General features: G+C 39.1%; 57 protein-coding genes and 1 riboswitch (1 of these 58 only partly in view). Of the genes, 44 read left to right on the top strand and 13 right to left on the bottom strand.

Going from position 1 to position 57671, the window contains the following annotated elements; all coding sequences use genetic code 11:
* Window positions 1-96 precede the first annotated feature (96 nt).
* The 17 genes from CHB68_RS15850 to CHB68_RS15770 all read left to right on the top strand — a co-directional run bounded on the left by CHB68_RS15850 (window position 97) and on the right by CHB68_RS15770 (window position 21311).
* A complete protein-coding gene (locus CHB68_RS15850; RefSeq protein WP_089262422.1) occupies window positions 97-2187 on the top strand; it encodes a HEPN domain-containing protein in 2091 nt (696 codons plus the stop codon).
* Window positions 2188-2190: 3 nt separating this feature from the next.
* Window positions 2191-2994, top strand: a complete 804-nt coding sequence (cobA, locus tag CHB68_RS15845) for a uroporphyrinogen-III C-methyltransferase (RefSeq protein ID WP_089262420.1) — start codon at window positions 2191-2193, stop codon at window positions 2992-2994.
* 112 nt (window positions 2995-3106) lie between these two features.
* Entirely contained in the window at window positions 3107-4168 is a 1062-nt protein-coding gene (locus CHB68_RS15840; protein WP_071340185.1) for an NAD(P)/FAD-dependent oxidoreductase, read from the top strand.
* 157 nt (window positions 4169-4325) lie between these two features.
* A riboswitch (SAM riboswitch) is annotated at window positions 4326-4434 on the top strand.
* Window positions 4435-4514: 80 nt separating this feature from the next.
* Complete coding sequence (locus tag CHB68_RS15835; protein WP_089262418.1) at window positions 4515-5519, top strand: homocysteine S-methyltransferase family protein; 1005 nt, start codon at window positions 4515-4517, stop codon at window positions 5517-5519.
* 50 nt (window positions 5520-5569) lie between these two features.
* Window positions 5570-5917: a four helix bundle protein gene (locus CHB68_RS15830; protein WP_058105322.1), complete on the top strand. Its 348-nt coding sequence runs from the start codon at window positions 5570-5572 to the stop codon at window positions 5915-5917.
* On the top strand, window positions 5914-8670 hold the full coding sequence (metH, locus tag CHB68_RS15825) for a methionine synthase (RefSeq protein ID WP_245838966.1): 2757 nt from the start codon (window positions 5914-5916) through the stop codon (window positions 8668-8670). Before CHB68_RS15830 ends, metH begins: the two co-directional genes overlap by 4 nt.
* A gap of 177 nt (window positions 8671-8847) precedes the next feature.
* The gene (gene metF, locus CHB68_RS15820; RefSeq protein WP_089262414.1) at window positions 8848-9801 is read left to right on the top strand and encodes a methylenetetrahydrofolate reductase [NAD(P)H]; all 954 of its coding nucleotides are present in this window, start codon (window positions 8848-8850) and stop codon (window positions 9799-9801) included.
* Window positions 9802-9909: 108 nt separating this feature from the next.
* Entirely contained in the window at window positions 9910-11007 is a 1098-nt protein-coding gene (locus CHB68_RS15815; protein ID WP_089262412.1) for an acyloxyacyl hydrolase, read from the top strand.
* Between the two features lies 1 nt (window position 11008).
* Window positions 11009-11812, top strand: a complete 804-nt coding sequence (locus tag CHB68_RS15810) for a head GIN domain-containing protein (RefSeq protein WP_089262410.1) — start codon at window positions 11009-11011, stop codon at window positions 11810-11812.
* Entirely contained in the window at window positions 11809-12945 is a 1137-nt protein-coding gene (locus tag CHB68_RS15805; RefSeq protein ID WP_089262408.1) for a serine hydrolase domain-containing protein, read from the top strand. The genes CHB68_RS15810 and CHB68_RS15805 overlap by 4 nt, the downstream gene beginning before the upstream one ends.
* A 67-nt stretch (window positions 12946-13012) precedes the next feature.
* A complete protein-coding gene (locus tag CHB68_RS15800; RefSeq protein WP_089262406.1) occupies window positions 13013-14335 on the top strand; it encodes a hypothetical protein in 1323 nt (440 codons plus the stop codon).
* 34 nt (window positions 14336-14369) lie between these two features.
* Window positions 14370-14867: a hypothetical protein gene (locus tag CHB68_RS15795; protein WP_089262404.1), complete on the top strand. Its 498-nt coding sequence runs from the start codon at window positions 14370-14372 to the stop codon at window positions 14865-14867.
* Window positions 14868-15138: 271 nt separating this feature from the next.
* A complete protein-coding gene (locus CHB68_RS15790; protein WP_089262402.1) occupies window positions 15139-15966 on the top strand; it encodes a prephenate dehydratase in 828 nt (275 codons plus the stop codon).
* Window positions 15963-17108 carry a pyridoxal phosphate-dependent aminotransferase gene (locus tag CHB68_RS15785; RefSeq protein ID WP_089262400.1) on the top strand — a complete coding sequence of 382 codons (1146 nt, stop codon included), beginning with the start codon at window positions 15963-15965 and terminating at the stop codon, window positions 17106-17108. Before CHB68_RS15790 ends, CHB68_RS15785 begins: the two co-directional genes overlap by 4 nt.
* A gap of 5 nt (window positions 17109-17113) precedes the next feature.
* Window positions 17114-17980 carry a prephenate dehydrogenase gene (locus tag CHB68_RS15780; protein WP_089262398.1) on the top strand — a complete coding sequence of 289 codons (867 nt, stop codon included), beginning with the start codon at window positions 17114-17116 and terminating at the stop codon, window positions 17978-17980.
* 5 nt (window positions 17981-17985) lie between these two features.
* Window positions 17986-19068 (top strand): bifunctional 3-deoxy-7-phosphoheptulonate synthase/chorismate mutase type II, encoded by a 1083-nt coding sequence (locus CHB68_RS15775; RefSeq protein WP_089262396.1) that lies wholly within the window; start codon window positions 17986-17988, stop codon window positions 19066-19068.
* 152 nt (window positions 19069-19220) lie between these two features.
* Window positions 19221-21311: a DUF5723 family protein gene (locus CHB68_RS15770; RefSeq protein ID WP_089262394.1), complete on the top strand. Its 2091-nt coding sequence runs from the start codon at window positions 19221-19223 to the stop codon at window positions 21309-21311.
* Window positions 21312-21373: 62 nt separating this feature from the next.
* On the opposite strand, the gene CHB68_RS15765 is transcribed toward CHB68_RS15770, so the two are convergent.
* Together CHB68_RS15765 and CHB68_RS15760 are read right to left on the bottom strand one after the other, a co-directional pair.
* Window positions 21374-21814: a hypothetical protein gene (locus CHB68_RS15765; protein WP_089262392.1), complete on the bottom strand. Its 441-nt coding sequence runs from the start codon at window positions 21812-21814 to the stop codon at window positions 21374-21376.
* Between the two features lie 167 nt (window positions 21815-21981).
* Window positions 21982-22794: a hypothetical protein gene (locus CHB68_RS15760; RefSeq protein ID WP_089262390.1), complete on the bottom strand. Its 813-nt coding sequence runs from the start codon at window positions 22792-22794 to the stop codon at window positions 21982-21984.
* A 107-nt stretch (window positions 22795-22901) separates the two neighbouring features.
* On the opposite strand from CHB68_RS15760, the gene rsgA reads away from it, so the two are divergent.
* From rsgA to CHB68_RS15710, 10 genes are all read left to right on the top strand, one after another.
* The gene (gene rsgA, locus CHB68_RS15755; protein WP_089262388.1) at window positions 22902-23855 is read left to right on the top strand and encodes a ribosome small subunit-dependent GTPase A; all 954 of its coding nucleotides are present in this window, start codon (window positions 22902-22904) and stop codon (window positions 23853-23855) included.
* The gene (gene dtd, locus CHB68_RS15750) at window positions 23852-24304 is read left to right on the top strand and encodes a D-aminoacyl-tRNA deacylase (RefSeq protein ID WP_089262386.1); all 453 of its coding nucleotides are present in this window, start codon (window positions 23852-23854) and stop codon (window positions 24302-24304) included. The genes rsgA and dtd overlap by 4 nt, the downstream gene beginning before the upstream one ends.
* The gene (locus CHB68_RS15745) at window positions 24304-24630 is read left to right on the top strand and encodes a nucleotide pyrophosphohydrolase (RefSeq protein WP_089262384.1); all 327 of its coding nucleotides are present in this window, start codon (window positions 24304-24306) and stop codon (window positions 24628-24630) included. Before dtd ends, CHB68_RS15745 begins: the two co-directional genes overlap by 1 nt.
* Window positions 24631-24667: 37 nt before the next feature.
* The gene (aroA, locus tag CHB68_RS15740) at window positions 24668-25897 is read left to right on the top strand and encodes a 3-phosphoshikimate 1-carboxyvinyltransferase (protein WP_089262382.1); all 1230 of its coding nucleotides are present in this window, start codon (window positions 24668-24670) and stop codon (window positions 25895-25897) included.
* Window positions 25898-25976: 79 nt separating this feature from the next.
* On the top strand, window positions 25977-27026 hold the full coding sequence (queA, locus tag CHB68_RS15735; RefSeq protein ID WP_089262380.1) for a tRNA preQ1(34) S-adenosylmethionine ribosyltransferase-isomerase QueA: 1050 nt from the start codon (window positions 25977-25979) through the stop codon (window positions 27024-27026).
* Window positions 27027-27125: 99 nt separating this feature from the next.
* Window positions 27126-28169 carry a 23S rRNA (adenine(2503)-C(2))-methyltransferase RlmN gene (gene rlmN / locus CHB68_RS15730; protein ID WP_089262378.1) on the top strand — a complete coding sequence of 348 codons (1044 nt, stop codon included), beginning with the start codon at window positions 27126-27128 and terminating at the stop codon, window positions 28167-28169.
* A gap of 179 nt (window positions 28170-28348) precedes the next feature.
* Window positions 28349-29326, top strand: coding sequence for a polyprenyl synthetase family protein (locus CHB68_RS15725; protein ID WP_089262376.1), 978 nt, complete (start codon window positions 28349-28351; stop codon window positions 29324-29326).
* 134 nt (window positions 29327-29460) lie between these two features.
* On the top strand, window positions 29461-30024 hold the full coding sequence (locus CHB68_RS15720; RefSeq protein ID WP_089262374.1) for an RNA polymerase sigma factor: 564 nt from the start codon (window positions 29461-29463) through the stop codon (window positions 30022-30024).
* Window positions 30011-30766 (top strand): hypothetical protein, encoded by a 756-nt coding sequence (locus tag CHB68_RS15715; protein WP_089262372.1) that lies wholly within the window; start codon window positions 30011-30013, stop codon window positions 30764-30766. Before CHB68_RS15720 ends, CHB68_RS15715 begins: the two co-directional genes overlap by 14 nt.
* Before the next feature lie 89 nt (window positions 30767-30855).
* Window positions 30856-31938, top strand: coding sequence for a coiled-coil domain-containing protein (locus CHB68_RS15710; RefSeq protein WP_089262370.1), 1083 nt, complete (start codon window positions 30856-30858; stop codon window positions 31936-31938).
* Between the two features lie 60 nt (window positions 31939-31998).
* Here CHB68_RS15710 and CHB68_RS15705 read toward each other — a convergent pair whose 3' ends face one another.
* Window positions 31999-32256, bottom strand: a complete 258-nt coding sequence (locus tag CHB68_RS15705; protein WP_089262368.1) for a zinc-ribbon domain-containing protein — start codon at window positions 32254-32256, stop codon at window positions 31999-32001.
* Between the two features lie 67 nt (window positions 32257-32323).
* Here CHB68_RS15705 and dnaG point away from each other — a divergent pair, with 67 nt between their 5' ends.
* Window positions 32324-34303: a DNA primase gene (gene dnaG / locus CHB68_RS15700; protein WP_089262366.1), complete on the top strand. Its 1980-nt coding sequence runs from the start codon at window positions 32324-32326 to the stop codon at window positions 34301-34303.
* Window positions 34304-34373: 70 nt separating this feature from the next.
* Here dnaG and CHB68_RS15695 read toward each other — a convergent pair whose 3' ends face one another.
* Complete coding sequence (locus tag CHB68_RS15695) at window positions 34374-35003, bottom strand: response regulator (protein ID WP_089262364.1); 630 nt, start codon at window positions 35001-35003, stop codon at window positions 34374-34376.
* 166 nt (window positions 35004-35169) lie between these two features.
* Window positions 35170-35958 carry an NAD(+) synthase gene (gene nadE / locus CHB68_RS15690; RefSeq protein WP_089262362.1) on the bottom strand — a complete coding sequence of 263 codons (789 nt, stop codon included), beginning with the start codon at window positions 35956-35958 and terminating at the stop codon, window positions 35170-35172.
* A gap of 70 nt (window positions 35959-36028) precedes the next feature.
* Here nadE and gldB point away from each other — a divergent pair, with 70 nt between their 5' ends.
* On the top strand, window positions 36029-37006 hold the full coding sequence (gene gldB / locus CHB68_RS15685) for a gliding motility lipoprotein GldB (RefSeq protein WP_089262360.1): 978 nt from the start codon (window positions 36029-36031) through the stop codon (window positions 37004-37006).
* Window positions 37007-37348: a gliding motility protein GldC gene (gldC, locus tag CHB68_RS15680; protein WP_089262358.1), complete on the top strand. Its 342-nt coding sequence runs from the start codon at window positions 37007-37009 to the stop codon at window positions 37346-37348.
* Here the strand turns inward: gldC and CHB68_RS15675 are convergent.
* The 6 genes from CHB68_RS15675 to CHB68_RS15650 all read right to left on the bottom strand — a co-directional run bounded on the left by CHB68_RS15675 (window position 37345) and on the right by CHB68_RS15650 (window position 40983).
* The gene (locus tag CHB68_RS15675) at window positions 37345-38004 is read right to left on the bottom strand and encodes a DUF2306 domain-containing protein (protein ID WP_089262356.1); all 660 of its coding nucleotides are present in this window, start codon (window positions 38002-38004) and stop codon (window positions 37345-37347) included. The genes gldC and CHB68_RS15675 overlap by 4 nt on opposite strands.
* 300 nt (window positions 38005-38304) lie before the next feature.
* Window positions 38305-38892 carry a hypothetical protein gene (locus tag CHB68_RS15670; protein ID WP_089262354.1) on the bottom strand — a complete coding sequence of 196 codons (588 nt, stop codon included), beginning with the start codon at window positions 38890-38892 and terminating at the stop codon, window positions 38305-38307.
* Between the two features lie 89 nt (window positions 38893-38981).
* Window positions 38982-39617: a transglutaminase-like domain-containing protein gene (locus CHB68_RS15665; protein ID WP_089262352.1), complete on the bottom strand. Its 636-nt coding sequence runs from the start codon at window positions 39615-39617 to the stop codon at window positions 38982-38984.
* 137 nt (window positions 39618-39754) lie between these two features.
* Window positions 39755-40150, bottom strand: coding sequence for a group III truncated hemoglobin (locus CHB68_RS15660; RefSeq protein ID WP_089262350.1), 396 nt, complete (start codon window positions 40148-40150; stop codon window positions 39755-39757).
* A complete protein-coding gene (locus tag CHB68_RS15655; protein ID WP_089262489.1) occupies window positions 40147-40503 on the bottom strand; it encodes a cupin domain-containing protein in 357 nt (118 codons plus the stop codon). The genes CHB68_RS15660 and CHB68_RS15655 overlap by 4 nt, the downstream gene beginning before the upstream one ends.
* Before the next feature lie 96 nt (window positions 40504-40599).
* A complete protein-coding gene (locus CHB68_RS15650; RefSeq protein ID WP_089262348.1) occupies window positions 40600-40983 on the bottom strand; it encodes a DoxX family protein in 384 nt (127 codons plus the stop codon).
* A gap of 421 nt (window positions 40984-41404) precedes the next feature.
* Here CHB68_RS15650 and CHB68_RS15645 point away from each other — a divergent pair, with 421 nt between their 5' ends.
* A complete protein-coding gene (locus CHB68_RS15645; protein ID WP_089262346.1) occupies window positions 41405-41776 on the top strand; it encodes a GTPase in 372 nt (123 codons plus the stop codon).
* Window positions 41777-42164: 388 nt separating this feature from the next.
* On the opposite strand, the gene yihA is transcribed toward CHB68_RS15645, so the two are convergent.
* Window positions 42165-42785 (bottom strand): ribosome biogenesis GTP-binding protein YihA/YsxC, encoded by a 621-nt coding sequence (gene yihA / locus CHB68_RS15640; protein ID WP_089262487.1) that lies wholly within the window; start codon window positions 42783-42785, stop codon window positions 42165-42167.
* Between the two features lie 11 nt (window positions 42786-42796).
* Complete coding sequence (locus CHB68_RS15635) at window positions 42797-43561, bottom strand: alpha/beta fold hydrolase (RefSeq protein ID WP_089262344.1); 765 nt, start codon at window positions 43559-43561, stop codon at window positions 42797-42799.
* A gap of 261 nt (window positions 43562-43822) precedes the next feature.
* On the opposite strand from CHB68_RS15635, the gene CHB68_RS15630 reads away from it, so the two are divergent.
* The 13 genes in view from CHB68_RS15630 to ftsZ are tightly spaced (at most 44 nt apart) and all read left to right on the top strand, a layout consistent with a single transcriptional unit that may run on beyond the window.
* Window positions 43823-44296 carry a division/cell wall cluster transcriptional repressor MraZ gene (locus CHB68_RS15630; RefSeq protein WP_089262342.1) on the top strand — a complete coding sequence of 158 codons (474 nt, stop codon included), beginning with the start codon at window positions 43823-43825 and terminating at the stop codon, window positions 44294-44296.
* On the top strand, window positions 44286-45188 hold the full coding sequence (gene rsmH / locus CHB68_RS15625; RefSeq protein ID WP_089262340.1) for a 16S rRNA (cytosine(1402)-N(4))-methyltransferase RsmH: 903 nt from the start codon (window positions 44286-44288) through the stop codon (window positions 45186-45188). The genes CHB68_RS15630 and rsmH overlap by 11 nt, the downstream gene beginning before the upstream one ends.
* Window position 45189: 1 nt before the next feature.
* On the top strand, window positions 45190-45516 hold the full coding sequence (locus tag CHB68_RS15620; protein ID WP_089262485.1) for an FtsL-like putative cell division protein: 327 nt from the start codon (window positions 45190-45192) through the stop codon (window positions 45514-45516).
* On the top strand, window positions 45517-47523 hold the full coding sequence (locus CHB68_RS15615) for a penicillin-binding protein (protein WP_089262338.1): 2007 nt from the start codon (window positions 45517-45519) through the stop codon (window positions 47521-47523). It begins immediately after the preceding gene.
* Window positions 47520-48983: a UDP-N-acetylmuramoyl-L-alanyl-D-glutamate--2,6-diaminopimelate ligase gene (locus CHB68_RS15610; protein ID WP_089262336.1), complete on the top strand. Its 1464-nt coding sequence runs from the start codon at window positions 47520-47522 to the stop codon at window positions 48981-48983. Before CHB68_RS15615 ends, CHB68_RS15610 begins: the two co-directional genes overlap by 4 nt.
* A gap of 34 nt (window positions 48984-49017) precedes the next feature.
* Entirely contained in the window at window positions 49018-50238 is a 1221-nt protein-coding gene (gene mraY, locus CHB68_RS15605; protein WP_089262334.1) for a phospho-N-acetylmuramoyl-pentapeptide-transferase, read from the top strand.
* The gene (gene murD / locus CHB68_RS15600) at window positions 50239-51573 is read left to right on the top strand and encodes a UDP-N-acetylmuramoyl-L-alanine--D-glutamate ligase (protein ID WP_089262332.1); all 1335 of its coding nucleotides are present in this window, start codon (window positions 50239-50241) and stop codon (window positions 51571-51573) included.
* 1 nt (window position 51574) lies between these two features.
* Complete coding sequence (locus tag CHB68_RS15595) at window positions 51575-52777, top strand: FtsW/RodA/SpoVE family cell cycle protein (RefSeq protein ID WP_089262330.1); 1203 nt, start codon at window positions 51575-51577, stop codon at window positions 52775-52777.
* Window positions 52764-53852 carry an undecaprenyldiphospho-muramoylpentapeptide beta-N-acetylglucosaminyltransferase gene (murG, locus tag CHB68_RS15590; RefSeq protein WP_089262328.1) on the top strand — a complete coding sequence of 363 codons (1089 nt, stop codon included), beginning with the start codon at window positions 52764-52766 and terminating at the stop codon, window positions 53850-53852. The genes CHB68_RS15595 and murG overlap by 14 nt, the downstream gene beginning before the upstream one ends.
* Window position 53853: 1 nt before the next feature.
* Window positions 53854-55206, top strand: a complete 1353-nt coding sequence (murC, locus tag CHB68_RS15585) for a UDP-N-acetylmuramate--L-alanine ligase (RefSeq protein WP_089262326.1) — start codon at window positions 53854-53856, stop codon at window positions 55204-55206.
* Entirely contained in the window at window positions 55196-55915 is a 720-nt protein-coding gene (locus CHB68_RS15580) for a cell division protein FtsQ/DivIB (protein WP_089262324.1), read from the top strand. The genes murC and CHB68_RS15580 overlap by 11 nt, the downstream gene beginning before the upstream one ends.
* 7 nt (window positions 55916-55922) lie before the next feature.
* Window positions 55923-57266, top strand: a complete 1344-nt coding sequence (ftsA, locus tag CHB68_RS15575) for a cell division protein FtsA (protein WP_089262322.1) — start codon at window positions 55923-55925, stop codon at window positions 57264-57266.
* Window positions 57267-57310: 44 nt separating this feature from the next.
* Window positions 57311-57671, top strand: partial view of a cell division protein FtsZ gene (gene ftsZ / locus CHB68_RS15570; RefSeq protein WP_089262320.1) — the 5' portion only. Its footprint extends 1538 nt past the window's final position; the window shows 361 of its 1899 coding nt (coding positions 1-361); its start codon is at window positions 57311-57313; the stop codon falls past the right edge of the window.

Here is a 57671-nt window from a genome sequence, read left to right as displayed (position 1 = left end):
TTTATATTGACTGTTTTTATTAAGTCTATAAAATCTATAGGCAAAATATAGTAATAATTTACATCGGTATTTATACTGAACATTTAATACTAAGCAATGCAAAGTTTTAGAACAGAATTAGAAAATCAGGTAGTTGAAAAGGATATTCTTGAATTGGAACGTAAAATTCATGAGTTTCATGGTGGCAAGCTAGATGAAGAAAAATTTAGAAGTCTTCGATTGGCACGTGGTGTTTACGGACAGCGTCAAGAAGGGGTTCAAATGATTCGTATAAAGTTGCCTTATGGTAAGGTGACCTCTAAGCAGTTGCTTCGTATTTGTGATGTATCGGACGAATATTCTACAGGTAGATTGCATATTACCACACGCCAAGATATTCAGATCCACTATGTAGATTTGAATAGAACGCCGCAGTTGTGGGCAGAATTGGAGAAAGATGAAATTACCTTAAGGGAAGCCTGTGGTAACACGGTACGTAACGTAACCGCAAGTGAAACGGCTGGTATTGATGTTGATGAACCTTTTGATGTTTCACCATATGCAAACGCATTATTTCAGTATTTCCTTAGAAATCCTGTAAGTCAAGAAATGGGACGTAAGTTCAAAGTTTCTTTTTCCGCAAGTGATGCAGATACCGGTTTGTCCTATATGCATGATTTGGGCTTTATTGCCAAATTACAAAATGGCGAAGTAGGTTTTAAAGTAATGCTTGGTGGCGGATTGGGTTCACAACCACGACATGCCGATGAGTTGTATAGCTTTTTGCCTGCGGATCAGATAATTCCTTTAATGGAAACCGTAGTTCGTGTTTTTGACCGTTACGGTGAGCGTAAAAGTAGAGCTAAAGCTAGAATGAAATTCTTGTTGAAAGATTTAGGTCTTGACGGATTTAAAGAGCTTTTGGCGGCAGAGAAAACGGCGGTACCTTTTGATACTTTTCCAATAGACCCAGAGGCATATCCTAAGGTAAAGGTGTCGGAGTTAGAGGTTCCGGCAGTAGAAATTAGTGACGTAAAAGCTTTTGAACAATGGAAATCTACCAACGTAATACCACAAAAACAACCAGGTTATGTTGCTTTGGGTATTAAAGTGTTATTAGGTGATTTCTATACGGATAAGGCACGTTTATTGGCAAACTTGGTACAGAAATATGCAGCGGGTGAGTTAAGATTGTCCTTACGTCAAAACATTTTGATTCCTTTCGTAAAAGAAGACAACGTAGCATTCTTTTATACTGAATTGGAAAAGTTAGGTTTTGTTGAGGCTGGTTATAATAAGGCTCTTGATATCACGGCTTGTCCGGGTACGGATACCTGTAACCTGGGAATTGCAAGTAGTACGGGAATTGCAGAGGAACTGGAAAGAGTGATTAAAACAGAATACCCAGATTATATTAATAACGATGATGTTGTTATAAAAATCAGTGGTTGTATGAATGCCTGTGGGCAGCACAATATGGCAAATATTGGTTTTCAGGGCATGTCGGTTCGTACAAAGGATAAATTGGTAGCTCCAGCGCTTCAGGTATTGTTGGGCGGTAGCAATGATGGTAACGGTAACGGTCGTTTTGCGGACAAAGTGGTGAAAGTGCCAAGTAAAAGAGGTCCGGAAGCACTGCGTTTGATCTTAAATGATTTTGATGCCAATGGTGGAGATCTATCGTTCCCGGATTATTATGCCGAAAAAGGACAAATGTATTTCTATGATTTTCTTACGCCATTATCATCAATAGATGACTTAACGCCAGAAGACTTTATAGATTGGGGTAATACGGAGCGTTATGAAAAAGCTATCGGTGTAGGTGAATGTGCAGGTGTTGTTATCGACTTGATCGCAACATTACTTTTTGAAAGTGAAGAGAAAATTCAGAATGCACAAGAAATGTTCGATGCCGAAAAATGGTCTGCCAGTATCTATCACGCATATTCTTCTATGGTAAACTCCGCTAAGGCAATGTTGACCGCTGAAAATACAAAAGTGAATACCCACGCAAGTATCATTAAGGATTTTGATGAGAAATTTGTTGCCGATGGCAGAATTGCCGTAGCCGGCGGATTTGAAAAATTGGTACTTCAATTAAATCAGAACGAGCCAACAAAAGAATTTGCACAATCGTACATAAAGGATGCGAAAGAATTTTTGGAGAGTGTAGAAAAGTTCAGACAGCAAGAATTGGCAGAAGCATAGATAATGGCAAATCATTTACAACATATAAAGAAACCTAAGTTAACCGTAGTTGGTGCAGGACCAGGTGATGTAGAGCTGATCACGTTAAAAGCGATCAGAACGCTGGAAAATGCCGATGTGGTTTTGTATGATGCTTTGGTGAACGAGGAATTGCTGGATTATGCCAAGAATGCGGAATTGATTTTTGTAGGTAAACGCAAAGGATGCTATGCATATCAACAAGAGCAGATTAATGAGCTTATTGTGAGCAGGGCAAAATCTAACGGACATGTGGTGCGGTTAAAAGGAGGAGATCCTTTTGTATTCGGTCGCGGTTCGGAAGAAATGGAATATGCCGCCTCGCATGGTTTGCAAGTAGCCATGGTACCAGGTATATCGTCAAGTTTGAGTGTACCTGCATATCAAAACATTCCGGTAACAAAAAGAGGTTCTTCAGAAAGTTTTTGGGTAATAACAGGAACTACAAAAGAGCATAAACTATCAACTGATGTTGCCTTAGCTGCAAAAAGTAGTGCTACGGTAGTCATATTGATGGGGATGTCAAAACTCCCTCAGATAGTGGAATTATTTAAGTCTGAAGGTAAATCGGAATTGCCGATAGCTATAATTCAGAACGGAACACGAAAGGACGAAAAAATAGGAATTGCGACTATAGATACCATAGTTGATGTGGTGGAAAAAGAAAAGCTTTCTAATCCTGCGATCATTATCATAGGAGAAGTAGTTAGACATCGTGAAGCGTTAGCGGAGGCGACGCATAAGTTTGCTGAAGAAAATGTCAGTTTTGTTGAAGTAAATAAAGCATAGCAAATTTAGTAAAGGATAAGTATATAGATTAAGTAAAATTAAAAGAAGCTAAAAAGTAGTTGTATAGAATGATGTCAACTTTGTAGAATTACTTTTTACTAAAAAGAGAATTATGATTAAAACAGATATGCTCATTATAGGAGCGGGACCTACCGGATTGTTCACGGTATTTGAAGCAGGATTATTAAAGTTGAAAACGCATTTAATAGATGCATTGCCACAACCAGGTGGTCAGTGTTCAGAGATATATCCTAAAAAGCCTATCTATGATATTCCTGCATTTCCAGAAATTTTGGCAGGTACTTTGGTAGATAACCTTATGGAGCAGATAAAGCCTTTTGAACCAGGATTCACTTTGGGAGAAAGAGCGGAAACGCTAGATAAGTTAGAAGATGGTTCTTTTGTTGTAACAACGAATAAAGGAACAAAGCACAATGCGCCTGTAGTGGTAATTGCTGGGGGTCTAGGTTCTTTTGAACCAAGAAAACCACCTATTTCTAACATTGTAAACTTTGAAGATACAGGTGTTTCCTATATGATCAAGGATCCAGAAGTATATCGCGATAAAAAAGTGGTCATTGCCGGTGGTGGTGATTCTGCCTTGGACTGGGCTATATTTTTGACCGATGTAGCGGCAGAAGTAACCTTGGTACACAGAAGGGATGAATTTAGAGGAGCACTGGATTCCGTTGAGAAAGCATCAGAACTGGCGAAACTGGGTAAAATCAAGTTGATTACCAAAGCTGAGGTAAAAGAACTACATGGTGAAAATGAACTTAAGGCAGTGGTTATTAAGCACACCGACAAGGAAAAAGAAGATACGTATTTAGAAGTGGATAATTTTATTCCTTTATTCGGTCTGTCTCCTAAATTAGGTCCTATAGGTGATTGGGGCTTGGAAATTCAGAAAAATGCCATTAAGGTAAATAACGCAAAAGATTACCAGACCAACATACCGGGAGTATATGCCATTGGCGATGTAAATACTTATGAAGGTAAGCTGAAATTGATACTTTCAGGGTTTCACGAAGCAGCCGTTATGTGTCAATATGCATACCAACAGATCAACCCTGGTAAACGTTTTGTCATGAAATATACCACCGTAGGTGGGGTAGAAGGTTTTGACGGTTCTAAGAAAGAAGCTAAGAAAGAGGTGGTACAGAGTATCGCATAACTTATTTATTTGGTTAGTATGACCTCCGGATGCTTATGGTGTACGGAGGTTTTTTTATGACAATTTTTGAAAATTTCGTGGGCTAAAAAACCTATTGAAGTTTTGGTTAAGAACGGGTAGTACCGTTACTTTGCAATTCGTTCCTGAATAGATTGAACTGTTATCAAGAAAGGCGGAGGGACTAGACCCTGTGAAACCTTGGCAACCCTTTCCAAAATGGAAAAGAAGGTGCTACATTCTATCCTGTAAATAAGGACAGATAACTGAAGAAAGAACGTTTCCCATTCCTTTCCTTACTTGGTTTCACAATAAAATAAAGCGAACATAGAACTTGTTATAGCGCAAAATGAAGGATATAAAAGAAATATTAAAAGAGCGAATCCTGATCTTGGACGGTGCCATGGGTACTATGCTGCAACGGTATAAGTTTACCGAAGAGGATTTTAGGGGAGAACGTTTTAAGGATTGGGAACACCCCTTACAAGGTAATAATGATTTATTGTCATTGACCCAGCCAGATGCAATTGCGGATGTACATCGTAAATATTTTGCTGCCGGGGCAGATATTGTAGAGACCAATACCTTTTCCGGGACTACGATTGCTATGGCAGATTATTTCATGGAAGATTTGGTGTATGAGCTCAACTATGAATCTGCGCGTATTGCTAAAATGGTAGCAGATGAATTTACTGCAAAAGAACCAAATAAACCTCGTTTTGTAGCCGGTAGTATTGGGCCCACCAATAAAACGGCAAGTATGTCGCCCGATGTTAATGACCCAGGTTACAGGGCTATTTCTTTTGAAGAGTTGCGTGTGGCCTATAAACAACAGGTGGAAGCTTTGTTAGATGGCGGAGCGGATATTTTATTGGTAGAGACCATATTCGATACACTTAATGCAAAGGCGGCATTATTTGCCATAGAAGAAGTTAAAGAGGAAAGAAATATAGATGTTCCCATAATGGTTAGTGGTACTATTACCGATGCATCCGGTAGAACGTTATCGGGTCAAACGGCCGAGGCATTTTTAATATCCATATCCCACATTCCTATTTTATCGGTTGGGTTTAATTGTGCTTTAGGTGCAAACCAGTTGGTGCCTCATTTAGAGGTGTTGTCCACCAAAAGTGAACATGCGGTCTCAGCGCACCCCAATGCCGGTTTGCCAAATGCATTTGGAGAGTACGACGAAACTCCAGAGCAAATGGCGGAACAGATCAAAGAATACGCGGAAAAAGGATTGGTAAATATAGTTGGGGGTTGTTGCGGAACCACTCCGGAACATATTACTGCGATTGCTGAGGTGGTAGCCAAGTATGAACCTAGAAAGTTGACAGTTGTCGGTAAATAAATCGTTTTTCGTTGCTCGTTAATGGTTTATCGTGGTTTTTTAAATATGATATGGATTATAAAGAATTAGATATTTGGGTGCAGGCTAGGATGTTGGTGAAAACAGTATATGTTTTGACGAAGTCCTTTCCACAAGATGAGCAATTTTCTTTAACCTCACAGGTTAGAAGATGTGTTATATCTGTTCCTTCAAATATTGCTGAAGGTTGTGGAAGACAATCCAATAAAGAAACAATTCATTTTTTACATATTGCTAGAGGCTCCTTATTCGAGTTGGAAACCCAGTTGATTTTAGCAGGAGATTTAAATTATATTTCAGATACAGATATCGTTTTAAAAGAAATAGAAAGAGTGAAAAAGTTGTTGAACGGATTCATAAATTATCACAAGAAGTTATGAGTAAAGAGAACGAACAACGAACAACGAATAACGAACAACGTTTTCTAAAGCTTAGCGGCCTAGAACCCCTAATTGTTACCCCAGAAACGAACTTCATAAACGTTGGTGAGCGAACAAACGTTGCGGGTTCAAAAAAGTTTCTTCGTTTAGTAAAAGAGGAAAAGTTTGAAGAGGCATTGGCAGTGGCTAGGGAGCAGGTTGAAAATGGTGCCCAGGTTATTGATATTAACATGGATGACGGATTGATCGATGGTAAACAGGCCATGGTGAAATTTTTAAACCTTGTTATATCGGAGCCGGATATTTCTCGTGTGCCAATTATGATCGACAGTTCTAAATGGGAAATCATTGAAGCCGGTCTGCAAGTTGTTCAAGGTAAATGTGTGGTAAATTCCATTAGCTTAAAAGAGGGCGAAGAACAATTTATACACCACGCCAAACTCATAAAAAGATATGGTGCCGCGGTAATCGTTATGGCTTTTGATGAGGTGGGTCAGGCAGATAATTATGACCGTAGAATTGAAATAGCAAAACGTTCGTATGATGTTTTGGTGAACAAGGTAAACTTTGCGCCAGAGGATATCATTTTCGATTTAAATATTTTTCCAGTAGCAACGGGAATGGATGAGCATAAATTAAATGCTGTCGATTTTATTGAAGCTACAAGATGGGTGCGTGAAAACTTGCCACATGCCAGTGTAAGTGGTGGAGTTAGTAATGTTTCGTTTTCATTTAGGGGCAATAACCCGGTGCGTGAGGCTATGCACTCGGTCTTCTTGTACCACGCTATAAAAGCGGGTATGAACATGGGTATTGTAAATCCGAGTATGCTAGAGGTGTATGATGATATTCCTAAAGATTTATTGGAGCATGTAGAAGACGTTATCTTAAATAGAAGAGATGATGCAACGGAGCGTTTGCTGGATTTTGCCGAATCTGTAGTTGGTAAAACCAAGGAAAGTAAAATAGATCTATCGTGGCGAGAAGAACCTTTACAAGAGCGTATTACCCGTGCCTTGGTAAAAGGTATAGATCAATATATTATTGAAGATGTTGAAGAAGCCAGATTGGCTGCCAATAAACCAATTGAAGTTATTGAGGGCAACCTAATGACGGGTATGAATGTGGTGGGCGATTTATTCGGTAGCGGAAAAATGTTCTTGCCGCAGGTGGTAAAGTCTGCCCGAGTGATGAAGAAGGCGGTAGCTTATTTGTTACCCTATATTGAAGAAGAAAAGTTGTTGAATCCTCAAATAGGGGATACCGATAATGCCGGTAAGATATTAATGGCAACCGTAAAGGGAGATGTTCATGATATCGGTAAAAATATTGTAGGTGTAGTACTGGCGTGCAATAATTATGAAATCGTTGATCTAGGCGTAATGGTGCCACCGGAAAAAATTATTGCGGCAGCCATTGAGCATAATGTAGATATTATAGGGCTTAGCGGATTAATTACGCCGTCATTGGATGAAATGGTGCACTTGGCAAAGGAAATGGAACGTAAAAATTTCAAGATTCCGTTGTTGATCGGTGGTGCAACGACCAGTAAGGCGCATACCGCGGTAAAGATTGATCCACAATACAAAGAGGCGGTCGTTCATGTAAACGATGCTTCTAGAGCGGTAACCGTGGTGGGCGATTTATTGCAGAAAGAAACATCTACAAGCTATAAGAAAAGTATAAAAGATGATTATGGTGTGTTTAGGGAAAAGTTCTTGAACCGTTCATCTAGTAAAACATATAAGCCAATTTCTGCGGCACGGAGAAATAAGTTTAAAATAGATTGGAAAACTTCTGAAATTGTAAAGCCGAACAAATTGGGTATTCAGGTGATCGAAGATTTAGATCTGAATCTTTTGGTACCCTATATAGATTGGACTCCCTTCTTCAGAAGTTGGGAACTGCATGGTAAATACCCGGCAATATTGACCGATGAGGTTGTTGGGGAACAAGCAACCGATTTATTCGCAGACGCTCAAGAGATGCTGAACAAGATAATTTCCGAAAAGAAATTAAAGGCTAAAGGTATTTTTGGACTGTTCCCTGCGAACTCTATTAATGACGATGATATTTTAGTTGATACTAGTTCAAGTTTAGATGGGAATACTGGGTCGCTTAGCGGAGCCGTAGCGGATGAGAACCATACTTTCCGTACCCTTCGTCAACAATTAGAACGTAGGGAAGGGGTTGCGGATTATGCCTTGGCAGATTTTATTGCTCCAAAAGAATCTGGGAAACAAGACTACATAGGTTGTTTCTGTGTATCCACAGGTTTTGGAACGGCAGAATTGGCGGCACAGTATGAGAAAGATCTGGATGATTATAACTCCATCATGGTAAAAGCTTTGGCGGATCGTTTGGCCGAAGCATTTGCCGAGTATTTGCATAAAGAGGTAAGGACCAAACATTGGGGTTATGCTGCCAATGAGGATTTGAGCAATGAAGATTTAATCAAGGAGTCTTATAAGGGTATTCGTCCTGCGCCTGGTTACCCTGCCTGTCCCGATCACTTGGAGAAATTGACCATTTGGGATGTTCTTAAAGTAAAGGAAACCATAGGTGTGGAATTGACGGATAGTCTTGCCATGTGGCCTGCGGCATCTGTAAGCGGGTATTATTTTGGTAACCCGCAGGCCCGCTATTTTGGACTTGGAAAGATTAAGGAAGATCAGGTAAAGGATTTTGCGGAACGAAAGGGGATTTCGTTTGAAGAAGCGGAAAAATGGCTTGCGCCAAATATAGTGGACTAATGCGTTAGGGATTGCAGCGGCATCTTTTTCTATTTTTGAACGAAGTCCGGGTCAAGTTTAAATGTTTGATCAAATAGAAAAAATATAGCGTAAAGCCCGCCCGAACGCCCAAAAGGAAATAAAGTAAAAGTTTAAAAGAAAAGTCGATTACATATAAACCGACCAACTTAAATTAGAATGAAAGTTACAGACCATATCACCAATGCAAAGGGAAAAACACTTTTCTCTTTTGAGATCGTACCACCGGTAAAAGGGAAAAATATTCAGGAATTGTATAACAATATTGATCCTTTAATGGAATTTAATCCGCCGTTCATAGATGTGACCACATCGCGTGAGGAAACCGTTTATGTCCAGAAAGAAGGGTTATTGGATAAAAAGACCACGCGCATGAGGCCGGGGACGGTAGGTATCTGTGCTTCTATTCAGCATAAGTACAATGTTGATACGGTACCACATGTTATTTGCGGTGGCTTTACCAAGGAGGAAACCGAATATATGTTGGTAGACTGCCATTATCTAGGCATTGAGAATGTAATGGCCTTGCGCGGTGATGCCCGTAGTGAACAAAAATATTTTGAGCCTACCCATGGTGGGCATTCCTATGCCATTGAGCTGGTAGAACAGATTCAAAACCTGAATAAAGGCAAGTATCTGCACGAAACTGTTGAAGCTGAACATTCTAGTGAGTTTTGTATAGGTGTTGCAGGTTATCCTGAAAAGCATTTGGAATCTCCATCCTTACAATCAGATTTAAAAAGGTTGAAGGAAAAGGTAGATGCCGGGGCAGATTATGTGGTAACACAAATGTTCTTTGATAACAAAAAGTATTTTGAGTTTGTAGAGGCGGCAAGGAATTTAGGTATTAATGTGCCAATTATTCCAGGTATAAAACCAATTGCGGTAAAAAGGCATCTGCAATTATTGCCACAGGTATTCAGGATAGATTTGCCCCAAGATCTTATAGAGGCCGTAGATCAATGTGCAACAAATAAGGATGTGCGTGCCGTGGGTATAGAATGGGCCATTCAACAATCTAAAGAGTTGAAGGCGGCAGGGGTACCTGTATTGCATTATTACTCAATGGGTAAATCCGATAATATAAAGGCAATAGCAGAAGCACTTTTTTAAAGGTTTAAAAAAGTATTAAGTAGAGAATTTAAGTACAATGTGTCCGATAAGGATAATACTTACTACGTAATACTTCGTACTTAATTCTTATAACTATTTTTGCCCACAATGAATTTTAAGTTTCTATTTATTGTAATGTTATCGGTAAGTTTTTGTTTTGCGCAAGAAGGTGCTGAGAAAAAGAAGTACACGCTTGATGCCAACCAATTCTATGGTTCCATCATACTGCACAATCCAGATATATCACATTTAATAACATCGCACCCTGCCGGGGTTATTTTAAGTTATAACCGTAAAACGTACGGTGCGGAAGAATGGGAAGAACTGTATAATTATCCAGATTTAGGTTATTCCTTTATCTATCAAAATTCCAATAACCAAACGTTGGGTGATGCCTTTGGGCTATACGCGCACTATAACTTTTATTTTTTTAGGAGAAATGTACAATTAAGGGTTGGTCAGGGCATCGCCTATGCCACCAACCCCTATGATAAACAGACCAATTTCAGGAACAACGCCTATGGCTCTGATTTTTTAAGTTCAACCTATTTAATGTTCAATTTCCATAAAGAGAATATTGTGGCCGGATTAGGGTTTAAGGCAGGTATTTCATTGATCCATTACTCAAATGCCAATTTTAGGGCACCCAATACCTCTACCAATACATTGGCGTTCAATGCAGGTTTTGTGTATGATCTTGATGGTGGAAAGGAACTGGAATATGTATACAGGGAAAAAGAAAAAATGACAGAGCCGTTACGTTTTAATCTGGCATTGCGGTCAGGAATTAATGAGAGTGACGTTATTGATTCCGGTCAATACGGTTTTGTAGTCCTATCTGCATACGCAGATAAAAGATTAGGAAGAAAAAGTGCTATACAATTAGGCGTAGATGCATATTTCTCCAATTTTTTAAAAGAATTGATACGTTTTCAAAGTATTGCGTTTCCAGAAAATAATGTTGCGGCCAACGATGATTATAAAAGGGTAGGTATGTTTATTGGGCATGAACTTTTCATTAATAAACTATCTGTCATAGCACAATTGGGCTACTATGTGTATTACCCTTTTGATTTTGAAGGGCGCATGTACAACCGTATAGGCTTAAAACGTTATTTTGGAAACAAAGTATTTGGTGCAATGACCTTAAAGTCGCACGGAGCAAAAGCAGAGGCCGTTGAATTTGGTATAGGAATAAGAATGTAAGATGGTAAAATTGATAAAAAATCCACTTAGTTGTCTGATCGGGCGAAATCCAGTCCTTTTTATCCTGTCAGGAATTTTAATGGTCCTAACTATTTCTTGCGATTCTGAAAATGCTTCAGATTGTTTTCAGGATACCGGGGAGATTGTAAAGGATGAGGTTATAGTGCCTGAGTTTACAAAGATCACTGTTTATGAGAACGTAACCTTGATTATAAAACAGGGCTCTACTCAAAAAGTGGAAATAGAAACAGGCGAAAATTTAAGAAATGAAGTTGCTGCCACTGTTGAGGATGGTCGCTTGCTGCTTAGTGATACCAATGATTGTAATTACGTGCGTGATTACGGAATTACGTTAATATATGTGACCACCCCCAATTTAACCGAAATTAGAAGTAGTACGGGATTTCCTATACGATCGGACGGGGTATTGGACTTTGATAGCCTAAGTCTTTTGTCGGAAAGTTTTACGGTGCCGGATGCCGAAACAACGGATGGGGAGTTTGTGTTGGACTTAAATGTAACATCGCTCGGTATTACTGTAAACGGTATTGCCTATTTTAAATTAGCGGGTGTTGTGGAAAGTCTGAATATTAATATAGCGGCCGGTGATTCTAGAATTGAAGCGGAAGAATTAACGGCAGGTCGTGTTAATTTTAACCATAGGGGAACCAACGATATACGGGTAAACCCCCAAACAAGTTTAAATGGTGTAATTAGGGGTACGGGCGATGTGCTTAGTTATAACAGACCGGCATCCGTAGATGTGGAAGAATTGTATAACGGACGATTGATATTCGTGGAATGAACCCGATCCTTAGATATATTAAAAATGTATTTGCCGCCAAGAGGGTTTTAGGGGAAGATAGAAATTTGACCGGAATGGTCAAGGCAGATTATTTACTACAGAGATTGATACTGGAAAAAAAGGTTCCAGGTATTTCCATTTCGGTAATTAAAGAAGGGAAAACAATTTTTGAAAAAGGATATGGGTATGCAGATTTGGAAAGTAAGCGCCTTATAGACCCCAAAACTTCAATTTTTAGAATAGCCAGTGTATCCAAACCTATTGCTGCAACGGCATTGGCCCATATGGTTCAAGAAGGGAAGCTAAGTTTAGATGAATCTTTTTACACCTATGTTCCTGACTATCCTAAAAAGAAATGGGATTTTACCATACGGCAATTGGCAGGGCATACAGCTGGGATTAGGGCGTATAAAGGAAAGGAGTATGGGTTAAACCAACCACTAACCATACCCAAAGGCTTGGAAATTTTTAAGTTGGATCCATTGGTTTATGAACCGGGAACCGATTATCTGTACAATAGTTTTGATTGGGTCATGATCGCTGCCGCCATGCAACGGGCCAGTGGAATTCCCTTTGAGGAATATGTACAAAAAAAGGTTTTGGACCCTTTAGGTATGCTGAACACATATACGCCAATAGGTCATCCGGAACGCGGTCAAAATGAAACTGGCAATAATGTTAATTCTATTGCTAAATTAAAACATCAAGACTTGGTAACCACCTTTTATACAAAAGATAGGGCAGGATTTAGAAAAGCGATACCCGTAGATAATTTCTACAAATTGGCGGGCGGTGGCTATTTGTCCACTTCTACGGACATTGCAAAATTTGGACAGGCGTTCCTGGATAAAAAAGTTATGGTTGATGAGGGGCTGTTGAGCCAGTTTTTAACTGCGCAAAGCGTTCAGGGTAATTCTACATTTTATGGTTTGGGTTGGCAAGTAAGTGAAGATGTAAGGGGCAGAACATTTTTTGGGCATGTAGGAAACGGGGTAGGCGGGTATGCCAATTTCTTTGTGTACCCTGGCCAGCAATTGGTTTTTTCAATTTTAATTAACTGTACGGATCCAAAAATACAACAGGAATTGGATGCTGTAATAGCATGTTTTTTTGAGAATGCTCCATCAGCCTAACTATTTAAAATTTCATAAGACTATTAGAAAAGGTATATTAGTCTAATTGAATTTTAAGATGATTTAAATGCACCGACCAACCAATAAAACTACACCTTCAGAACACATGAAAAATGGGAATTGGCTTCAGCGTTTAAAGGATGAAAGTTGGGAGGCAGAACTGTTAGTCTCCGCAATTGCCATTTTTGGTACGTTTCAGTTATTTGGGTTGGTAGATTGGGCCACCAATAAATTTATAGATTTATTGCCCGTGGAGCAATATGAATACGGTTATTTTATTTCGTTCATGGGTTTACTTGCCGTGAGTATTTTGGTTTCCATGTTCATTATTCATTTTTCGTTAAGGGCCTATTGGATCGGATTGGTTGGCCTGAATTCGGTTTTTCCTGATTATAGTATAGAAGATAGTGCATACTCAAAAATCTATACCTCTAAATTATTAAAAGTATTGCCCAGACAAGAAGATACCATACAAAAGGTTGATGAGCTGTGCAGTGTTATTTTTTCCGCGGCATTTACCATTTTGTTAATCTATGCATACATGTCTTTACTGGCCAGTGGTTATATACTTCTGTTTAATTTGTTGTCTTCCTATGTACCGGCTTATGTTCTCTTGATTCCGGCCTTATTATTGGGAATCTTGGTCACCGTGCAAAGTATATTGACCATTGTCGGAAACATAAAAAGGTTCAAGGAAATAGAATGGTTGCAGAACTGGTCTTTCAAAATAGTACGCTTGGCTTCAATGTTATTGTATGGACCGTTATATAAGAACATTTTACAGGTTTCTATGGTGTTCGGTTCCAATTTTAAAAAGAAAAAATGGTTGGTACGTTTGGTTTTGTTGTTTTTTGTATCAGGTATTTGTTTATCCGTAATTAAGATCAAGGATACCAACATATATTATCTTTTGGGCGTAGATAGGTATTATGCCGATCAAATGTATTTAAGTTTTTATGAAAACCAAAGTGCGGATAAATCATTTTTGTTGACACCTCAAATTCAATCGGACTTAATTGAGGGCCAAACTGTTAGGTTGTTTATCCCGGTTTTTCAACAAGAGCGAAATTATCAGGAGTCTACCTGTGGTACCTATAAAGATGATGCAAGTTTATCGCAAAATGATAATACTTTGAGCCTACGGGCGTTTTATCTAAAATGTTATGAAAATTACCATGCTATAAAGTTAAACGGCGAATTGTTGACAATGAATATTTTGAAAAAGAATCATCCGGTTTCAGGTCAATTTGGTATTGTAACGTATATCGATAAACAATTATTAAAGTCAGGAGAGAATACCATAATGGTCACTAAAACATTAGGCGATATAAAGGAGTATAATTGGTCTATTCCATTTTACTTTCAGCCCAATACTAGGACAGCTCCTTAATTTTCTGAATTTTTTAAATAATAAATAGATACTTATGAAATTAATTAAGTTCTACCTCTTTTCAATCTTGGTTATATTGGTTTGCTCCAATGTGAAATCACAGGAAATTACAATGTTTCCTACTATGTGGGGCATGGAATATTACCAGGATGATAAGGAAATTACCAAAGCAGAAGTAAAAAGTATTTTTTCTAAAAATGAAGATGTATATGCGCATTGGAAAAAGGCGAATACAAAAGATGTGGTTGCAGGTATTGCTTTAGTAGGTGAGTTTGTAGGTGTATTTTGGGCAACATCTGAATTATTGAATGATGATCCATCATTATCCAAACGGGATAAGGCAATAAATGCTGTTGGTCCCATGGCAGGAGGTATAGTTGGGGCTGTAGTGGGGCTTATTTATATGAATAGTGCTAGCAAATCTAGAAGGCGAGCAATCTTAACTTATAACAAACAGTTTGATGATCAAACAACATTTAGAATAGAACCAATTACTAATGGAGCAGGATTAGGTTTAGCATTTAAATGGTAAAAATTGTAGATAATTAACACAAAACCTCGAATATTTGAGATAGAAATTCAAAATTTCAAAAAAATTATAGCTAAAACATCCATTTTTAAATATAATTACTACATTAGCCTCATATTACAAAAGTGATGACAAAAAAATATTTCTGGAACGGTTTTTATTTTTACTTCTTTTTTAAGAGAGGTACGGGACTGTTGTAGTATATTTTAATATAAAATAGAATCTAAGTTCCGATATACATCGGAACTTTTTTTTTGAATAAAACGTAGGTAAAGTGAGTCTAAGAATAGCCATACAGGGAATAAAGGGGAGCAATCATCATCAGGTAGCAAAGGATTGTTTTGGGGACGATATTGAGTTGGTAGAGTGCCTTTCTTTTGATGTTTTGGTAGACAAATTATTGTCCAATGAAGCGGACCAGGGTGTTATGGCCATTGAAAATTCCATAGCAGGCTCTATAATTCCCAACTATGCGCTGGTGAATCATAATAACTTACATATTATAGGGGAATATTATTTAAACATCCATCATCATCTAATGGTTCTTAAGGGGCAGTGGATAGAGGATATTGAGGAGGTAAGTTCACACCCAATGGCACTGTTGCAATGCAAGGAATATTTTAGGCAATTTCCACACATAAAATTGGTGGAGGATATGGATACCGCAGAAACCGCCAAACGGATTCAGGAACAAAATTTAAAGCAAGTTGCGGCAATTGCGCCAAAGGTAGCGGCAGAATTATATGGGTTGGACATCGTAGCGAGCGACATACAGACCATTAAAAATAATGCCACTCGTTTTATCATTGTAAAGACAAAAAATAAGGTATTGCCAGAGGCCGAAATTTCAAAAGCTTCAGTACGGTTCATAACCGACCATAAAAGGGGTAGTTTGGCCGCAGTGCTTAATGTAATGAGCGATTGCAGATTAAATTTGACAAAAATACAATCGTTGCCGGTAATAGAAACACCATGGAAATATGCCTTTTTCGTGGATGTTACTTTTGCGAAATATGCTGATTTTTCCAAAGCTAAAAGTCTATTGGACATCATGGCGGAAGACTTTAAGGTGTTGGGTGAATATAAAAATGTAAGACAATGATACGTACGGCCGAAAGGTTAAATAGCATACAGGAATACTACTTCTCCAAAAAATTAAGAGAAGTACGTGGTTTAATGGCTCAAGGTAGGCCTATCATCAATATGGGTATTGGTAGTCCAGATTTGGTTCCTTCTAAAAAGGTATTGAACGCAATACAGACAGCTGTTACCGAAAATGGTGCGCATCAATATCAAAGTTATCAAGGATTACCGCAATTACGGAAGGCTATAGCTCAGTTTTATAAGCAGCGATTTCAAGTTACTGCAGACCCGGACACGGAGATTTTACCGTTAATGGGGTCTAAAGAGGGTATTATGCATATAAGCCTTGCTTTTTTGAACGAAGGAGATGAGGTATTGATTCCCAACCCGGGGTATCCTACCTATACATCGGTTACCAATTTGGTAGGTGCTGTTCCTAAATATTATGACCTTACGGACGAAAACGGTTGGTTCCCAGATTTGGAGGAATTGCAAAAGCAAGACTTGTCCAAGGTAAGGGTTATGTGGCTAAGTTATCCACATATGCCCACAGGAGCTACGGCCACGCGCGACCAGTTTAAAAAAATAGTGGCCTTTGCCAGAAAGAATGATATTCTGTTGGTGAACGACAACCCGTATAGTTTTGTGTTGAATTCCGATCCAGCAAGTATCTTGAGTATTGAAAATGCAAAGGATGTATGTTTGGAACTGAATTCCCTAAGTAAGACATTTAATATGGCCGGATGGCGTGTTGGTTTTGTATTGGGTAACGATGAACATATCAACGCAATTTTAAAGGTGAAGAGCAATATGGATTCCGGTATGTTCTACGGTATACAAAAAGGTGCAATTGCCGCTCTGGAAAGTACGGACGATTGGTTTGAGGAATTGAACAATGTTTATGGTAAGCGTAGGGCATTGATCTTTCAATTAGCAGATACCTTGGGTTGTACTTATGACAGAAATGCAGTCGGTATGTTCGTATGGGCAAAATTGCCACAGGGTAGCAAATCATCAGAAGAATTTATAGATGATATCCTGTACAAGAAAGATCTGTTCATAACACCTGGGACTATTTTTGGAAGCAATGGTGAAGGTTATATTCGCTTTTCATTATGTATTTCAGAAGATAAAATAAAAGAAGCAATCGCAAGATTTTAAATGTGATGAATGTATTTGTAATAGGTATCGGTTTAATAGGAGGTTCTTTGGCGAAGGACATAAAGTCGGCATTCGACAATGTCACCGTCTATGGCATAGAATCCAATGAAGCAAATTTAGCTGAGGCATTGTCTTTGGGTATTATAGATAAGGCGGCTACCTATCAAGATTTACAATTGGCAGATATGGTCATTGTAAGTATACCGGTAGATGTTATGGTTACCGAGCTTCCTATTATTTTGGATGCCGTACAAGAAGATTGTGTAGTTTTTGATGTTGGTTCCACTAAATCTTTACTCTGTAAAGTGCTTGAGAATCATCCAAAGAGAAGAAATTTTTTGGCATGCCACCCCATTGCGGGAACGGAGTTTTCGGGTCCGTCCGCAGCAATAAACAATTTGTTTAAGGACAAGACCAATATTATTTGTGAAGTTGAGCTAACCGCTTTTAAGTTACAAGAAAGAGCTTTGAAGGTTTTTCAGGCAATAGGTATGCGTATTAGATATATGAATCCTGTAGCACATGATAAGCACATAGCTTACGTATCGCATTTGTCGCACATTAGTTCATTTATGTTGGGTAAAACGGTTATCGAGAAAGAAAAGAACGAGCGCGATATTTTTGATATGGCAGGTAGTGGGTTTGAAAGTACGGTACGCTTGGCAAAAAGCTCGCCCGCTATGTGGACACCAATATTTAAGCAGAATAAGGACAATGTTGTAGAAACGTTAGAGGAGTATATTCAAAACCTTACGGCATTCAAGGAGCTGTTGCTTAATGATGATTACGAAGGCATTTATAATGAAATGAACAATACCAATAAAATAAAAGGAATTTTAAAAAAGAATACCGTTAAACAAGAAATAGATTAATTAAAATGGAAAATTCAAAACAAATGAGAACATGGTTGGATGATTTAAAACTAGACCATCCACTAGTAATAGCAGGGCCATGTAGTGCGGAAACCGAGGAACAAGTGTTAGGTATAGCACACTCCCTAAAAGATACCGATGTAAACTATTACAGAGCAGGTATATGGAAACCACGTACCCGTCCAGGAAATTTTGAAGGAGTAGGGGCCTTGGGCCTAAAATGGCTTCAAAAAGTAAAGGCCGAAACCGGAATGAAAACCGCTACTGAGGTTGCTAACCGTGCTCATGTAGAGTTGGCTTTGGAACATGATATCGATTTGTTATGGATTGGAGCTCGATCAACGGTAAGTCCGTTCATTATGCAAGAATTGGCAGATGCCCTTGAAGGTACTGATAAGATTGTGTTGGTTAAAAATCCGGTAAATCCAGATTTGGCGTTATGGCTAGGTGGTATTGAAAGGTTGCACACCGCAGGTATTAAAAAGTTGGGAGCAATTCATAGAGGTTTCTCTACGTATGAGAAGAGCAAGTATAGGAATATCCCGGAATGGCAAATGGCGATTGAGTTCCAGAATAAATTTCCTGACTTGCCTTTGATTAACGATCCATCTCATATTACAGGAAAGAGAGATATGATTTTTGATGTATCCCAAACTGCTTTAGATCTTAATTTTGACGGATTGATGATAGAAACGCATCATGACCCAGATAACGCTTGGAGTGATGCTGCTCAACAAGTTACCCCAGAAAAATTGGTGCAGATCATGAGAGATCTTAAGATCAGGAAGGAAAGTGATCCAGAGGCGGAGTACAATTCACAATTGAGTAATCTAAGGGCTCAAATAGATGTCATAGATAGTCAATTGATAGAAATGTTGGGTAAACGTATGAAAGTATCCGACGGTATTGGCGAACTTAAAAAACAGAAAAACGTAGCCGTTTTACAATCAAATAGATGGAACCAGATTTTAGGCGCCATGATATTAGAGGGTGAAAGCAAAGGGTTGAGCGAGGAATTTGTTTTAAGAATGTTCAAGGCAATTCATCAAGAGTCCATTAACCATCAGGAGAAAATCGTGAACGGTTAGGAAGATAATAAGCGATTTAAAAAGCACCCATTTGCTATGGGTGCTTTTTTTTGTGCCATACCTAACATATGTAAGAAAAAGTGGACATAGATTGCAATATGGATATATGTGGTGCGTTAGGGGTGTATCCAACCAATAAAAAGAGATAAAGTATGAAAAGAGTAGTTGTGGCAATCATTTTTGTTATGGTAACACTAACCGCTAAGGCCCAATCTTATGTAGGGTTTCTAACCGATAATTACAGCGGTGTGCATGGGGTAATAGCCAACCCGGCCAATATTGCCGATTCTAGATTTAAGACCGACATAAATTTAATTGGGGCAAGTGGTTTTTTTGCCAATGACTACGTAGGTGTAGGTTTTTCAGAACTTACCGGCAGTGATTTTGAGTTTGATACGGATGCCAATCTTTATTTGACGGATAATAATAACTTTTCAGGTAATATAGATATAATGGGACCTTCATTTATGTTCAATGTTGGTAAAACATCTTCCATAGCCATTTTTACAAGGGCCAGGACCATACTTACCGGTAATGAATTCAATGGGGAAAGTATAGATGATTTGGATGACAGTATTGATGAGAGCCAGGACTTTATGGTCAACGAGGGAGATTTTTATATGTCAGGAAATGGCTGGGCAGAAATTGGCCTTACCTATGCCCAAGTCTTGTTGAACAATGAACAGCATTTTTTAAAGGGGGGACTTTCCCTAAAATATTTACAAGGTTTTGGAAATGCCTATGTTACCGGTAAAAATGTAACTATAGACTATGATGCAGATGGTGCCACTTTACCTGATAGTTCAACTAGTGGTACATTGGAGTCTACGGGAGACTTATACTATGGTAGATCTGGAGATTATGACGACGATGATTATGATTACGAAGTACCGGATGCCAATGGTTTTGGGTTTGATCTAGGTGTTGTATATGAATGGAGGCCAGATTATGACAAATATGTGGTTAAGGGTGCGGATGGTGAAACATCGGTCATGAAGAACAAAAACAAATACAAATTAAAACTAGGCCTTTCCCTTACGGATATAGGTGCGGTAAAATATAAGGGCGGTTTAATTGATAACTACAATATCAATAATACCATTACACAGGAGGATTACGATAATATTGAGGATTCTGAAGATTTACAGAACCTATATACCTTTGTACAATCTAATGCGGATATCAATGCTAAATTGCCAACCGCATTGCACTTTAATGCAGATTGGAACATCAAAAACCATTTTTATTTGAACTTAAATACAGATTTAACCTTACGATCTTCCGGTGAAAATACAATGCGTACTGTTAATTTGGTTTCATTGACCCCGCGTTTTGAAAGTAAATGGTTTAGTTTTTACGTACCTATAAGTGGGTACCAATATAGTGGATTGCAGATTGGTGCGGGCTTACGTGCAGGTCCGTTATATCTTGGTTCGGGTTCTATTATCTCTACTTTTACGAGAAGCGAAATTAAAGGGGCAGATGTTTATGCTGGATTAAAGATACCGGTATACTACGGTCAGCCTAAAGATTCTGACGGTGATGGTATTCCAAATAAAGAAGACGGTTGCCCAAAAAAGGCAGGACCAATAGAAAATAATGGTTGCCCATGGGGAGATACGGACGGTGATTCGGTATTGGATAATGAGGATCAATGTCCAGATAAGGCTGGTCCTGTAGAAAACAATGGTTGCCCTTGGGTAGATACCGATGGAGATACCTTGTTGGATAATGAAGATCAGTGTGTAGATGTAGCCGGACCGGTAGAGAATAACGGATGTCCTTGGCCAGATAGTGACGGAGATTCAGTTTTTGATAAAGATGATGATTGTCCTAATGAGATGGGAACGGTAGCCAATAACGGTTGTCCGGAGCCTGTTGTTACGGAAGAGGTTCAAAAATCGTTGAACGCCTATGCAAAAACCATTTTGTTTACTACCGGTAAATCTACTCTTAAAGACGAATCCACGCCGGTTTTGGTAGATATCATATCTATTCTGAACGAGTACCCGAACGCTAAATTTACCGTAGAGGGCCATACGGACAGTATAGGTTCAGTTGTTACGAATCAAAAATTATCTGAGCAAAGAGCACAGGCTGTCTTACAATTTTTGGTAAAAGGCGGCATATCACCTTCTAGGTTAACAGCTATAGGATATGGGGAAAGTAAGCCGATTGCTACCAATATGTATAAAGACGGTAGACAGAAAAATAGACGTGTTGAGATTAACCTGGCACAGTAGATATAAAAAAATTTAGTATTAAAAAAGCCCGGTTTTACCGGGCTTTTTTATGTGTAATAGTTCTATCTTTTAAAGATATATCGGGTAATGAAAATACCTTGTCCGTCTGTGTTACCAGCATCGGCCTCTACACCACTGGTTACAAAAACCAGTTCCCAGCCATTTTGTGCCATATTACTCAACTTGGAAGAAATAAGCGCATCGTTTGCCGCAATGTTCTGAAAGCGAATACCTGCTATGTTATAAAAATTAAGCAATTTGGTCTCTTCAAAATCCTTTACACGTATATCTCCACGTTTAGATTTATTGCGCGTATTATCTTCTTCGGTCTGTTCGGAAGAGAACTCCTTATAGTCCCGGTCAGCATTGGCGTCAATTATTCTTGATCTGCCTAAACCACTGGGTACTATAGATTCTACACTGGTAATAACTTTGTATTCTTGGGCGGTCATAGTGGTAATTGCGATTAAGGCAATAAAGCAGGATAACATAATTTTTTTCATGATGATGGTTTTTTTATTTCACTAAAGTTTATTGGATGAAATTAAAAGGTATAATGTAGAAAGCAAAGAATTACATTAACTTATAAAAGTTCTATCTGAAAATCTGCGGATAAAAAAAGTCCCGATACAAAAAGCATCGGGACTACCTATTAAATGTATGTTTTAAACTATTGAATGGAGAAATCGAACACAGACTGGTTTTCCCTGCCTTGTGGTACTTGGCCTTGGTAAATAAAGCAATACTCACCTGGTTCTAAGGTATCTGGTGTAACCTTGAACTTATTGCCTTCAATTTCTTCTATGGAAAAATTAAGAGCATATTTTGGGTCAATACCGCTACTACTGGTAATCCAGCTGCTTTTACCTGTAACGACCTCCCTTAAGTTCTTTTTCTCCTTAACGGTAAGTTTTACCAAAACAAATTCGTTAGGGTTACTGGCCATTCTAAACCACCAGTTGAAAATACCGGCATCACTACCTTGGTTGTTCTGCATATTGTCAACTTCTGTTACGCTTGGGTCAAAGATAAATGTAAATTCAGGTTGACTTTGACGAATAACATTGTTGGATTGGGTTTTAGGTAGTTGCGCCTTTTGTTTGGAGTTGATCAAACCAGATACTAATTTTTGTGCAACGGCATTGGAGTTTGACCCTGAGAAAACACTTGGCTGTACCAATTTATCCTCCCCATTTGCATCCGTATAATAAATACCTGTCTTTGATTTCGTGTTTTGTTTTGACTTGTCCATGATCAATGAAAGAATTTCAGAGGAAACCCCGGCATTTTTCATTTCGCCAAGTGCAGATATAGAAGCATCGAACTTAACGTCAGAGGTGTTTATTTTGTCAATGATCATATAATCATCGAAACCCAATTCTACCATTTGTATAACGGATTCATTGGTTATGGTTTCTTGGGCAAAACCTATAGAGGTTAGCAGTAAAAAAGCATAAAGGATAAAATTTTTGATAGTTTTCATTTTAAAGTAATTGGTTAATATTTAATGTTCTAGGTTGAAATTCAAATTTATGGTATTTTTTGCATTGAAAGCAGTTACTTTGTACAAATGGAAGGTATTTTGGATAAATGGTAGGAATTGTTTATAAATCTACAGGTAGTTGGTATACCGTTAAGACAGATAATGGTGATTTCTATGATTGTAGGATAAAAGGAAAGTTTAGGATCAAGGGCATAAAAAGCACCAATCCGGTAGCGGTTGGTGATGTAGTTCATTTTCAAGTGGAGACCATAGGTGATGATACCATTGGTATAATCCATGAAATAGAAGAGCGTAAAAATTACATTATCCGCAAATCTGTTAACCTGTCCAAACAGACCCACATAATTGCGGCCAATTTGGACCAGGTATTTCTTTTGGTAACGCTGAACAACCCGCCTACATATCCGGTGTTTATAGACCGGTTTTTAATCACTGCAGAGGCCTATGAAATTCCCGTAATTTTATTGTTCAATAAAGTAGATACCTATACGCCGGAAGAATTGGACGAAATAAAATTTTTAGCAGCCTTGTATAGAAAAATTGGGTATACCTGCATTGGTATTTCGGCTACCACGGGTAAAAATGTTGAAAAGGTAAAGGAAATGATGGTTGGTAAAACTTCAATGTTTTCAGGCCATTCCGGTGTAGGTAAGTCCACATTGGTAAATGCAATAGAGCCTACTTTGGATATCAAGACCAAAAAAATATCCGAACAACATTTACAGGGACAGCACACTACTACGTTTGCAGAAATGTTCGATTTAAGTTTCAATGCCCGCATCATAGATACTCCCGGTATAAAAGGTTTTGGAATCGTAGATATGGAAAAGGAAGAGATTGGAGATTATTTTCCCGAATTTTTCAAGTTAAAACAAGACTGTAAGTTCAACAACTGTATACATGTAGATGAACCAAAATGTGCAGTAAAGAGCGCTTTGGAAAATGGGGAAATTGCATGGAGCAGATATAATAGCTATCTGCAGATGATCAAAGGGGAGGATGAAAATTATAGGGTAGATATACACGACGATAAAAAATGAGGGCAGTAATACAACGTGTTGCAAAAGCAGGTGTAACGGTCAATGGTAAAAGAATAAGTTCAATTAACGGGGGACTCTTAATTTTGTTGGGTATTGAGACTGAGGATTCCCAAGATGATATAGAATGGCTAACGAACAAGATTGTGAACCTTCGTATTTTTAATGATGAAGATGGAGTAATGAACACTTCATTGTCCACTACTAATGGAGATGCTATAGTGGTAAGTCAGTTTACTTTACATGCAAGCACAAAAAAAGGCAATAGACCTTCCTATATTAAAGCGGCAAGACCTGAAATTGCAATTCCTTTGTACGAATCATTTATTGAAAGTATGGAAGATAAATTGGGAAAAACCATTGGTACGGGTGAATTTGGAGCGGATATGAAAGTAGAATTGTTGAATGATGGTCCGGTGACAATAATTATTGATACAAAGAAGAAAGAGTAATGAACATTAATAACGCACAATTAGCGGTAGATAATTGGATCAAGGAACATGGTGTTCGTTATTTTAACGAGCTAACGAACATGGCTCAGTTGACTGAGGAAGTGGGTGAGGTAGCTAGAATTATAGCAAGGCGGTATGGTGAACAGAGTGAAAAGGAGTCAGATAAAGGAAAGGATTTGGGAGAAGAACTGGCAGATGTTCTCTTTGTGGTACTCTGTTTGGCAAATCAGACCAATATTAATTTACAACAAGCTTTTGATAAAAAGTTAGATTTAAAAACAAAGCGTGATCATGAGCGTCATCACGCCAATAAAAAGTTGAAATAGGCGTATATTTGTTGCTCTATTTTTAAAAAGATACGCATTGAAACTTCACCTTACAGGTCCGGAAAACCATCAAATTAAAGACGCTATAACGATTACGGGTTCAAAGAGTGAATCTAATCGCAGTTTATTGTTGTCCGCATTGTTTCCAAATATTGAAATAACCAATTTGTCCAATTCTGATGATGCACAGGTAATGGCAAAGGGGCTGCAGATTTCCCAGGGTACGGTAGATATACATCATGCCGGTACGGCAATGCGGTTTTTAACCGGTTATTTTTCTGCTCAGGAAGGAAAAGAAGTGGTGTTGACGGGGTCCAAAAGAATGACTGAAAGGCCAATTAAAATTTTAGTGGATGCCTTAAAATCCTTGGGTGCGGAGATAAGTTATGTGCAGGATGAAGGATATCCTCCCATTAAAATAAAAGGACAAAACCTTGTCAAGGATAAAGTAAGTCTTCCTGCAGATGTAAGCAGCCAATATATCTCCTCCCTATTATTGATTGCACCAAGTTTGGAAAACGGACTTGAATTAGAGTTGGTTGGTAAAATTACTTCAGTTCCATATATTAAAATGACCTTGGCCTTGTTAGAGGAAATAGGGGTGGAGACCTCGTTCAAAGACAATGTGATCAAGGTTTTTCCAAAGAATGAAATAGCACCGGTTACCTTGGTGGTAGAATCGGATTGGAGTTCGGCTTCCTACTATTACGGCATTTGTGCATTGGCTGCACCAGGGACCAAAATAACCCTATCTGCCTATAAACAACAAAGTTTACAAGGAGACAGTGTACTGGCTGAAATTTATACCTCCTTTGGTGTGGAAACTACCTTTGGCGATAACAAGATTATCTTAAAAAAGACGGATAAGGAAGTAGACATGGAAAATGTATTTGATCTGGCCAACGCCCCGGATATTGCACAGACCATTGCGGTAACCTGTTTTGGTTTGGGCGTAGGTTGTCATTTAACGGGCTTACATACTCTTAAGATCAAGGAAACGGATCGCTTGGAAGCTTTACATACGGAGCTGACCAAATTAGGGGCCAATATTTCCGTAACCGATAAGGAATTAGATATTGTTCCATCTATAGGGATTCTTGAAAATATTGCCATAGATACGTACAACGATCATAGAATGGCTATGGCCTTTGCTCCTTTGGCCATGAAAACGACACTTAAAGTAAACGATGCAGAAGTAGTTTCCAAGTCATATCCAGATTTTTGGAACGACCTAAGGAAACTGGGTTTTGATATAAAGGAATTATAATTAAGGATTTACTTGACAAGGCCTATCTGCAGATTGTATATTTGCAGCCGCAATTTGCTACACTAAATAAAATAGCTACATGAAATTATCAAATTTTAATTTTGAGCTTCCAAAAGAATTATTGGCGGAGCATCCATCGGAAAATAGAGATGAGTCTAGATTAATGGTCATTCATAGGGATACCGGCAAAATAGAACATAGAATGTTCAAGGACATGATCGATTATTTTGATGAAGGAGATGTTATGGTCCTTAACAATACAAAGGTTTTTCCTGCAAGACTATATGGTAACAAGGAAAAAACGGGAGCCCGTATAGAGGTGTTTCTTTTACGTGAATTGAACGAAGAACAACGCCTTTGGGATGTATTGGTTGATCCTGCGCGTAAAATACGTATTGGAAACAAACTTTATTTTGGTGATGACGAAACATTGGTTGCAGAGGTAATTGACAATACCACCTCTAGAGGAAGGACATTACGTTTTCTTTATGATGGTGCCTATCTTGATTTTAGGAGGAAGCTAAGGGAACTTGGAGAAACTCCGTTGCCAAAATACATAAAGAGAGAGGTAGAACCGGAAGATGAAAATCGTTACCAGACCATTTATGCAAAGCATGAAGGTGCTGTTGCCGCTCCTACGGCAGGTTTACATTTCTCCAAGCATTTATTAAAGCGTTTGGAAATAAAAGGTGTGGATTTTGCAGAACTTACGTTGCATGTTGGTTTGGGTACCTTTAACCCGGTAGAGGTAGAAGACCTTTCCAAGCATAAAATGGATAGCGAGGAAATGTTCATTGATGAAAAAGCAGCAGAGATCGTAAATAATGCCAAAGCTAAAAAAAGACGTATTTGTGCAGTAGGTACAACGGCAATGAGAGGTCTAGAAAGTGCGGTATCCTCTAAGCAAACCTTGAATACGTATGAGGGGTGGACGAACAAATTTATTTTTCCACCGTATGATTTTAGCATAGCAAATGCAATGATCACCAATTTTCATTTACCAAAATCTACCTTATTGATGATGGTATCCGCTTTTATGGGTCATGATTTGATGAACAAAGCGTATAAGGAAGCCATTTTGGAAAGCTATAAGTTCTATTCTTATGGTGACGCCATGTTGATATTATAAGAAATTAGATTTCTCTCATAGAAATAACAATACATCCCGCTTTATCTGCATGTGCAGAAAGCGGGATTTTTATCATTAGTAATACCTACCTTTAATGTAATGGAAGAAATAAGGAAAAAAGATATCCGGGCACTAACGCGTGAGCAGCTTAGGGAATTCTTTGTTTCTAATGGGGACAAGGCTTTTAGAGGTAATCAGGTATATGAATGGTTGTGGCAAAAGGCCGCGTACTCTTTTGATGTAATGACCAACCTCTCTAAGGACACCAGAGAAATGCTTGAGGCCAATTTTGTCATCAACCATATTAAAGTGGATCAAATGCAACGCAGTAGTGATGGTACCATAAAGAATGCGGTACGCCTACATGATGATTTGATCGTAGAATCGGTATTGATTCCAACAAAGACGCGGACCACGGCATGCGTATCTAGCCAAGTTGGGTGCAGTTTAGATTGTAGGTTCTGTGCTACGGCACGGTTAAAACGTATGCGAAACCTTAATCCTGACGAAATTTATGATCAGGTTGTCGCTATTGACAATGAAAGCCGATTATATTTCGACAGGCCGTTAAGCAATATTGTATTTATGGGTATGGGCGAGCCTTTAATGAATTATAACAACGTACTAAAGGCCATAGATAAGATAACCTCGTCAGACGGCTTGGGAATGTCACCTAAACGAATAACCGTTTCTACATCCGGTGTGCCCAAATTGATAAAAAAAATGGCAGATGATGAGGTGAAATTTAAACTAGCTGTTTCTCTGCACTCGGCAATAGATGAGATTAGAACTTCTATTATGCCCTTCAATGCTAAGTTCACCTTGGCAGATTTAAGGGAATCGTTACAATATTGGTATCAAAAAACAAGAAGTCGTATTACTTATGAATATGTAGTATGGGACGGAATCAATGATACTCAAAAAGACATAGATGCGTTAGTGGAATTTTGCCGTTTTGCACCTTCTAAAGTAAATCTTATAGAATACAACCCTATTGATGATGGGGAATTTAAACAAGCTTCTGGTGCGGCCATAGATTGTTACGTACGTTCTTTGGAGCGAAATAACATTGTGGTGACCGTCCGTCGCTCACGTGGTAAGGATATAGATGCGGCATGCGGGCAATTGGCCAATAAGAGTTAGGAAAGAACTAAGGAAGAAGTATTAAGCATATAGCGGGTAGTGTAGGACCGGTAAAGAATAATAGTGGGCGGTAAAGAACTATTGTAGTAAAACCTGTAGTTGTTCATTGTCATTATATCCTCTCTGAGTACTGTTAACTGCTAGCTTTTGCCTAATTTTATCCTTCTAATAAACCGCATCTGAAAATAGTAGCGCAAATAAAGGAACCTGTATATAAGGAAATGGAGTTGTTTGAATCCAAGTTCAGGGATTCAATGACCTCAAAGGTGGCGTTGCTCAACAGAATTACATATTATATAGTAAATCGTAAAGGCAAGCAAATGCGGCCTATGTTCGTATTTCTTACCGCAAAATTATTGAACAATGGTGAGGTCAATGAGCGTACTTATCGTGGTGCATCGGTTATTGAACTGATACACACGGCCACATTGGTACATGATGATGTGGTCGATGAGAGTAACAAGCGTAGGGGCTTCTTCTCCATAAACGCCCTATGGAAGAATAAGATTGCGGTCTTGGTCGGTGATTATCTTTTGTCCAAAGGTCTCTTGTTGTCAATAGATAATGGTGATTTTGATTTGCTTAAGATTATCTCGGTAGCCGTTCGTGAAATGAGTGAAGGTGAGTTGCTTCAAATAGAAAAAGCAAGGCGCTTGGATATTACCGAAAATGTTTATTATGATATTATTAGGCAAAAAACGGCAACCCTAATAGCTGCATGTTGTTCTTTGGGCGCTTGCTCGGTTAAGCCGGAAAGTAAGGATGTAGAAGCGTTCAGAAAATTTGGTGAACTTTGTGGTATGGCCTTTCAAATTAAGGATGACCTGTTTGATTATGGCGCCCAAAAAATAGGTAAACCAACAGGCATAGACATTAAGGAACAAAAGATGACCTTGCCGTTAATCTATGCATTGAACAACAGTTCCAAAAAAGAAAAAAGTTGGGTTATCAATTCCATAAAAAACCATAACAAGGATAAAAAACGGGTAAAGGAAGTTATCGCCTTTGTTAAGGAAAAAGGTGGTTTGGATTATGCTGTGGCTAAAATGCTGCAATACCGGGATCAGGCATTACAACTGCTACATTCCTATCCGGAATCTGATTATAGGGCCGCCTTGGAACTTATGGTAAATTATGTAGTAGATCGTAAAAAGTAAATTTTTTACGATTTTTTATTTCTTTAATTTACTGATAAGCAATACGTTATAAATTTATTTAAAAAATAAATAATCTTCAGGCAACTATTGTGTAAAATAATGCGTCTAGTTAAATAGAAGACCAAACCAATATTGTGAAAATTATACCTTTTTATAAAAACGAAAAGCAGCTTGTTAAAAAAGCTTCATCCGGCAACCGAGATGCCCAAGAACGTTTGTATAAAAAACATGCGCCAAAAATGTTAAGTGTGTGTAGGCAATATATTAAGGATGTACATTTTGCGGAAGACGTTATGGTACAAGGCTTTCTGAAAATGTTCAATAAGTTGAACACATTTAATTTTGAGGGAAGTTTTGAGGGTTGGTTAAGAAGAATAATGGTAAGGGAAAGTATTTCCTACTTAAGAAAGCAGCAGTTTGTGGTGTATGACGATGAGGTGTATGAAAATAACCAATCTACCACAATAGCACAGAGTACGGATTTGGATACGGAACATATTCAGCAACTAATAGATGCTTTGCCGCAAGGTTATAAAATGGTATTTGTACTGTATACCGTAGAAGGGTACAAACATAAGGAGATTGCGGAAATGCTGTCCATCACGGAAAGTACATCAAAGACACAATTGTTAAAAGCGCGAAAGTTGCTACAAGATCAATTAAGACAACAAAATATTATAGGGTATGGAAACCGATAAATTTGAACAACATATTAAAAACAAGTTGCGTGAGCGTGAAATTAGTCCATCAGATAAGGCTTGGGCTTCAATTTCCTCGGAACTGAAAACAGATACGCAATCTAAAAGTCCGGTATATACTTGGTTGGGCATTGCCGCAAGTGTAGTCATTATTTTAGGAGTGGCTTTGTTTGTAATGCGGGGTGAAAAAAATGTAGACCAATTGCCGGTAAAGGTGGTGGATACTGAAAATGAACAGGTATTGAAACCAAAAACCATTTTAAAAGAAGAACGTATACTGGACGAACCAGAAGAGGGGATTGTGGCAAAATCCAATAATTCCAACCCTAAGGTAAAGGATAGGGAAGTGCCTGCATATGTTGCTGTTGATCGGCAAAGACCTAAGGAAGTTAATGAATTGGATGTAGCAACTGTACTGCAAAAATCTACTAACGAAGTCAATCCTAAAATTGAAATACCAGAGGAGATCATAAATACACAGGTGGCTCTTGTTGTGGCCCAGGTAAATGATTTGGAACAATATAATACCGTTACAGATGCCGAAGTAGATTCGTTATTACAACGGGCTCAAGACGAAATTCTTAGGAATAAAATTTTTAATACCGATAAATCTGTCAACGCTATGGCTTTGTTGACAGAGGTTGAAGAAGAACTTGATCAATCCTTCAGAGACCAAATATTCAATTCATTGAAAGCCAGTTTTATCAAGGTACGTACAGCGGTGGCGGACCGTAATAATTAATCAATTTTAAATCGTTTTTTTCTTTATTCCTATAAGTTGCTATAGGGACAGGGATTGGAGTTTATTCATCAAAAAAAAAATCAATCAAAATGAGAACAATTACAATGTATGCAGTAGTATTGCTAACCCTCTTTATCGTACATAATGCAGTGGCGCAAGAGGGTAATGAAAGCAAAGTTGAACTTTTAGAGGCCCAAAAGGCTAAGATTACACAACAGGAAAAATTAGCCTTAAAAGAAGAGGTAGAGGCTATTTCCAAAAGGGTAGAGAACGGGGAGATTACCTTGGACGAGGCGAATGCGTTAAAAATGAAAGCGGCGGAGAAAAGGGCTTTGAACATAGAGAACAGGATAGCTATTATTGATAATAAGATAGCCTTGTTGGATAGAAATGGTACTGAAAACCTAGAGCTGGATACGCTTAATTTTGGAACTAGGTTGGAAATAGGTTATGGCGGCAGAAGTAATGATGGCGAGCGTATATTTGGAATTAGTATCAAGGAAAATCCAAATAGGAAAAAAGTAATTTATGATAGACGTACTTATTCTGACCTTGTTGTAGCTATTGGTTTAAATAATGCAATAATTGAAGGACAGTCGCTTGATGACTCTCCGTACAAAATTGGCGGAAGCAGATTTTTTGAAATGGGTTGGCAATGGAGAACACGGGTATTCAAGAATACCAATTTCCTAAGGTTCAATTATGGCTTCTCATTTCAGTTCAACGGTTTAAAACCTAAGGACAATCAATATTTTGTTTCATTGGAAAACGGTCAATCAGAATTACAGGAATTTGATTATGAGTTGAACAAGTCCAAACTTAGGATAGACAATTTGGTGTTTCCTATGCATTTTGAGCTGGGGCCGTCAAAATATACCGCTACCGAAAAAAGTATTAGGTATTCCTTAAAGAATCAGTTTCGTATTGGGTTAGGTGGATATGCAGGGTTTAATTTAGGCACACGACAAAAATTGAAATATGAAATAGATGGTGGCCATGTAAAGGATAAGCTAAAACGTAGTTACAATACCAATAATTTAATTTATGGATTAAGTGCCTATGCAGGGGTAGAGGGTGTTCTGTTGTATGTAAAATATGATTTAAATCCAATTTTCAAGGATGCTGCCGTTGAACAACGAAACGTCTCCTTAGGATTGCGGTTTGATCTATAATTGGTATAGCATAGTGTTTATTGAATATTACGGTCATGGAACTGGATATAATTGCCGGTTTTATGACCGTTGTTTTAATAGCTGCAAATCCTCTAGCATGGTATTGGTAAATTCGTTTTCATAAAAACCTCTTTTGCAATGGCTGCATTCTGCCATAACGGTACTGGAAATTTTAAAAAGTTTGATCCAGAACAGATGAAAATAGTTAGTGTGCGTTACCACCGTTAGGGTTCCTCTTTGTTCACAATATGGGCAGTATGTGTTTAAAAGTTTAATGGTTGCCGGTTTACCGGGCCTAGTGCCAAAAAATAGAATCATTTTATTACTTTTGAGGTTCTAAATTACATAAAAATTGTTCCCCGTTTAAGGGAAATTCAGTGTCTCCATGATTTCAAAAAACACCATAGATCAAGTATATGAAACTGCCCGGTTAGAGGAGGTTATTGGTGATTTTGTACAATTAAAGAAGTCGGGTTCCAATTTTAAGGGGCTAAGTCCTTTTAGTGATGAGCGTACACCAAGTTTTATGGTATCTCCCGTAAAACAGATTTGGAAGGATTTTAGTAGTGGAAAAGGGGGTAACGTGGTTGCATTTTTAATGGAGCACGAACATTTTACCTATCCGGAAGCAATTAAGTATCTGGCCAAAAAGTATAATATTGAGGTAGAGGAGACAGAACAGTCCAATGAGCAGAAAGAGCAGGCAAACGAACGGGAGAGTATGTATCTGGTATCAGAGTTTGCACAAAAGCATTTTAAGGAAATGCTGTGGGATACGGAATTGGGGAAGGCCATTGGTCTTAGTTATTTTAAGGAGCGTGGATTTACAGATGAGACCATCAAGAAATTTGAGCTTGGATATTGTTTGAATCAATGGGACGGTTTTACCGTTGCGGCATTGGACAAGGGATATAAATTGGAGTACCTTGAAAAAACCGGACTTACCATTGTAAAGGAAGACCGGGACAACCCTAATACGTCAAGAAAGTTTGACAGGTTCAAGGGTAGGGTCATGTTCCCCATACATTCCTTGAGTGGCCGTGTTTTGGGTTTTGGGGGGCGTATTCTAACCAATGATAAAAAGGCGGCCAAGTATCTTAATTCGCCGGAAAGTGATATCTACCATAAGAGCAAAGTACTTTATGGAATATACCATGCCAAGCAAGCCATTGCAAAAGAGGATAATTGTTATTTGGTTGAGGGGTATACGGATGTTATCCAATTTGCACAAAGGGGAATTCAAAATGTGGTGTCGTCCAGTGGTACTGCGTTAACACCAGAGCAAATTCGCTTGATAAACAGGCTTACCAAAAACATTACAGTACTGTTCGATGGTGATGCGGCAGGATTACGGGCGTCCCTAAGGGGTATTGATTTAATATTGGAGCAGGGAATGAACGTTCGTGTCTGTACTTTTCCTGAAGGGGAAGATCCTGACAGTTTTGCCAAGCATAATGAACTAGAGGAGGTACAAGCTTATTTAGAATCCAACGCTAAGGATTTTATCCAGTTTAAGGCATCTTTATTGGTAAAGGAGGCATCTAACGATCCCATTAAAAGAGCGGACACGGTTAGGGATATTGTAAACAGTATCGCAAAAATTCCCGATCGTATCAAAAAGGAAATATATATTCAAGAATGTGCAAGCATCATGAATGTTTCTGAAGCGGTACTTTTTAATACATTGGCCCAGATAGACAAGAAGGGGGAGGCCAACATCAAAAAGGAATATAAAGAAGAACAAAAGGCCTTTGAGGTGGTCCGTAAGGATGCCGCCCCGGAAGCTGTAGATGTGCAATATGTATTGGAGCGTAAGATTATAGAATCCTTAATGCTTTATGGTGATCAGAAGGAGGAGTTTGAGGATTTGGTACTCAAGGAGAATGAATCCGGTGATTTGGTGTTAGAGCCGGAGTCTTTGGAAATTAAAGTGTACGAGAAAATCTACTTGGACCTTCAGGAAGATGAAATTGAATTGGCCAACGAGGATTTCCGTAATATGTATTATAAACTGATAGAGTCATTGAACCAGGAAAAGGAATTTTCCATTAATACGTTTGTAAACAGTCTGGATCAAGAAATGGCCAATCAGATTTCCACTATTTTAATGGACGAGGAAAAGTATACGTTGCACAATTGGGAGAGCAAGGATATTTTTCCTAAAAAAAAGGAAGTTGGTATTGCCCAATTGGTCAGTGAGACCATACTGACCCTACGTTGTTTCTTGATTAAAAAAAGAATGGGCGCATTGCAGCAAACAACAGAAGATATAACCAAGGATAACCGTGAGGCCTTGGAGGAGATTATGAACTATATTCAATTGAACAAATTGCTGAATCAAAAATTGAACAGGGTATTATCTTAAAATAATATATTTAGGCAAAAAAAAGACCCGCCATTGGCGGGTCTTTTTTTACACTAATAGTTGTAGGAATTTAGTACAGCTCAAGCGCTTTTGCCTGTTGTAATAAATCTACCATATTGTCCACATTTAACTTTTTCATTAAACGTGCTTTATAAGTACTTACCGTTTTTTCATTTAGGTTCAAACCTTGTGCCACTTCTTTGTTGCGCTTGCCACTGGCCAAGAGTTTCAATACTTCTATTTCCCTGGTTGATAATTTTCTAAAGAATCTACGTGGTTTTTTAGTTCCTTCATCAAAGGCAAGTCGCTGGGCAAGTTCATTGGTAATGAACATGCTTCCTTCACTTACTTTTCTTACTGCGGCGGTAATGTATTCAATTCCTGAAGATTTGGATAAATACCCAAATGCACCCGCTCTAATGGCACTTAGGGCATATACATCTTCAGACTGCCCACTGTACATTAGTACTTTTACGTCGGCATATTCTTTTTTGATTTTTCGCAATGCTGCTATTCCGTTAATTTCAGGAATATCCATTTCTAGCATGACAACATCGGGGGTTGTGTCTTTAAGTTTTTCGAAAAGCTCTTCGGTGGTAGCCACCTCATCTATCAATTCAAATCCCTCAGCGGATTCTAGAACCGTCCTAACTCCCATTCTAATTATAGGGTGGTTATCCGCTATTAATACTTTGATCATTAATTATTGGATTTTTATAGATTTTTAAAAACCTATGGTCTAAAAAGACTACATGCAATGTAAGGCTTAAAATTCTAAATTAGAAGCCAAAAATGCACTTTTTTCACGCTATATAGATATTTAACGCTTTATTTTCGATTTAATTGCCTGATTCATAGTTGAATTGTCATTTTAAAGATTCTGGTATCTCACAAACGGGTATGGGTAACATTTTGTGTTGGTTCATGGTATTGAGTTTCATGAAAATGGTGAACACTTCTTTTTGCCTACCTTCAAAATCCGCGATTGTGCGGCCTTCATCCTTCATGTTCATGGCCCATTCCAACTCTGGATAACTCGCCCCGATCTGGTCCTCGTCCGTACGATTGTCTCCCCATAAACCGTCCGTTGGAGCGGCCTTTATAATTTCCTCGTTTACGCCCAAAACCTTTGCAATGGCGTATACTTCTGTCTTCATTAAATCTGCAATAGGACTTAAGTCTACCCCACCATCACCATATTTGGTATAGAACCCTACGCCAAAATCCTCTACCTTGTTGCCGGTACCTGCCACCAGGTAGCGTTTTAATGCCGCAAAGTAATAAAGGCTGGTCATGCGCAGCCTGGCCCTGGTGTTCGCCAATGACATAAAACGTTCCTCTTCGTTTTCAACCGGAGGAAAAGCATCTACCAACGAATCAAAAACCGGCGTTAGTTGAACCTCTTTTCTTTTTACGTTACTAAAATTCTTCTGTAGCCAATCTATATGTCTAGATGCCCGATCAGATTGATTTGCCGCTTGGTGTATAGGCATTTCCAGGCACAACAGGTCCAATCCCGTTTTTGCACAAAGGGTCGAGGTTACGGCAGAGTCAATACCACCGGATACTCCAATTACAAATCCTTTCTGTTTGGCATTCGTAGCATAATCCCTTAACCAATCTACAATATGGTCAATTACTTTTTCAGTTTGCATACCGCTCCAATTATTTGTTTAAATAAATTAACTTTGCCTTAAAAATAAGTTGAACACCGTGAAAAATAAAATGTATTGTAAAATACTTGGCAGGGTAAAACCTATTTTTATGCTATTGTCAGTTTTCTTGATAATTTTTAGCTGTAATAACAGTGATAAAACGGCTCAGGAGATAGCGGCAATACCTGTAGAGCTTTCCATTTCCCGTTTTGATCGGGAATTTGCATCTTCTGGAGAAGAGGGCTTGCCCGCATTGCGCCAAATGTACCCATATCTTTTTCCGGCCCCGGACAGTGTTTGGATAGCCAAAATGAACGATTCTTTACAGGTAGAACTGTTTCAAGAGGTAGGTAATGCCTTTAATAGTTTTGAAGAGGAAGAAGAAGGCTTGGTGCAATTATTTAAACATGTAAAATATTATTTTCCGGAATATACCGTGCCCAAGGTCATCACCGTAACCAATGATGTGGATTATAATAATCGAATTATTTTGACCGACAGTATTTTGTTCATTAGCCTTGATAATTATCTGGGTCCAGAGCATAAATATTATGGGGGGTTTCAGCGCTATATTGCAAAAACACTAGATCGAGGTTTTATGCTCAGTGATGTAGCCAGTGCCTTTACCAAACAAGTGGTACCACGTCCTAGGGACAGGACTTTTTTGGCGCGCATGGTCTATTTTGGCAAAGAACTGTACCTTAAGGACAAGTTGTTGCCCAATATGGAGGAGCGAAAGAGAATAGGGTATACCGAGGAGGAAATGGATTGGGCCTACGCAAATGAGGAACCCATGTGGAGAAATTTCATTGAGAACGAATATCTGTACAGTACGGAAAACAAATTGAATCAGCGTTTTTTAGACCCCGCACCCTTTTCAAAGTTTGGACTTGAGCTGGATAATGAATCGCCCGGTAGGTTGGGTCGTTTTGTGGGATGGCAAATTGTACGTTCGTTCATGGAGAACAATACCGTAGGCATTAAACAAATGCTGACCATGCCTGCAGAGGAAATATTTAAAAAATCGAATTACAAACCAAGAAATTAAATGGCAGATTTACATACTTCGGAAATAACTTTACGTGTAGGATTGGATGAAAATAGGGTGCCCGAAACATTGAACTGGTCCGCACAGGATGGGGGCGTGGAAAACGAAGAGGCAAAGGCCATGTTATTATCGGTTTGGGACAGTAAGAACCAAGAATCCTTGAAAATAGATTTGTGGACCAAAGATATGCCGGTAGATGAAATGAAAACTTTTTTTCATCAGACCTTGGTATCTATGGCAGACACTTTTTTAAAGGCTACCCAAGATGAGAAAATGACCGCTACCATGAAAGATTTCTGTGACTACTTTGCGGAAAACCTAAATTTAAAAGAACAAGGTTAAGCGGATTTCAATTTCTTTTTTCCTTTCGTTTTCTTGATCCAATAAATGATATAGGCGGTACCTAAAACGGATGGTGTAATCCATGCCCACAGGGTGTCTTGATGCATTCCGGCGACAATGAATGCTGTTATGGAAGCTATAAGTGCGCCCAACATTCTGCTAAGGTGATTAATTAGCCAAAGTTTACGGTTTCTTAAAGAGGTTTTGTACAGTTTAAAATCTCCATAAGGCATAAATAAACCAAAGAGTCCAAAAAATAAAAATAGGATACTTTGGGAATACCCATGTACGAGCCCGTTAATACCAAAACCGATCATTAGTAAGGCGGAAACAATCATGGTTATTGAAACCGTTAAATCAATTTTATTTGCCTTTTTCTTTTTGGTTGTTTTAAAGGTAAGTGCGCTATTACCGGCCAAAACCATGTAAATAGTAAAAATGCCAATCAAGAATAAGAAGGTATTATTGTGGTTGGGCATACGAGCTACTACTAAAGAGATGGCGGAACTTATGATCATTGACCATGAAAACCATTTTCCTAATCGCCTATGATTGCGCTGTCCCTTTTTTACTAAAATACTTGCTATACCGGTAATAAGACCTAAACCGCCAAAAATGGCATGTATATAAATAAACGTTTCAATGATGTTTTCCATGGATGGTTGATTATTGTGTTTTCAAAGATGAAGTAATTAGTTTTGCTGAGATAAATATAACTACTCAATTGTGGGATTTTAGTGCTGAGTTGAAGTTGGAAAGTGTTGAGTACTTATTCTTAAGTAAAGAGTATTAAGTAAAAAGTACAGGGTGCGAGGTAAGAAGTATTGAATGAGAAAATAGAAATAAGAAAATAGACTTTTTCGTTAATGGGAATTTAGCAAAGCTAAATTTCCATCAACGAACAACCATCAACGAACAACCATCAACGAACAACCATCAACGAACAACCAAAAAAATCACTTCCTATTTTTATTAGGCTTACAGGTCATACAAAAGTCAGAAAGTTGATTTATTCCATCAATGACCTTGTTATGTTCTTTTATAAGAAGCTCGGTATCTTTGCCAAAATCAGTGGCTTTAAATACTTGGGCACTTACGGTATTCATTTCTTCTTGATACTCGTTAAAAATAGGTTGAAATAATTTGGAGTCGCTAAAAGCGCCTTTTTCCTCATATACTTTCTTCCTTATTTTACGGGCGTATAATTCTACCAGGTCAAAATCATAACGACCAAATTGCAACAATTGTTGGGCGGTAAGGGAGTCTGGCGCAACTAATACTGCTAAATTGGGATGGAATACCGCTTTGATCTTGCTGTTGAAATTTTTGGTAAACATAAACGAAACCGAATTCATGTTAAAACTGAAATCTATTTTTGAGCCGGAATAAATAGAGTAAGACGTTAATGCGGAATTGATCTCTGATTCCGGTGATCGGTAATCTGTCAATTGTAGTTCATAATCCGGTGTCCATTCTATGGGTTCTTGTGCGGTGGCCAAAGAAGAACAATATGCTAAAAAGATTATAATCAAAAAGTGCTTCACGTAAGTTTTAATTTGATAATCGAATGTACTACAAAAAGTAATTCTGTAAGGGGCTCTTGGGGATATAGGATATAAATGTTTGTTAAATATTAGAGTTGAAACTCCGTTTGGTCGGTATTGGCCGCAAAAATAGCGGGGTAATGCTCGCGCGCATTGGCAATCATAAACGCTACGGGAACATCATCAAAATGACCATAGTCTTCCAAGTACTCCATAAACATAGTTCCTTCTTCATTAAAAGCCTGCAGTACGGCATCATTTTCACCGTCAAAATCTAAAGGGGCCACTTTGAGTATAGTGCATAAGGAAGCATTAAAGGTAGGGCTTAGCTTTAGCCATTTATCATTGATATAGGCATCCACCATTCCATGGGGCGTTAACTCGTTAGAACCAAATTTTTCGATCAGGCGTTCTACCGCAATATGGTTTTTGACCTTGGCCAAATGTAGTCTGGCCGGTATTCCCATTGCACGTAAACAGGATATCAAGAGAATAGATTTGTCCACGCAGTGTCCTTCCTTACGTTTTGCAATTGCACTGGCGCGGTATTTTTCCTTGTTAAAACTTAGGTTGTACGGGTCATAGCGCCACTGATCGCGAACTTTTAAAAATAAATGCTGGGCAATTTCTTTTTGGGATAACGAGGCTGACGGTACATTTGCAATAAGTTGCTGTATCTCATCACTTTTATAATCAAAAAAGTAAGTAGGGGAAAGGTAATCCATGCCTTGGGTTGTATGCAGATTAATAGTAATCCATTTAAATTATTACTTAATACTAATATACGGATTTTTTGACCGATTAGTGTAAGTGCCAACTACCACGACCCGCAGAATATCGATACGGTTTACTAATACTACCCTCAATGATTTCCTGGTCTACACTGCCAAATGTGTATATATTGGCCGGTGGACATTCTACGTGCCATTTCTTTTGCCTTGATAGCCAATGTACCCTCGTAAAGTTCATCGATCGTTTGTAGCCATAAGTGTAGCCAATGTGCAAAATGATCTTGTGAAATGGTGTAGCTAAGATTTTTGTCTACATTGGCGTGTTTTGCGGAAGGACTTCCCCTAAAGGTACGAAGTCCAAATAGGTTGGATTCCCAAAAGTCGGTAAGCTTGCTTAGATGTTCCGGCCATTGTTCATTGCTAATATGTGCGTTGAAAATGGGTCCTAACATAGCATCCGTCCTAATTTTTTCGTAGAATGCATGAACCAAATTGCTTACATCTCCTCTGTTGGTAATATCTTTCATAGTTGGTTTTGTGAAAAGGTAATAACATGCTTTACACGCTCCGTAGTATCCGGTTTTGAAAGTGTTAGGCGCACTACGCTATCTGTACACGCCGTTAAGTCATGCGGTACTTTCCCATCTAAAGTGAATATATCTCCTTGCTTTAGGTCATATTCCTTGCCTCCTGTGCCAAAGGTGATTTCACCTGTTAAGATATGTACTATAATGGGGAAGGGTGCTTTATGTTCTTTCATGATCTGACCCTTTTTTAATGCAATGCGGATTTCTTTGGAAAAAGAAGTTTCCAACATGACATCCATGACTATTTTGTGGTCATTATAATATAGTTTATCGTTGAAGGATGCTAATATCATACCTGTTTTTACCAAATATACATGGTAGCACAATTTCCTTAAATGACACTTGTCATACGTACGATGATATATCTTAATAAAGATATCTATTCATTTCTAGAACAGGGCACGCAATTGAGTATTGCGGAGCATTATACTTGCCCATACAACAATCCCAAAAATTACAGGAAACAAGGTGTTGCCCATAGGGTCGCCATGGATAATGTGGGTAGCTACAGCGCCTCCAAGCCAAGCTGTTAATAATAGGGCACCTATAAACATGGTCTTAGGAATGGCATATAATACGGTGGCGATGAGTAAAATAACACCTAGGTACACTACGGAACCTTCCGGATAACCCATTGAAACGGCTCCTTCCACGGCCATTTCCGTTTGCATAAGATTGGTAATGGCACCCATTAAAAACATTAGTACAACTATTCCTTGTAATACGTAAGAGGTCCATGACATGCCCTTGGATACTTTTTTAGCAGTTTCCATAATATCGGTTTAATTGGTTTTTATTAATACAATGTACGGTAAAATAATGAAATTGAGGGTGTTATATGGACTTTAGGTAGAGGTTTAAAAGTAGTTGATTCTTATAATTTTTTGGGAGGTTTATTGTTGCTATGGCCTTCCATTTTTTGTGGAATATTTAATGATTTTGCAATGTAATTATACCAATTTTGGTAGGAGTTACCATAAGTGTGTCTTCTAAGAAATATAATAAAATACTAAAAGTGATATGAGTATTAATACTTGTTACTAGTGAATCAAATGATTTTTTGTCTATATAAAGACTAGTTGTTATTGCCAAAAATCAATATAAACTTTCAATGTTCATGTTAGAGGAGTTGAGGGAAACCTGTAAAATGCCACAACTTTTGTAGGGTGGTGGTATTTTTACGACCAAATAGTCATGTCAAAGAAAATTCTGTTTATCTATAATGCCAATAGCGATACCGGTAGTAAAATGCTGGATTTCGCCCATAAAATAATAAATCCCGCTACCTACAATTGTTCCTTGTGTGCTCTTACCTATGGTACATTTACAGAGAACGTAAAGTGGAAAACATTCCGCGAAAACCTATTGGCCAAAGATTACCAACTGGAATTCCTACATAAAGATGAGTTCCAAAAACAGTATCAAAGCAAGTTTGGGCATAAGTTTACCTTCCCGGTTATTTTGGTAGATACCGGATATGATTTAGAGGTATTGGTCACGACCGAACAGCTAAATGCATTTGAAGGAGTGGAGGAGTTAATTGTTTCAGTTGGCAATATTCAGTAACAGTTCAAGGTGCCCGTATTTATAGTTTGTCTTTTGAATAAGTTTTTCTCAATCTAGTAATCGGTTGAATGTACGTTCAGGTTTTGGTTGTCGGTTATTCTTACTCGGTCGATGAGCGTAGCTGAAGTGATGAGTGTTTCGTAGTTCGCGACTGCGGTCGAAGTGATATTTCGTTTTTAATAGAGTGCTAAGTATTAAGTGCTAAGTCTTAAGTAATAAGTAATAGCTAAGAGGTGTAAGTTAGGAAGTAATAAGTGGAGCGTACTGGGTATTAATAAGTAGCATAAAGTTATAAGTAAAGAGTACTAAGTATAAAGTACAAGGTAGGAAGTACTTACAAGAACAACCATCTACTTAATACTAAAAAAAGCGAAGCGTTTACCAGCCATCAACCATTCTTAGTTGCTTCAAAAAATTTCTCGTTAATGTCATCTATAAAAGCAAGAAGTTCTTCACGACCGGTACGGTGGCTAGAGCTGGTGACAAAATGTTGCGGGGCTTCTTCCCACATATCAGTGGTAAGGGTGGTAAGGTAGTTTTGCACTTCTCGCTCAATGGCCTTGGGCTTTAACTTATCTGCCTTGGTGAAAATGATGGCAAATGGTATGGCATTTTCACCCATCCATTGCATAAACTCCAAATCTATAGGTTGCGGGTCGTGCCTTATATCCACTAGGATAAAGGAACAGACCAATTGCTCGCGCTGTAGGAAATAATTGGTTATGTATTTTTGAAAGGTCTTTTTATCGCGTTTGGATACACGTGCATAACCGTATCCTGGTAAATCTACCAAGAACCAATTGTCATTGATTTTAAAATGGTTGATCAGTTGTGTCTTTCCCGGCCTACCAGATGTTTTGGCCAAACTTTTACGTTCTGTCAACATATTGATCAATGAGGACTTGCCTACATTTGAACGCCCAATAAAGGCATATTCGGGTATAGGCTCATTGGGGCATTTGGCCACATCAGAGTTGCTCATTACAAAGTCGGCCGACTTTATTTTCATCTGTATAAAATTTAAAACTTGTTTTTCTCCAACCATGCGTCTAGTATGGTGTTGAACTCATCGGGGTGCTCCATCATTGGGGCATGCCCGCATTTGTCCATCCAAAAGAGATCGCTGTTCGGCAATAGTTCGTCAAAGAGTTCTGCAACGTCCGGTGGGGTCACCGTATCGTTCTTTCCCCAGATAATACAGGTTGGTGTTTTCATATTGGGGAGGTCCTGCGCCATGTTATGCCTTATGGCACTTTTGGCGATTGCTAGGGTCTTGACCAGTTTCACGCGATCGTTCACCGTAGCGAACACCTCGTCCACTATCTCCTTAGTGGCTACTTCTGGATCATAGAACACATCTTGTGCCTTCTTTTTTATGAACTCGTAATCGCCACGTTTTGGATAACCGTCGCCCATTGCACTTTCGTACAGCCCGGAACTCCCTGTAATGACCAATGCCTTTACCTTGTGTGGATATAATTTGGTATGCAAGAGACCTATATGGCCGCCTAAAGAGTTGCCCAGCAGAATTACATCGTCCAATTCCTTATAATCAATGAATTTTTTTAGGTATTTGGCAAAATTCTTTACCGTGGTCTTCAACATCGGCATAGAATATAGGGGGAGCTCGGGAATAAGTATTTTATATCCTTTAGGGGGGAAATAAGACGTTACTCCTTCAAAATTGCTTAGACCGCCCATTAGTCCATGTAGGATAATTATGGGTTTGCCTTCGCCTTTCTCTATATAATTAAAGCCTCCGTCGTTAATCAATTCGTTTTCCATGCACTACTCATCATAATTGCCCAAATATAGGTAATTACCTAGAATAGCGTACAACTCTTTTTCATTAGGTGCATTACGGTTTACCAAGCAGTTCAAATTTTCCCGTATTGAAGGCTTAGTGGTAAATGACGGTCAAAAAAATGCTATCAGTGGAAAAAAGTGGTGCACAAATGAGGTAATTTATTAACAAAGTGGATTTTAGTGGTAAAATGTGGTAATAATATTTATATATTTGAGTTATATAAATAAAACCAGACCATTTTGGACATTTATTTCTTCGGGACATTCAATTGCAAGGCCGATGCCAAAGGGCGTATCATGCTCCCTGTTGCGCTGCGTAATCAAATGACGCCGATCCTGAATGAAGGTTTTTTTATCAAGAAATCGTATTACAATGAATGTTTGGAGCTATATCCAGCCCAGGAATGGTATAAGATCATGGCAGAAATGGACCAAACGAACAGATTTGATGAGGAAAGTCAACTGTTTCAAAGAATTTTCATGGACGGGCTACGTCCTGTTGAAGTAGATGGCAATGGTAGGTTGTTATTGGCAAAGGATGTTATTTCATTGGCAGGAATAACCAAAGAGGTAAAGATCGTGCCAATGCGAAAGCATTTGGAGATTTGGGATGTGGAGGCGTACGAAGCAACCATTTCCATATCCAAGGAAGAAAAGAAAAATTTGGTCAAGCGTGTAATGCTGAACAAAAAAGAGGATAAGGATGTATCATAATCCTGTGTTGTTGAAGGAGTCGGTAGACGGACTGGCCATTAAGGAGAATGGAATTTATGTGGATGTGACATTTGGTGGGGGCGGTCACTCCAAGGAAATATTGAAACGATTGGGTGCTGGCGGTAAATTGTTCGCCTTTGATCAGGATGAAGATGCGCAGGCCAACATTTTAGGAGATGAGAGATTTACGCTTATAGCGGAAAATTTTAGGTACATCACCCAATTTTTAAAGTTCTATGGCATACGGAAAGTAGATGGGATCTTGGCAGATTATGGTGTATCGTCACATCAGTTCGATCAGGCCGAAAGGGGTTTTTCTACCCGTTTTGATGCGGGATTGGATATGCGGATGAGCAAGCGCAACACATTGTCCGCCTATGATGTGGTCAATAACTATTCTTATGATGATTTGCGTAAGGTGTTGTTTGAATATGGGGATCTAAGAAATGCAAACGCCATGGCAAAGGTTATTGTGGCAAGTAGGGAAGAAGGTGCAATTGTAACTACCGATGCGTTAAAGAAGGTGTTGAGTCAGTTTTTGCCCGAGCATAGGCAACATAAAATATTGGCCCAGATTTATCAGGCCATTCGTATTGAAGTGAACGAGGAGATCAAGGTGATCAAAGAGTTTTTGGAGCAAGTGCCAGATCTATTGAATCCAAAGGGAAGGCTGAGTGTTATAAGTTATCACTCTTTGGAAGACCGTTTGGTAAAGCGCTTTATCAGGGCAGGACAGTTTGAAGGGGAGCCGGAGAAAGATTTTTATGGAAATATAGATGTACCCTTAAAAAAAGTTGGCGGATTGATTGTACCAACGAGAGAAGAGATAAAATTAAATAACAGGGCACGTAGTGCAAAATTGAGAATAGCGGAGAAAAATGACAAAAAGTAAAATGAAAACAGGGGTATTGGACCTCTTAAAAGGTAAGTTTTTGGTGAGTGGAGACTCTCCAAAAAATTGGCTGTTCATCATTTTTATATCCTTTTTGGCAACTGTGATGATCAGTAGTTCACATAGTGCGGACCAGAAGGTCCATACCATCGCTTTATTGAATGAAGAGGTAAAGGAACTGCGCAACGAATTTGTAGATATGCGTTCAGATGTGCAGCAATTAAAATTGGAATCGAGCATAACGGACAAAATAGCGGAAATAGGTTTGTTTCCATCAGAAACGCCGCCGCAAAAAATTAGGGTAAAATCAATTAACGAAGAGCAGTAAATGGCCGCCACCGATAAAAGCATATTAAAACGACTATATATAGTAGCAGGGTTCCTGGTGCTATTTGCCGGTGCTGTGCTGTTTAAGCTGGTGTCCATCCAAATTGTGGATGGCGAAAAATACAAGGCTTTGGCGGAGACCCGTACCTCGCACATCTTTACTATAGAGCCCAACAGAGGCAACCTATATTCAGATGACGGTAGCTTATTGGCCACATCGGTATCTAAGTATACCATTCGTTTTGATGCCGTTACCGTTAGCAATGAGGATTTCAAGGAAAACGTAAAGCCATTGGCAGATGCCTTGGCCAAACAATTTGGAAAGACATCTTCACATTACCAACAGGTTTTAAGGAAGGCAAAGGAAAATAAGAACAGGTATGCCCTGATCGTACGCGATCTTGATTATTCTGATTATATGGCCGTAAAATCCTTTCCGCTTTTCAATAAAGGTGCGTATAAGGGTGGTTTGATCATTGAGCAAAAGACCAAGCGTGAGCATCCTTTAGGAAAAATTGCCGAGCGTAGTGTAGGGTACGAACGTGTGGATAAGGACGGCTACCGTACCCGTGTAGGTATGGAAGGTGCTTTTGGTGAATATTTACGGGGTGTGGAAGGTAAGCGTGCTAAGCAAAAAATTGCCAAAGGGCTTTGGAAACCAATAGGAACGGATAACATTATAGAGCCAAAGGATGGTTATGATGTGTACTCTACCATAGATATCAATATACAGGATATAGCCCACCATGCACTTTTGGGACAATTGGAAAAATATCAGGCAGACCATGGTACGGTCATTGTAATGGAAGTGAAGACCGGTGAGGTAAAGGCTATTGCCAACCTAGGGCAAACGCCAGAGGGTAAATATTATGAGCGCTTAAATTACGCTATAGGAGAGTCCCATGAACCGGGTTCTACCTTTAAGTTAATGAATTTGGTGGCTGCTTTAGAGGATAAAGTGGTAGATACCAGTACGGTAATAGATACCGAGAACGGAAAATGGAAAATATACAGGCATTGGGTAAAGGATTCCAAACATGGCGGATATGGAAAAATTTCCGTGGCCAAGGCTTTTGAGGTGTCCTCTAATACCGCTTTTGCCAAAATGATACATAACGGTTATAAGAATGATCCGGAAAAATATGTAAACCGCCTAATGGGTATGGGTATTCATAAAGAGTTGGGCTTGCCCGTTCGTGGAGAGGGAATTCCGGTATTGCGGTACCCTGGCGACAAAGGCTGGTCTGGTTTGTCATTGGCACAAATGGCCTATGGGTATGAGGTATCCATGACACCGCTGCAGACCTTGGCATTCTATAATGCTATTGCCAATGATGGCGAAATGGTGAAGCCAAGACTTTTAAAAGAGGTCAAGGAATGGAACAAATCCATCAAAAGATTTGATAAGGAAGTGCTGAACCCTGCCGTTTGTTCCCCACAGACCGTAAAGAAAGTGCAACAGATTCTAAAAGATGTAGTCGAGAAGGAATATGGTACGGGCCATGGTATGTATTCCCCCAATTTTTCAATGGCCGGTAAAACAGGCACCACACAGACCAATTATGTGTCCAAAGACAAGAGTAAATATGAATATATCTCATCTTTTGCAGGTTATTTTCCGGCGGACAATCCTAAGTATTCCTGTATTGTGGTAATCCATAAGCCGGATAAGAGTGTTGGTTACTATGGCGCAGATGTTTCTGGACCGGTATTTAAGTCGGTAGCACAAAAAGTATATGCTACATCGCCATTAACGAGTGAGGTAGATGTGGAGAACATACAGATAGCCGATGCCGAAAAGGCATACCAAGGATATTATAAAAAGGCACAGCAGCAATATGCACAGGTGCCAAATGTAAAGGGTATGAGCGGTATGGATGCCGTTGCCATACTTGAAAATTTAGGTATTGAAGTAGAGGTAAGGGGCAATGGAAAGGTAAAACGACAGTCCATCTCAAAAGGCACGGATTTAAAGACAGTCAAAAAAATTGTATTGGAACTGATATGAAATTATTGAAGGACATATTATATGGTGTACATCTTACTGCGGTTAGCGGTACGACCTCCTGTGATATAGCTTCAATATGCTTTGATTCCCGTCAGGTACAGAAAAATGATGTTTTTGTAGCCATAAAGGGTACGTTGACAGATGGTCATAAATATATAGATGCGGTAGTTAAGGCAGGTGCTAGGGCTGTAATCTGTGAGGAATTGCCGGATACCATGCAAGATGAGGTTACCTATGTTGAGGTAGAGAACGGGAACCAGGCCTTGGCAGTCATGGCATCCAACTACTATGGCAATCCGTCAAAAAATTTAAAATTGGTTGGGGTTACGGGTACCAATGGAAAAACAACGGTGTCCAGCCTACTTTATCAATTGTTTAAAAAAGCAGGCTACAAGGTAGGGTTGTTGTCCACGATAAAGATTATGATAGATGATGCGGAATACCCTACCAAGCATACTACCCCAGATGCTTTGGTCATCAACAAGTACTTGGAAATGATGAACGAGGCCGGTGTTGAATATTGCTTTATGGAAGTAAGCTCGCACGGTATACATCAAAAAAGAACAGAAGGTTTGGTATTCGAGGGTGCGATTTTTACAAATCTCTCCCATGATCATTTAGATTATCATAAGACATTTGCGGAGTACAGGGATACGAAAAAGAAATTATTCGATCAATTATCCAAATCTGCCTTTGCACTGACCAATATTGATGATAAGAACGGTCTTGTCATGTTACAGAATACCAAAGCAAGGAAATTTACCTATGCCTTAAAGAATTATGCGGATTATAGGGCGCAAATTTTGGAAAATCAGTTTGATGGCCAATTGTTAAAAATTGATGAGCACGAACTGTGGACCAAGTTGATCGGTCATTTTAATGCCTATAATATGTTGGCCATTTTTGCCACGGCAGATTTATTGGGACTGCAAAAATTGGAAACCCTACGTCTGATCAGTGAATTGGACAATGTAGACGGAAGGTTTCAATATTTTATATCAAAAAACAGAATTACGGCTATTGTTGATTATGCCCATACGCCGGACGCTCTAAAAAATGTGCTTGAGACAATCAACACGTTGAGAACTGGAAATGAAAACGTCATCACCGTTGTGGGGTGTGGTGGCGATAGAGACAGATCTAAGCGTCCGGTAATGGGCAATATCGCTGCGGATATGAGCAATAAGGTCATATTGACATCGGATAATCCTAGAACGGAATCCCCAACAGAGATCATTGCTGAAATGGAAGCCGGTGTGGAGCCCCAGCATTTTAAGAAAATCCTTTCCATAGAAAACAGGGAGCAGGCCATAAAGACCGCCTGTCAACTTGCCAATGATAACGATATCATTCTAGTAGCGGGGAAAGGGCACGAGACCTATCAGGAAACTAATGGTGTTCGTGTAGATTTTGATGATTTTAAGATAGTAAAGGAAGTATTGAACAACCTAGATAAATAACCTTGGCCACATTGGGTCAAAACCAAAAATATATATGTTAACCTACCTGTTCGAATATTTAGAAAAACAATACCAGTTCCCCGGGGCTTCGCTATTTCAGTTTAGCACGTTTCGCGCGGCAATGGCCATATTGTTTTCCCTAATGATCGCGACGGCTTTTGGTAAGCGTATTATTTTGTTTTTGCAACGACAGCAAGTGGGCGAGACTATTCGTGACCTAGGGTTGGAAGGGCAAAAGCAAAAAGCGGGTACGCCAACCATGGGCGGCATTATTATTATAATGGCCACCTTGATTCCCGTACTATTATTTGCCAGATTGGAGAATATCTATATCATTCTATTGGTCTTCACCATGTTATGGATGGGGGCTATTGGCTTTTTGGATGATTATATTAAGGTGTTTAAAAAGAACAAGGAAGGTTTACAGGGCAGGTTTAAGGTGTTGGGCCAGGTAACCTTAGGACTTATAGTAGGTGCAGTGCTATATTTTCATCCGGCCGTTACCATGCGCGATCATGATAAGACCATCATTACGAGTGAATATACCGTAGAGCAGGTTAAGGGGGCGGAAATAAAATCTACCATGACCACGGTGCCCTTCTTTAAGAACAATGAATTTGACTATGGTTATTTAATAGAATGGGCCGGAGAAGGAGCCACACAATATGCATGGTTGTTGTTTATCCCTATTATCATCCTTATCGTAACGGCCGTCTCTAACGGTGCAAACCTTACGGATGGTATTGATGGTCTTGCTGCAGGTACTTCTGCCATTATCGTTTTTACTTTGGGCATATTCGCTTTGGTATCTGGTAATATTATTTTTTCGGACTATTTAGATATCATGTACATACCAAGGGTAGGTGAATTACTGATTTTTATTACCGCTTTTGTAGGTGCCTTAATTGGGTTTTTATGGTACAACGCTTTTCCGGCGCAAGTATTTATGGGAGATACCGGTAGTTTAACCATAGGTGGGGTCATTGCGGTGATAGCAATAATAGTTAGAAAGGAATTGTTGATTCCCGTCCTGTGCGGAATATTCTTTGCCGAGTCACTTTCAGTGATGTTGCAAGTAGGGTATTTTAAATATACACGGAAAAAATACGGAGAGGGCAGACGTATATTTTTAATGTCGCCCCTACATCACCACTATCAGAAAAAAGGATATCACGAAAGTAAGATCGTAACACGGTTTTGGATTGTGGGCATACTGTTGGCCATTATTACCATAGTTACATTAAAAATTAGATAAATGGCGATGTTGGTAGTGCTTGGCGGTGGGGAAAGTGGAGTAGGAACCGCCATTTTGGGATTGAAAAAAGGATACGAAGTTTTTGTATCCGATAAAGGAAAAATTAAAGAGAAGTATAAAAACGTTCTTGAACATTTTGGAATTGACTGGGAAGAGGAAACACATTCTGAAGACCACATCTTAAAAGCCGATTTGGTAATGAAGAGTCCGGGTATACCGGATAAAGTTGCCTTGGTAAAAAGACTGGTGGAAAAAGGGATTCCGGTAATATCTGAAATTGAATTTGCATCAAAATACACCGATGCAAAAATTATAGGTATAACGGGGAGCAACGGAAAGACTACCACGACCATGTTGACCAACCATATTCTTGCCGAAGCAGGTTTAAAAGTAGGTATGGCAGGGAATATAGGAGATAGCTATGCCAAGATGGTGGCAGAAAACGATTTTGAGTACTATGTGCTGGAGATCAGCAGCTTTCAGTTGGACGGTATTGTAGATTTTAAACCGCACATAGCGGTGATTACCAATATTACGCCAGACCATTTAGATCGGTATGAATATGAATTTGAAAACTATATCGCATCGAAATTTAGAATAGCGGAAAATCAAGATGAGTCAGATTACTTGATTTATGATGCAGACGATGAAGTATTGGTACAATGGCTCAAGGAGCACCCGGTCAAATCGAAATTAATGCCTTTTTCATTGAAAGAGGAATTTAAAGAAGGAGCATTTTTAGCACAAAACGAGATAATAATAAAAACAACAACAGACACTATTAGCATGATTAAAGACACTTTGGCCTTAGAAGGTCAGCACAATGTAAAGAACACCATGGCAGCTGCCACGATTGCAAAATTAATCGGTATCAGAAAAGAAACGATTAGGGCATGTGTGTCTAATTTTCAAGGGGCGCCGCACCGTTTGGAAAAAGTACTGAAAATACATCATGTAGAGTATATCAACGACTCCAAAGCCACTAATGTAAACGCGGCATATTATGCCTTGGATAGTGTAAAGACCCCAACGGTATGGATCGTGGGCGGTGTAGATAAGGGCAATGAATATATGGAATTGATGCCGTTGGTGCGTGAAAAGGTAAAGGCCATTATATGTCTTGGGGAGAACAATGAAAAAATAAAGGATGTTTTTGGCAATGCCGTAGATCTTTTGGTAGAGACTTTTGCCATGGAGGAAGCGGTAAAGGTAGCTTATAAAATAGCGGAACGTGGTGATACGGTCTTATTGTCACCGGCGTGTGCAAGTTTTGATCTTTTTGAAAATTATGAAGATCGTGGAAATCAATTTAAGAACTGTGTAAGGAATTTATAGGGTGTTGAACATATTTCAAAATATAAAAGGGGATAAAGCTATTTGGGCCATTGCGGCACTATTGGCATTGTTCTCGTTTTTGCCCGTATATAGTGCAAGTAGTAATCTGGTCTATGTAGTGGGAAACGGTACCACGGTTGGCCATTTGGTAAAGCATGCTATTTTGCTCTTCTTGGGTTTTGGAATTATTTATGCCGTACATAGAATACCCACTCATTTCTTTAAGGGCCTGTCCATGATCGCTTTGCCAATTGTGGTGGTATTGCTCGTATTTGTATTGGCTCAGGGAACATCCGGTGGTGGCACAAATGATAGCCGGTGGATACGCTTGCCCATAGTGGGGTTTGGATTTCAACCTTCTAACTTGGCGGCAGTTGTATTGATGATCTATGTGGCCAGATATTTTTCTAAGGTTAGGGAGATTCAGATTACTTTTAAGGAAAGTATTCTGCCTTTATGGTTACCGGTGTTCTTGATCGTTATGTTGATTTTGCCCGCTAATTTTTCAACGGCCGCCATTTTGTTTTCCATGGTAATGATCCTATGCTTTCTGGGCGGTTATCCAATGAAGTATTTGTTGGGTATAGTGGGTGCAGGAATTTTGTTCCTGTCTATCTTCATAGTAACGGCAAAGGCATTTCCAGATTTGTTTCCCAATAGGGTAGATACATGGATGAGCCGTATAGATAGCTTTTCCAATCCTGAAAATACAGAGGCCAATTACCAGATAGAACGTGCAAAGATTGCAATTGCAACAGGGGGTGTGGTAGGAAAAGGGGCCGGTAAGAGTATTCAGAAAAACTTTTTGCCACAGAGTTCGTCAGATTTTATTTATGCCATAATTGTGGAGGAATATGGTCTGCTAGGTGGCTTTGGCCTAATGCTTTTCTATTTGTTCCTATTGTTCCGCATTGTGGTTGTCGCCAACGGGGCCTCTACCGTGTTTGCTAAATTATTGGTATTGGGGGTTGGATTGCCCATTGTTTTTCAGGCAATGATCAATATGGCGGTAGCTGTAGAGCTTTTTCCCGTAACCGGACAGAATTTGCCTCTGATCAGTAGTGGTGGAACCTCAAGTTGGATGACCTGTTTGGCCATAGGCATCATATTGAGTGCAAGTAATAAAAGTATAGTGCAAGAAAGTATGGCCGAAGACGATATGGATGAAACGAACCCTTTAGAGATATTAAGTGGGCAATTATAGATTCATCTTGTCCGGTGGCGGTACCGGCGGACATATTTACCCGGCAATTGCCATTGCCAACGAACTGAAGAGAAGGTATCCTGATGCCGAATTTTTGTTCGTAGGGGCAAAGGATAGAATGGAGATGGAGAAAGTGCCGCAGGCAGGATATAAAATAGAAGGATTGTGGATAACAGGGATACAGCGAAAACTGACCCTTAAAAATCTGCTTTTTCCTATAAAATTGATAAGTAGTTTAATGAAAGCAAACAGCATCGTATCGAAATTTAAACCCCATGCCGTAATTGGTACAGGTGGTTTTGCCAGCGGTCCATTATTAAAAATGGCTACCGTTAAGGGGGTACCTTGTTTGCTGCAAGAGCAGAATTCATTTGCCGGTATTACCAATAAACTATTGAAGGACAAAGTGGAAAAAATCTGTGTAGCCTATGATGGTATGGAACAGTTTTTTCCAAAGGATAAAATAGTAAAAACGGGTAACCCTGTACGTTCAGATTTGGTTACGCTAAACGTAACAAAGAGCGAGGCGTTAGATTATTTTGAATTGGATTCTAATAGGAAAACGCTATTGGTATTGGGGGGTAGTTTAGGTGCTAGACGTATCAATCAATTGGTTGCGGACAACATGGCATATTTTGAATCATTGGGGTTACAGGTAATATGGCAATGTGGAAAAGGGTATTACGATACGTATAAAGGAAATCAGTCAGCAACTATAAAGGTTCATGCTTTTTTAAACTCGATGGATAAGGCCTATGTAGCGGCAGATTTTATTATATCACGAGCTGGAGCAGGTGCGGTATCAGAATTATGCTTGGTTGGGAAACCTACATTTTTTATTCCGTCACCGGTAGTAGCAGAAGACCATCAGACAAAAAATGCATTGTCATTGGTTGGTCATGATGCAGCCGTAATGATACGGGAAAGTGAGCTGGACGAAAAGTTTAAAGGCGAGTTTGAGGCAGTGCTGAACTCTGCTGAAAAACAAGCAACATTATCAAAGAACAGTAAAGCGTTGGCATTACCAAATGCAACTGCCGATATCTGTGACGAAATAGAAAAAATAATAAGATAAAATGAATTTAGCGCAAATACATAACGTGTATTTTATAGGCATTGGGGGCATAGGTATGTCCGCCTTGGCGCGTTATTTTGCATTTATAGAAAAATCGGTGGCCGGGTATGATAAAACCGAAACGCCATTGACCAAGGAATTGGTCGCTGCCGGTATGGAAATCCATTACGAGGATAATGTTGCCCTAATACCGGATAAGTATCTTGACAGTGCACATACATTGGTGGTATATACCCCAGCGGTACCTTCACAGCATACGGAATACCAATATTTCTTGACCAATAATTTCGACATCAAAAAACGGTCGGCGGTACTTGGGTTGATTACCAAGGATTCGTTTTGCTTTGCGGTGGCCGGAACCCATGGTAAAACTACGACATCGAGCATTTTGGCACACCTTTTAAAAGAGTCCGGGGTTTCGTTAACTGCCTTTTTAGGAGGTATTTCAGAAGATTTCAACAGTAATTTTTTGTTAGAGGGAACGGAATTTTCTGTAGTTGAGGCAGATGAATTTGATCGTTCCTTTATGCAACTATCGCCCAATGTAGCATGTGTCACCTCTATGGATGCCGATCATTTGGATATTTATGGTAATGCCGGGGAATTGGAGAAAACCTTTATTGATTTTACCAAAAGAATTAAACCGGGCGGAAAACTTTTCGTTCGTAACGGGTTGCCTTTACAGGGGTATACTTATGGAATAGAAGACGATTCGGATTATTGCATCCGAAACATAACAATAGAACGTGGTACCTACATATTCGATTTGGAGACCCCCGATGCCACGCTGAAAGGGGTTGAATTCAACAAGCCTGGTAGGCATAATTTGCTGAACGGTTTGGTTGCTTTTGCGATGGCGATGGAATCTGGTTCCCCACCACATCGCCTTGCTAAAGCATTGGCAACATTTAAAGGAGTGCAAAGGCGTTTTTCGTATCAGCTAAAAAATGAGGAGTTTGTTTTTATAGATGATTATGCGCACCATCCTACGGAAATCAATGCCGTTTTTGAGGCAATCTCAGAAATGCATCCCCATAAAAAAGTGTTGGCTATTTTTCAACCGCATCTGTACTCCAGGACAAGGGATTTTGTGAACGATTTTGCAAAAAGTCTTTCACGGTTTACAAATATATTGTTGTTGGATATTTATCCTGCACGGGAAGAAGCAATACCCGGGGTAGATTCCCAATGGTTGCTGAGCAAGATAACAAGCGGCAATAAGGCTTTAATTTCAAAGGAACAAATCATTCCACGAATAAAAGCTGAAAATCCTGAAGTATTGGTGACCATGGGTGCTGGGGATATTGGTTTGGAAATAGTAAAAATTAAAAAAGAAATGTCATATGCGATTTAATTGGAATTACATAAAGTTGGCGGCTTTGGTTCTGGTAATCATGGGGTTATATGCGTTTTCCAATGCAAGAAACAGTGCCAAGAACGTAACCGGTATGAAGGTAAGTTTTGTTGGTGATCAGAATCTATATCTCACTGAAGGGGCGGTTAATAAATTGTTAATACAAAAATACGGGAGCCTACAAAATGTGCCCAAAGAAAATATAGTTTTGAATACTGTAGAAAAGGCCATTGAGGCCAATGAAATGGTGAAAAGTGCCCAGGTCTATCTAACTATAGATGGTGAGCTTAATTCAAAAATTGTTCAGCGCAAACCAATCGGACGCATAGAGGGGGATACAAAATTTTATTTGGATGAGGACGGAAAGCGTATGCCACTTTCCAGTAATCATTCAGCAAGAGTTCCCATAATAACAGGCAATATCAGCGGTAAAAGCCTTGAGGATGTCTATGTCATATTGGAGCATATAAATGCTGACGATTTTTTTAGAAAAACCGTGGTAGGTATTCATATCAAAAGCGAAAACGAATACCAATTGCGATTAAGGCTTAACGATTTTGTAGTGAATTTAGGCGGTATTGATGGTTTGGAGGGGAAGTTCAGCAATTTTAAGGCGTTTTATGCCAAGGCTACCAAGGATCAAACCTTGGAGGATTATGCAGAAGTAAGTTTAGAATTCAATAACCAGGTGGTGTGCACTAAAATATAATTTAAAGATGGAACAAACTAAATATTCGGTCGGTCTAGACATTGGAACAACAAAGATCGTTGCCATTATTGGTAAGCAGAATGAATACGGTAAGATAGAGATTTTGGGTATCGGTAAATCCAAGAGTTTGGGTGTACACCGTGGTGTGGTAAACAATATTACACAAACCATAAAATCCATTCAGCAGGCCGTAGAAGAGGCAGAGGCCAATTCTGGTCTTAAGATCGGTTCTGTTGTGGTGGGTATTGCCGGGCAGCATATTAGAAGTTTGCAGCACAGCGATTATATCACCAGAAAGGATTCAGAGGAAGTCATCAATGAAGAAGATGTGGATACACTATGTAATCAAGTGCACAAATTGATTATGTTACCTGGTGAAGAAATCATTCATGTATTACCGCAAGAATACAAAGTAGATGGTCAGGCAGAAATTAGGGAGCCTATTGGTATGTACGGTGGTCGTCTAGAAGCCAATTTTCATGTTGTGGTAGGCCAGGTGGTATCCATAAAGAATGTGGGCCGCTGTATTAAGAGCGCAGGTCTGGACTTGGGCAACATTACCTTGGAGCCATTGGCATCGTCAGATGCGGTATTGAGCCAAGAGGAAAAGGAAGCTGGGGTTGCATTGATAGATATAGGTGGAGGTACTACTGATCTTGCAATTTTTAAGGACGGGATCATTAGGCATACTGCCGTAATTCCTTTTGGTGGTGGTGTCATTACAGAAGACATCAAGGAGGGCTGTAGCATCATAGAGAAGCAGGCAGAGCTGTTGAAAACAAGATTTGGCTCGGCATGGCCAGGGGAGAATAGGGATAATGAAATAGTTTCCATACCGGGATTAAGAGGTAGGGAGCCAAAAGAAATTTCATTAAAAAACCTTTCTAAAATAATTCATGCACGTGTAGTTGAAATCATAGAACAAGTTTATGTTGAGATCAAGAACTACGGTCATGAGGAACAAAAGAAAAAATTGATCGCGGGCATTGTTTTAACGGGTGGCGGTAGTCAATTAAAGCACTTAAAGCAGTTGGTAGAATACATTACGGGTATGGATACACGAATAGGGTACCCCAATGAGCATTTGGCCGGTGATTCCGATGAAGAAGTGGCCAGTCCCTTGTACGCAACCGCTGTTGGTCTTTTAATGAATGCCATTAAGAACCAAGAGAAGGTAAAGTTAACTAAAGAAGAAATTCTTCAGGAGCAAGAGCAGGAAAAGGAAGAGGAATTGGTATATGCAGAGGGAAACCAAACGGTCGTTAATCGCCCGGATGTTCATAAGGAACGTAAATCCGTATTTGACAAATGGACCGAAAAATTAAAGGAATTCTTAGATAACGCAGAGTAGCAATAGCATAGAGCAACATAATACAAACCAGTAATAATTAGAATATGAGTAAGAACAGCGAATTTGATAATATCTCTTTTGATTTGCCAAAGAATCAAAGTAACGTTATAAAGGTCATTGGAGTAGGTGGTGGCGGTAGCAATGCCATTAACCACATGTTCCAGGCAGGAATTAACGGAGTGGATTTTGTAATCTGTAATACCGACTCACAAGCTTTGGATAATAGTCCGGTGCCCAATAAGATTCAATTGGGCGTTTCGTTAACGGAAGGTTTGGGTGCTGGTGCCAATCCTGAAGTTGGGGAACAGGCCGCCATGGAAAGCATGGAGGAGATAAAGGGTATGTTGGATTCTACGACAAAAATGATATTCATTACTGCTGGTATGGGTGGGGGAACAGGAACTG

This window comes from Maribacter sedimenticola (genome assembly GCF_900188415.1).
Lineage (GTDB): Bacteria > Bacteroidota > Bacteroidia > Flavobacteriales > Flavobacteriaceae > Maribacter > Maribacter sedimenticola.
This window is presented reverse-complemented; position numbering and strand designations above follow the sequence as displayed.

What these genes read in the sequence shown, in the direction of transcription:
- CHB68_RS15745 (WP_089262384.1), top strand. Translation starts at nt 24,304, where the DNA reads ATGAACATTAATAACGCACAATTAGCGGTAGATAATTGGATCAAGGAA.
- metF (WP_089262414.1), top strand. Translation starts at nt 8,848, where the DNA reads ATGAAAGTTACAGACCATATCACCAATGCAAAGGGAAAAACACTTTTC.
- CHB68_RS15815 (WP_089262412.1), top strand. Translation starts at nt 9,910, where the DNA reads ATGAATTTTAAGTTTCTATTTATTGTAATGTTATCGGTAAGTTTTTGT.
- CHB68_RS15760 (WP_089262390.1), bottom strand. Translation starts at nt 22,794, where the DNA reads ATGAAAACTATCAAAAATTTTATCCTTTATGCTTTTTTACTGCTAACC.
- CHB68_RS15695 (WP_089262364.1), bottom strand. Translation starts at nt 35,003, where the DNA reads ATGATCAAAGTATTAATAGCGGATAACCACCCTATAATTAGAATGGGA.
- yihA (WP_089262487.1), bottom strand. Translation starts at nt 42,785, where the DNA reads ATGAAAATAAAGTCGGCCGACTTTGTAATGAGCAACTCTGATGTGGCC.
- CHB68_RS15840 (WP_071340185.1), top strand. Translation starts at nt 3,107, where the DNA reads ATGATTAAAACAGATATGCTCATTATAGGAGCGGGACCTACCGGATTG.
- metH (WP_245838966.1), top strand. Translation starts at nt 5,914, where the DNA reads ATGAGTAAAGAGAACGAACAACGAACAACGAATAACGAACAACGTTTT.
- CHB68_RS15580 (WP_089262324.1), top strand. Translation starts at nt 55,196, where the DNA reads ATGCGATTTAATTGGAATTACATAAAGTTGGCGGCTTTGGTTCTGGTA.
- CHB68_RS15775 (WP_089262396.1), top strand. Translation starts at nt 17,986, where the DNA reads ATGGAAAATTCAAAACAAATGAGAACATGGTTGGATGATTTAAAACTA.
- CHB68_RS15615 (WP_089262338.1), top strand. Translation starts at nt 45,517, where the DNA reads ATGGCCGCCACCGATAAAAGCATATTAAAACGACTATATATAGTAGCA.
- CHB68_RS15805 (WP_089262408.1), top strand. Translation starts at nt 11,809, where the DNA reads ATGAACCCGATCCTTAGATATATTAAAAATGTATTTGCCGCCAAGAGG.
- rlmN (WP_089262378.1), top strand. Translation starts at nt 27,126, where the DNA reads ATGGAAGAAATAAGGAAAAAAGATATCCGGGCACTAACGCGTGAGCAG.
- CHB68_RS15665 (WP_089262352.1), bottom strand. Translation starts at nt 39,617, where the DNA reads ATGGATTACCTTTCCCCTACTTACTTTTTTGATTATAAAAGTGATGAG.
- CHB68_RS15830 (WP_058105322.1), top strand. Translation starts at nt 5,570, where the DNA reads ATGGATTATAAAGAATTAGATATTTGGGTGCAGGCTAGGATGTTGGTG.
- mraY (WP_089262334.1), top strand. Translation starts at nt 49,018, where the DNA reads ATGTTAACCTACCTGTTCGAATATTTAGAAAAACAATACCAGTTCCCC.
- CHB68_RS15650 (WP_089262348.1), bottom strand. Translation starts at nt 40,983, where the DNA reads ATGGAAACTGCTAAAAAAGTATCCAAGGGCATGTCATGGACCTCTTAC.
- CHB68_RS15810 (WP_089262410.1), top strand. Translation starts at nt 11,009, where the DNA reads ATGGTAAAATTGATAAAAAATCCACTTAGTTGTCTGATCGGGCGAAAT.
- CHB68_RS15800 (WP_089262406.1), top strand. Translation starts at nt 13,013, where the DNA reads ATGCACCGACCAACCAATAAAACTACACCTTCAGAACACATGAAAAAT.
- CHB68_RS15765 (WP_089262392.1), bottom strand. Translation starts at nt 21,814, where the DNA reads ATGAAAAAAATTATGTTATCCTGCTTTATTGCCTTAATCGCAATTACC.
- CHB68_RS15715 (WP_089262372.1), top strand. Translation starts at nt 30,011, where the DNA reads ATGGAAACCGATAAATTTGAACAACATATTAAAAACAAGTTGCGTGAG.
- CHB68_RS15620 (WP_089262485.1), top strand. Translation starts at nt 45,190, where the DNA reads ATGAAAACAGGGGTATTGGACCTCTTAAAAGGTAAGTTTTTGGTGAGT.
- dtd (WP_089262386.1), top strand. Translation starts at nt 23,852, where the DNA reads ATGAGGGCAGTAATACAACGTGTTGCAAAAGCAGGTGTAACGGTCAAT.
- CHB68_RS15660 (WP_089262350.1), bottom strand. Translation starts at nt 40,150, where the DNA reads ATGAAAGATATTACCAACAGAGGAGATGTAAGCAATTTGGTTCATGCA.
- CHB68_RS15675 (WP_089262356.1), bottom strand. Translation starts at nt 38,004, where the DNA reads ATGGAAAACATCATTGAAACGTTTATTTATATACATGCCATTTTTGGC.
- CHB68_RS15835 (WP_089262418.1), top strand. Translation starts at nt 4,515, where the DNA reads ATGAAGGATATAAAAGAAATATTAAAAGAGCGAATCCTGATCTTGGAC.
- CHB68_RS15795 (WP_089262404.1), top strand. Translation starts at nt 14,370, where the DNA reads ATGAAATTAATTAAGTTCTACCTCTTTTCAATCTTGGTTATATTGGTT.
- CHB68_RS15610 (WP_089262336.1), top strand. Translation starts at nt 47,520, where the DNA reads ATGAAATTATTGAAGGACATATTATATGGTGTACATCTTACTGCGGTT.
- CHB68_RS15710 (WP_089262370.1), top strand. Translation starts at nt 30,856, where the DNA reads ATGAGAACAATTACAATGTATGCAGTAGTATTGCTAACCCTCTTTATC.
- CHB68_RS15645 (WP_089262346.1), top strand. Translation starts at nt 41,405, where the DNA reads ATGTCAAAGAAAATTCTGTTTATCTATAATGCCAATAGCGATACCGGT.
- CHB68_RS15850 (WP_089262422.1), top strand. Translation starts at nt 97, where the DNA reads ATGCAAAGTTTTAGAACAGAATTAGAAAATCAGGTAGTTGAAAAGGAT.
- ftsA (WP_089262322.1), top strand. Translation starts at nt 55,923, where the DNA reads ATGGAACAAACTAAATATTCGGTCGGTCTAGACATTGGAACAACAAAG.
- rsmH (WP_089262340.1), top strand. Translation starts at nt 44,286, where the DNA reads ATGTATCATAATCCTGTGTTGTTGAAGGAGTCGGTAGACGGACTGGCC.
- CHB68_RS15785 (WP_089262400.1), top strand. Translation starts at nt 15,963, where the DNA reads ATGATACGTACGGCCGAAAGGTTAAATAGCATACAGGAATACTACTTC.
- murD (WP_089262332.1), top strand. Translation starts at nt 50,239, where the DNA reads ATGGCGATGTTGGTAGTGCTTGGCGGTGGGGAAAGTGGAGTAGGAACC.
- cobA (WP_089262420.1), top strand. Translation starts at nt 2,191, where the DNA reads ATGGCAAATCATTTACAACATATAAAGAAACCTAAGTTAACCGTAGTT.
- CHB68_RS15705 (WP_089262368.1), bottom strand. Translation starts at nt 32,256, where the DNA reads ATGATTCTATTTTTTGGCACTAGGCCCGGTAAACCGGCAACCATTAAA.
- CHB68_RS15780 (WP_089262398.1), top strand. Translation starts at nt 17,114, where the DNA reads ATGAATGTATTTGTAATAGGTATCGGTTTAATAGGAGGTTCTTTGGCG.
- rsgA (WP_089262388.1), top strand. Translation starts at nt 22,902, where the DNA reads ATGGTAGGAATTGTTTATAAATCTACAGGTAGTTGGTATACCGTTAAG.
- dnaG (WP_089262366.1), top strand. Translation starts at nt 32,324, where the DNA reads ATGATTTCAAAAAACACCATAGATCAAGTATATGAAACTGCCCGGTTA.
- queA (WP_089262380.1), top strand. Translation starts at nt 25,977, where the DNA reads ATGAAATTATCAAATTTTAATTTTGAGCTTCCAAAAGAATTATTGGCG.
- murC (WP_089262326.1), top strand. Translation starts at nt 53,854, where the DNA reads ATGAATTTAGCGCAAATACATAACGTGTATTTTATAGGCATTGGGGGC.
- CHB68_RS15770 (WP_089262394.1), top strand. Translation starts at nt 19,221, where the DNA reads ATGAAAAGAGTAGTTGTGGCAATCATTTTTGTTATGGTAACACTAACC.
- CHB68_RS15655 (WP_089262489.1), bottom strand. Translation starts at nt 40,503, where the DNA reads ATGATATTAGCATCCTTCAACGATAAACTATATTATAATGACCACAAA.
- CHB68_RS15635 (WP_089262344.1), bottom strand. Translation starts at nt 43,561, where the DNA reads ATGGAAAACGAATTGATTAACGACGGAGGCTTTAATTATATAGAGAAA.
- gldC (WP_089262358.1), top strand. Translation starts at nt 37,007, where the DNA reads ATGGCAGATTTACATACTTCGGAAATAACTTTACGTGTAGGATTGGAT.
- nadE (WP_089262362.1), bottom strand. Translation starts at nt 35,958, where the DNA reads ATGCAAACTGAAAAAGTAATTGACCATATTGTAGATTGGTTAAGGGAT.
- gldB (WP_089262360.1), top strand. Translation starts at nt 36,029, where the DNA reads ATGTATTGTAAAATACTTGGCAGGGTAAAACCTATTTTTATGCTATTG.